This is a genomic window from Methylobacterium gregans, from assembly GCF_022179245.1.
Lineage (GTDB): Bacteria > Pseudomonadota > Alphaproteobacteria > Rhizobiales > Beijerinckiaceae > Methylobacterium > Methylobacterium gregans.
The window spans coordinates 1-41,135 of sequence record NZ_BPQM01000080.1 but is presented as its reverse complement, the minus strand read 5'-3'; the positions used below and the strand labels follow the sequence as shown (position 1 = coordinate 41,135).

The window sequence follows — 41,135 nt, the reverse complement described above, 5'->3', positions numbered from 1 at the left end:
TTGATCGCCTCTCGTGATCCATCGCCGCAACAACACCGATCCAACAGGATCGGCCGATCCACACCGGATCGGCAGCGGTCGCAAAACACACAAGACCAGGCACCAGCCCGCCCACAGCGCGGCTGTCGCCCGAACCTGCTTGCCGAACGATTGGGGCTCCCGCCGTCGCAAAACCCGCGACAGCAAAGGTCCCAAAGAAACCTGCGCTTGGCCGGTCTGGTGGCCTGAGCGGTGTGCCCAGAACCCGATCCCATCTCGAACTCGGCCGTTAAACACACCAGCGCCCATGGTACTGTGTCTCAAGACACGGGAGAGTCGGTCGCCGCCAGACCCGCCAAGCACAGGCAACACGCTCCAACAGAGCCGCATTCCCTCAGCACGATCTCGGAACACCCTGGCGCGGGGTGGAGCAGCCCGGTAGCTCGTCAGGCTCATAACCTGAAGGTCGTTGGTTCAAATCCAACCCCCGCAACCAAATCCGAACGGCCCGTCATCCAACGATGACGGGCCGTTCGCATGTCGGCTGGTCCGTAGCGGGCGCGATCGTGCGCTCTGTCGGCGCCTGCAACCAGGGGCATCCTCTTCTGTGGGCCGAGCGTGCTCTGCGATATGGCTCGCTTATTCGCCCCAAGAGGGGAGGGGACTTCGATGGGCAGCGCGGCCCAGAATCCGCGGTCGCCGGATCAGCGCGTGCCGTACATGCGGTCTCCCGCATCGCCTAGACCCGGCACGATGTAACCGTGGTCGTTGAGATGGCTGTCGATCGCCGCGGTCCAGATCGGAACATCGGGATGGGCGGCGCGGAGGCGCGCGATCCCTTCCGGCGCTGCGAGCAGGCAGACGAAGCGCAGGTCGTGAGCGCCGCGCTCCTTCAGCCGCTGCAGTGCCGCCACTGCGGAATTGGCTGTCGCCAGCATCGGGTCAAGCACCAGCACGGTGCGGTCGGCGAGATCCGACGGAGCCTTGAAGTAGTACTCGACGGCTTCCAGCGTCTCGGGATCGCGGTAGAGGCCGACATGGGCGACGCGGGCCGAGGGCAGCAGCGACAGCATCCCGTCGAGGAAGCCGACGCCAGCGCGCAGGATGGGGGCGAGAACCAGTTTCTTGCCCTGGATCTGCCGACCCTCCATGGTCTGGATCGGCGTCTCGATCGTCACCGGTTCGAGAGGCAGGTCGCGGGTGACCTCATAGGCCAGCAGCATCCCGATCTCGTTGAGGAGATTGCGGAATCCCTGGGTTGAGCGCTCCCGGTCGCGCAGCAGCGTCAGCTTGTGCTGCACCAGGGGGTGGTCCACCACCGTGACCGCCGCCATGTCGTTCTCCGTTGGATACCAGCGGTCGAGATGTGCCGAAACGATTGCGGCCATGCAACAGCCGCCCGCCAACAGCCGCATGAAAAAGGGCTCCCCGCCCGCCGGCGGAGAGCCCCGATGTCGTTCGTGGGGTCGACTTGGCTCAGACGGTGCGCGGGCCTTCGCCGCCCTCCGCCCGGCGCTTGGCCATGAAGGCGTCGAACTGCTCGCGGTCCTTGGCCCGCTTCAGCTCCTCCACGAAGGCCGCGAAGGCGCGGCTCTCCTCCTGCAGGGCGCGGCGCTGCGCCTCCAGGCGGTCGAGCTCGGACCGGCGGTAATCGTCGAAGGCCGCGTTGCCGGACGAGCGGCTGTTGGCTGCCTCGAAGGCTTGGGCGAAACGCGAGACCGGCCGGCCGCCCTCGCGCAGGCGATCACCGAGGCCGCGCAACTCGGACAGCGCCGGATAGCCCGCCACCTTCCAGGCGACGAGAGCGAGACCGATCGGCCACCAGTAGATGAAGGCCAGGACGATCGCACCGATCTCGATGGAGCGGCGCGGGAAGGGGCCCGAGCGGCAGACCCTGCCGTTGCCCCAGGGGTTGGTGGAGGTTGTGCTCACGGGTGGGCTCCGCGTTCATGTGAACGGCGTTAACATGCGGGGCCCGTGCGGGGGTTTCAAGAGGCCCGCATCTGCTCTCAGCGTCTCCACCGCGCGGGATCGCTCAGGGACGTCCGCCGCGCGCGCCGTGCACGAGGGCGAGAACGCCCGCCCGGAGAAGCTCGTACTTGTCGGGCAAGCCCGGCCCCTTCGGCAGATGGCCCGCGGCCGACAGCGTGGCGAGGCCGTGCGACAGCGCCCAGACCTCCAGGGCGATGAAGCGCGGTGCGACGCCGCCGAAACCTTCGGGAAACGTCGATTGCAGCGCTTCGACCAGCATGTCGAACGGGCTCGGCCGGGACGCGGAATCGATGCTGACGTTGAGACCGCGCGTCTCGAAGATCGCCGCGTAGTAGGCCGGTTCCTCCTCGGCGAAGGCGAGATAGGTCTCGCCCATCCGGGTGAAGCGCTCCAGCGCGCTGCCGCGCGAGGTCAGCGCCCGGGCGAGTCGCTCGGCGAGGTCGGCGAAGCCGCGGCCGGCCAACTCCTCCAGCAGCGCCTCGCGCCCGCGGAAATGCCGGTAGAGGGCGGCCGGCGTGACGCCGACGAGGCGCGCGGCATCGACCAGGGTGAAGCCCGCGATGCCCCGCTCGGCGATGAACCGCCGCGCGGCCTCGATCAAGGCTTCCTTCAGGTTGCCGTGGTGGTAGCCGCGCCGGTCGCCCGATCCCTCCCGCCAGGGTCGCACCAGAGATCTCCCGTCCTCGTCCCGCCGCGCCGGCGGCACGGAGCCGGATCGTCGAAGCTCCCGGCAGGCTCTAGCAGGTTTGCGGGGCGTTTCGATGCCTTTGTGCGATACCGAGGCGCAGGGCCAAGGCACCTTGACAGGGCGGGCGGGACTTGCTGCAACATTGTTGCACGCCTCACCGAGACGTGCGGCCGGCCCATCGCCGGCGGAGATCTCATGGCCTTCGTCAGTCTGAAAGCGTGGCGGGTCCGCTCGGCCGAGCGGGCCGCCATCGCGGCCCATCTCAAGCAGGATCTGCGGGACGCCCTCGGGCTCGGACCCTGCGACGCGCTCACCGTCAACGAGATCGCCTGCGCGGATCCCGGCTGTCCCGACCTCGAAACGATCGTGCTGGTCATGCGGGAGGGCGAGCCGACGCGGGCGCTGCGCATCCGCCGAACCATGGACGCGGTGACGCCTGAGGACAGGGCCGCGCTCGTCGTCGAGGAGCGGCAGCGGCGGGAGGCGGGGGAGCCGTAAGCGGGCTGGGCGCTCAGGCCGTCGCGGCGCCGTCTCACGATGGGGCCTGCCGCTGTCCTCCGAGGTTCATCGTCGCTTCACAACCCAAAGTCGTCGCATCCCCATCGCCATCAATCCTGACGAGATCGACAGTCATCGACGCCGCCGCGCGCATCCGGGGGCGATCTCGCGAGACGATCGCTAACCCTCACCCACAAGATATCCGGGATCTGCACGCCCCCGAGCGCTCGAATGGGTGCCGGTCGTCACGGTTCGTGCACGATTTCCGCGTCACATCGATGTGAGCGATCGCGGGATCGGAGCTGTGGATGCCGAACCAACGCGTCTTGCGGGCCGTGGTGCTCGACGACGGCGAGATGAACAACCTTCTGACGGTCACAGCGCTGCAGCCCATTGCCGGCTGCGTGGCCCACGACTTCACGGTGCCCGCCGAGGCGATCGCCTTCGCGCTCGCCCGCGCGCCCGAGATCGGCGTGTTCATCACCGATTACGAGATGCCCGGCATGAACGGGCTCGAGGTCATCCGGGCGGTGCGGCGCATCCCCGGTCTCGCGAGCCTGCCCATCGTCATGGTGACGAGTTACGACCAGCGCTCGCTCCGCCGGGAGGCGCTGGAGGCGGGGGCGACCGACTTCCTCGGCAAGCCGGCGGACCCGGTCGAGATCCGGGCGCGCGTGTCGAACCTCCTCGCCCTCGCACGCGCCCACATGGCCGAACGGGATCACGCCGCCGAGCTCGCCCGGGAGGTCGCTGCGGCTGTGGCCCTCGTGGAGGAGCGCGAGCGCGAGATCGTCTCCACGCTGATGCGCGCGGCCGAGAACCGGGACACCGATACGGGCGATCACATCGCCCGCGTCTCGGCCTATGTCGGCCTCATCGCCGAAGCCCTGGGTCTGCCGCCGGCCGAGCGTCGGCAGCTGTGCCTCGCCGCGACCATGCACGACGTCGGCAAGATCGGCGTGCCGGACGCCATTCTGCTCAAACCCGGTCTGCTCACGGCCGAGGAGCGCCGGGAGATGGAGGGGCACGCCGAGCGGGGCTGGCGCATCCTGGGCGGCAGCGCCTCGCCGGTGATGCGGCTCGCGGCCGAGATCGCGCTGAGCCACCACGAGCGCTGGGACGGCACCGGCTACCCGCACCGCCTGGCAGGCGAGGCCATCCCGCTCTCCGGCCGCATCGTGGCGGTGGCCGACGTCTTCGACGCGCTCACCACCGAGCGCCCCTACAAGCAGGCTTGGCCGCCCGAGCGCGCCCGCCAACATCTCGTCGACGCGGCGGGCCAGCACTTCGATCCGGCCATCGTCGTTGCCTTCCTCGGCCGCTGGCCGGCGGTCGAGGCGTTCCTCGACAGCCACCGTGCGCGGCAGGACCGAAGCGCGGCCTGAGCCGGGTTTCGCCGAAACGGGTTTTATCGAGCCGGCCGAGCCGCAGCCCGTAACCCGCTGCGACCGCGCGGCGAACACGGGTGAGACAGGGCCCCGCAGAGCCCGCAAGGAAACGCCATGCTCACCCGTCGCCGCCTCGTCGCGCTCGCCGCGCTCCTCGCCGTGCCCGTCGTCCCGGCTCGAGCGGGCGAGATCCTGCCTTTCGAGGCGGAGGCCTTCGCGGCCGCGCAGCGAGCGGGCTCACCGATCATCGTAGCGGTCGCGGCGCCCTGGTGCCCGATCTGCAAGGCGCAGAAGCCGATCCTGGCGCGTCTGGCGGCCGAGCCGCGCTTCCGTGATCTGCGCGTCTTCACCATCGATTTCGACACGCAGAAAGATCTGCTGCGCCGCTTCGATGCCCGGATGCAGAGTACGCTGATCGCCTTCAAGGGGGCGGCCGAGGCTGGACGCTCGGTCGGCGAGACCCAGGCGGAGTGGATCGAAGGGCTGGTCGAGAAGACGCTCTGAGGCCCTCGGCCCCTGGTTCCATCGGTCCTGCTCCCGCTCCGCCGGTCCGGGGCCGCGTCGGCGAGGCCGAGAATCCGTGAGCCTCGACCGGAAATTCCGGCGGCCCCGGGGTCAGCGCTTGAAGAACGCGTCCGCCGCGCCGCGGGCGCTCTCCTTGGCGGCGCGGGCCGCCTCCAGCCGCGCGATCTCCCGGCGCAGCAGGTCGATCCGCTCGGCCAAGTCATCGACCGAGAGCGCGTCGAGCGCCTGACCGATCTCGTGGCTGGGTGCCTTGCGCACCCGCTCCTCGTCCTCCCGCACGCCGTCCTCCTTCAGCCGGAAAGCATCACCGCCACGCGATCACCACCAGGCATGGCCCGCCGCGAGCTTGGGCAGGCCGAGATGGCGCGCGACCGTCGCACCGATATCCGAGAAGCTCGCCCGGCGCCCGACCGGTCCCGCCGGGATATCCGGGCCTAAGGCCAGCACCGGCACCTGCTCGCGGGTGTGGTCGGTGCCGGTCCAGGTCGGGTCGTTGCCATGGTCGGCCGTGATCAGGCAGAGGTCGCCCGGCCGCAGGACGCCGTCGATCTCCGGCACGCGCGCGTCGAACGCCTCCAGCGCGGCGGCGTAGCCGGCCACGTCGCGCGGGTGGCCGTACTCGGTGTCGAAATCCACGAGGTTCAGAAAGACGAGGCCGCCGTCGGGCAGATCGCGGAAGGCCGCGAGGGCCGCGTCGAGACCGGCCCGGTTGCCGGCGGCCTTCACCTCGCGGCCGGTCGAGCGGTGGGCGAAGATGTCGCCGATCTTGCCGACGCTGACCACCGCGCGGCCCGCCGCCACGTCGAGAAGGGTCTCGCCCGGGGGGGCGACCGCGAAATCCTTGCGGTTGCCGGTGCGGCGGAAGCCGCTCTCCGCGTCGCCCAGGAAGGGCCGCGCGATGACGCGGCCGACTCGGTAATCGTCGCAGAGCACGCGGGCGGTGCGGCAGAGATCGTACAGGCGCTCCAGCCCGAAGGCCTCCTCGTGGGCCGCGATCTGGAACACGCTGTCGGCGGAGGTGTAGCAGATCGGCCGGCCCGTCCGCAGGTGCTCGGCCCCGAGCTCGGCGACGATGGCCGCCCCTGCCGCGTGCCGGTCGCCGAGAATGCCCGGGATGCCCCCGCGCTCGGTCAGCGCGCGGGTCAGCGCCTCCGGGAAGGCGGGGCGCGTGTCGGGAAAGTGGCCCCAGGGCTCGCGCATCGGCAGGCCGGCGATCTCCCAGTGGCCCGACGGCGTGTCCTTGCCAGCGGCGGTCTCGACGGCATGGCCCCAGGCCCCGCGCGCTGGCCCGGCGATCTCCAGGCCGGGCGGCACGCGGCCGCTCGCGCCCTCCGCCGCGAGCCCGAGACCGAGGGCGGCGAGGTGCGGCAGCCGCAACGGACCGCTGCGCAGGCCCGCGCGGTCGCCCACGCCCGCGGCGCAGACCTCGGCGATGTGGCCCAGCGTGTCGGCGCCGGCATCGCCGTAGGCGGCGGCGTCGGGCGCGCCGCCGATGCCGACGGAATCGAGCACGATGAGGAGGGCGCGGGCCATATCAGGCCGGCTCCAGCTCGGCGACGGTGTCGCTCTTCAGGTTGAAGGCGGCCGCGAACAGGGTCCGGGTGTAGTCGGTTCGCGGCGCCGCGAAGATCTGCTCGGCCGGCCCCTCCTCGACCACTTGCCCGTTCTGCATGACGAGGACGTGGTTGGCGAGCGCGCGCACCACCTTCAGGTCGTGGCTGATGAACAGGTAGGCGAGGCCGCGCTCGCGCTGCAGGTCGCGCAGCAGGGCGACGATCTGGGCCTGGACCGAGCGGTCGAGGGCCGAGGTCGGCTCGTCCAGCACGACGAAGCGGGGTTTCAGGACGATCGCGCGCGCGATCGCGATGCGCTGGCGCTGGCCGCCGGAGAATTCGTGCGGGTAGCGGTCCATCACGGCGGGATCGAGCCCGACATCGTGCAGCGCCCGCGCCACGATGGCCCGGCGCTCGCTGCCCGAGCGGGCCTCGCCCTGCACCACCAGACCCTCCGCCACGATGTCGGCCACCGACATGCGCGGCGAGAGCGAGCCGTAGGGATCCTGGAACACCACCTGCATGTCCCGGCGAAGCGGCCGCATCGCCGCGACCGAGAACCCGTCGATCGGTTTGCCCATGAACACGATCGGCCCCTCCGAGCCGATCAGGCGCAGGAGGGCGAGGCCGAGCGTGGTCTTGCCCGAGCCCGACTCGCCCACGATGCCGACCGTCTCGCCGGCCCGCACCATCACCGAGACGCCGTCCACCGCCTTCACGTAGCCGGTGGTGCGCCGAAGCAGGCCTTCCTTCAGGGGGAACCAGACCTTCAGCGGTCCCGCCTGGAGCAGGACCGGCGCGGCGGCCGGGACCGGGTTGGCGCGGCCCTTCGGCTCGGCGGCGATGAGGCGGCGGGTATAGGCGTGCTGCGGCGCCCCGAACACCTCCGCGGTCGGGCCCGCCTCGACGATCCGGCCCTTGAACATCACGCAGACCCGCTGGGCGATGCGCTCGACGATGCCGAGATCGTGGGTGATGAACAGCATCGCCATGCCGAGCCGCTTCTGCAGGTCGGCGAGCAGCGAGAGGATCTGGGCCTGCACGGTGACGTCGAGCGCCGTCGTCGGCTCGTCGGCCACCAGGAGGTCCGGCTCGCAGGCGAGCGCCATCGCGATCATCACCCGCTGGCGCTGGCCGCCGGAGAGCTCGTGCGGGTAGGCGCCCATGCGTCGCTCGGCGTCGCGCAGGCCCACCAGGTCGAGCAGTTCGAGGATGCGCGCGCGAGCGTGTCGTCCCCGGAGACCGCGGTGGAGGGCCAGAACCTCGCCGATCTGCCGCTCGATCGTGTGGAGCGGGTTGAGCGAGGTCATCGGCTCCTGGAACACCATGGTGATGTCGGCGCCGCGGACCGCCCGCATCCGGCGCTCCGGCAGCGCCAGCAGGTCCTGGTCCTTGAAACGGATCGTTCCCGAGAGCTCCGCCGCGCCGTCGACGAGGCGCAGGATGGAGAGCGCGGTGACCGACTTGCCGGAGCCCGACTCGCCCACCAGCGCCACGGTCTCGCCCGGCGCGATGGTGAAGCCGACGCGGTCCACCGCCCGGGTGCCGCCGGGGAAGGTGACCGAGAGATCCTCGACGGAGAGCAACGGGTCCGGCATCGCGCCTGCGGGTTTTCTCGGGCGCGGCGAGGGGCGCCGCGCGTCGGCGGGTTATAGCGCGCCGGGTATCCGAGGGCGAACCGGGAGAACGGCCCGCGCGCCGCTCGCCCGCTCTACAAAGGGGGGCGGACGCATTCCGCATTGATCGCGCCGCCCTCGGCACTAGAACCCGCGGCGTGACTTCCTTTCCGCACTGGATCCTGGCCGCGCTCGGCGCGCTCCTGCTCGCGGGTGCGGCCCGGGCCGCGCCCGCCGAGGGCGCGACCGAGACCGTCGAGCAGGCGCTCTGCCGGCTGATCGAGGGCTCGGCGAAGGCCCGCGGCCTGCCGGTGCCGTTCCTGACCCGGCTGATCTGGCGCGAGAGCAGCTTCAAAGTGGGGGTCGTGAGCCCGGCGGGGGCGCAGGGCGTGGCGCAGTTCATGCCCGGCACCGCGCGCGAGCGGGGGCTCACCGACCCGTTCGACCCAGAGCAGGCGATCCCGCACGCGGCGCACCTGCTGGCCGACCTCAAGCGCCAGTTCGGCAATCTCGGCCTCGCGGCGGCGGCCTATAACGGCGGACCGCAGCGGGTGACGAACTGGCTCGCGGGCACCGGCGGCCTGCCGGCCGAGACCCGGGCCTACGTGCTCTGGATCACGGGGAGCCCCGCGGAGGACTTTCGCACCGGCGCGGGCCGCGGCGCCATCGAGTTTCCGGAGGGCGCCCCCGAGAAGAAGGACGCCAAACCCGAGGCCAGACCCGAAGCGAAGGCGGAGCCCGTCATCGAGACCCAGCAGACCTGCCTCCAGACCACCGCGGCTTTGCGCATCCCGTCCCGCGGCGACCGCTTCGCCACGGGTCCGAGCGAGGGGCCGGTCGCGCCCTGGGGCATCCAGCTCGCCGGCAATTTCTCGAAATCGCTGGCGCTCGCGAGCTTCTCGCGGGCGCGCTCGGCCTACGCGAAGGTGATCGGCGACGTGCGCCCGATGATCATCGGCACGCGCTTCCGCAACCGCGGCACGCGCGCCTTCTACCGGGTCCGCATCCCGGCCGAGAGCCGGCAGGCCGCGGACGGGCTGTGCGGGAAGATCCGCGCCGTCGGCGGCGCCTGCCTCGTGCTGAAGACCTGACGTGCCGGATCAGGATCCGGTGTCGGATCGGGATCCGGTGCCGGATCGCGACCAGATCCGGCCATGAATCCGCCCGCTGCCGCGGGTCATGAGGGACCAAAGGGGCCATCGATCACCGCATGATTCGCGTTCTCACCGGACTCGTCAGCCTGCTCTGCCTCGTGCTCGGCGCGCTGGGTCTCTCCGCCTGCTCGCCGCTTGCCCTGTTCGACGCGATCGGCCCGCGCGATCAGGGCGGCCGTCAGGCGGCGCAGGACCTGCCTTTCGCGGAGGGACCGCGCGGCGGGCTCGACGTCTACGTTCCGGTCAAGCCCGTCGAGCACGCCCCGGTGCTGGTGTTCTTCTACGGCGGCTCCTGGCAGAGCGGGCAGAAGGGCGACTACGCCTTTGTCGGCCAGGCGCTCGCCGCGCAGGGGTTCGTGACGGTGGTGCCGGATTACCGGCTCTACCCGGAGGCGCCGTTCCCCGGCTTCCTGGAGGACGGCGCGCGGGCGATCGCCTGGGTGCGCGACAACATCGCGACCTATGGCGGCGACCCGCGCCGCATCGTGCTGGCGGGCCACTCCGCCGGGGCCTACAACGCCCTGATGCTGGCGCTCGACCCGCGCTACCTGCGCGGCGCCGGGGTCGATCCGCGCACGATCCGGGCGGTGGCGGGCCTCTCGGGGCCCTACGACTTCCTGCCCTTCGACCACGAGACCGCGATCCGAGTCTTCGGCGACGCGCCCGACAAGGCTGCGACCCAGCCCGTGACCTTCGTGGGGCCGAACGCCCCCCCGGCTTTCCTGGCGAGCGGCGAGGCCGACACCGTGGTCCGGCCCCGCAACACCCGCAGCCTCGCCGAGCGTCTGCGCCGCGCCCACGTGCCGGTGCAGGAGCGGATCTATCCGGGCCTCGACCACAGCGACACCCTGCTCGCGCTCTCCGTCACCTTCCGGTCGAAGGCGCCGGTTCTGGCCGAGATGGCGGCCTTCCTGAAAGGTCAGGCGATCGGCCGCCAGCAGGTGACGATCCGGCAGCGCTGATCAGCGCGCGCTGACGGAAACCGCCACTTCCGGCGGTACCGGCCGCGGGCGGCGGTCCGGCCCGATCGCCACGAAGGTGAAGATTCCCTCCGTCACCTTCTGGGTGGCCTCGCTCTCGCGCTCGCGCCGCCAGACCTCGACATGGATGCGGATCGAGGTGCGGCCGACCTTGAGGATGCGCGCGTAGAGGCTGACCTCGTCCCCGACGAAGACCGGGCTGTGGAAGGTCATCGCCTCCGCCGAGATCGTGGCGCAGCGGCCCCGCGCCCGCCGGGCGGCGACGTTGCCGGCGGCGAGATCCATCTGCGCCATCAGCCAGCCGCCGAAGATGTCGCCGGCCGGGTTGGTGTCGGCCGGCATCGCGATGGTGCGGATGACCGGCGCGCCGCGGTCGCGCGGCTGGACGGCCTCGGCCGGCAAGGCCTCCGTCTGTGCGTCCGCCAACGTGTCTGTGCTCATGCGTGTCCCCCGGGCTCCCCTTACTCGGGGAGCGCGAAGACCAGAAGAGCATCCCCCGTGCCGAAGCCCGATCCCTTGGTGAAGGAGGCGCCGCCGGCCGCGACCGCCACGTATTGCCGCCCGTCGAGCGCGTAGGTCACCGCCGGCCCGCTGATCCCTGCGCCGCACTGGAAGCGCCAGAGGATCTTGCCGGTCTCCGCGTCGTGCGCGTCGAGGTGACCGTCCTCCTCGCCGGAGAAGACGAGCCCGCCGGCGGTGGCCAGCGTGCCGCCGGACAGCCGGCTGCCCGCGCGGACCGACCAGAGGATGCGGCCGCTGCCGGCCAGATCGACGGCGCTCAGCGTGCTGAAGCTCGGCTCGCCCCTGGCCTCGCTCGTCTCGGTGTAGCGGATCTCCGGGCGGCCGGGGCCGCCCGGCACCGTCTTCACCGTGTAGGTTGCGGCCCCGTGGCGGACCTGGATGTAGGCGCGGCCGGTGTTCGGATCGTAGGCGGTCGGCGGCCAGGAGACGGCCCCGAGCGGGCCGGGGCTGACCACGGTGCCCTCCGGGCTCGGCGGCTGGTAGAGGTTCTTCTGGGCGATCAGCGGCTCGGAGCGCTGGAGCAGCGCGCCCGTCGCCCGGTCGTGGACGTAGACCCAGCCGGTCTTGCTCGCCGAGGCCACGGCCTTCACGGTCCGGCCGTCCGGCGCGCGCCAGTCGAGCAGCACCGGCGGGCTCGCCACGTCGTAGCCCCACTGCTCGTGCGGCACCTGCTGATAGTGCCAGCGCAGCTTGCCCGTGCGGATGTCGAGCGCCACGAGGCTCATCGTGTAGAGGTTGTCCCCCGGCCGCGAGAGGCCGAAATTCTGCGGCGCCGGGTTGCCGGTGCCGAGATAGATCAGGCCGAGTTCCGGATCGTGGGCCGGCGTCATCCAGAGCGAGCCGCCGCCGACCCGCCACGCCTCCCGGTGGGCGGGCGCCGCCGACCGCTCGGCGGCGACGTCGCGGTGGAGCGGCTCGCCGTCGGCGGTCTTCGCGACGAAGTCGCCCTCCCAGCCGTCCTCCTTCGTGACGTACCAGCGCCAGCGCTCGGCGCCGGTCTTCGCGTCGTAGGCCGCGAGCCAGCCGCGCCGCCCGTAGCCGCCCTCGATGCCGACGACCGCGCCGCCGTCGAGCCCGCCCTGCGCGTCCTCGACGTGCAGCCCGTAGCCCGCCCCCGTGACGCCGACGATCACCAGCCCCTCGGCGACCAGGGGCGGCATCTTGAAGCCGAGCCGGCTCGAGCCCTGCACGGGCTTGCCGCCCAGGGTCTCGGCGAGGCCCGAAGCGGTCTCGGTCTCACCCTCCTCGGGCCGCACCGCCTCGTGGTCCCAGACCAGGGCGCCGGTCTTGGCGTCGAGGGCGATGACGCGGCCGTCCATGGTGGCCTGGTAGACGAGCCCGCCCGCCACCGCGACGCCGCGGTTCGAGGGCGGTCCGAAGATCTTCTCCGTGCGCGCCCGGTGCGTGTAGGTCCAGAGGGCGCGGCCCGTACGCGCGTCGAGCGCCGCGACGTTGTTGCCGGTGGTCGAGACATAGAGCGTGCTCTCGACCATCACCGGTTGGGCCTGGAAGTAGCCGGTCACCCCGGTCTGGAAGAGCCAGGCCGGGCGCAACCGGGCCACGTTGCCGCGATCGATCAGGCCGAGGGCCGAGAAGTTCCGGTTGGTCGCGTCGCGTCCGAAGGCTGGCCAGTCGGCGTCGGCGGCGCGGACGGGGAGCGCGCTGAGGGCGACGAGGCCGAGCACGGTCAGTCGCGACAGCATGGTTCCTCCCGTTCGTCTCGTTCGATCGCCGCCCGCGCGGCTTTCCCTCCCCCGCACAGGGGAAAGGGACCGCGACGCGCTATCCGCGCACCGCCCTCGCCAGCAGCCCCGGCGCGTTCTGCGCGCCCATCGCCTGCGCCATCTCGGCGGCGGTCTGGCCACCCGCGTCGCGGCGGTCCGGGTCGGCACCGCGGGCGAGCAGGAGCTCGATGATCTCGGTGCGGTCGAACATCGCCGCCGTCATCAGTGCAGTCCGGCTGCCGTCGCCGGTGCCGTCCACCTGGGCGCCGTGGTCGAGCAGCAGCCGGGCGATCTCGGTCTCGCCCTTGAAGGCGGCGCCCGCGAGCGGCGTCTGACCGCGGTCGTTGGCGAGCTCCGGGTCGCCACCGGCCTCCAGGATCACCCGCACGGCCTCGGGCTGCCCGTTATAGGCGGCGAGCATCAGGAGGCTATCACCCTTGTCGTTGCGTAGGTTCGCCGGCAGGCCCTGGCCGAACAACTCGGCGAGTTCCTCGGCATGACCCATGCGGGCGTACTGGAAGACACGCCCCGCGAAGGCCAGGGTAGCGTCGTCGAGGGCGGGCGGCTCATGGTCGGCGGACATCGGTGCGACTCGCGGGTGTCGAAGGATGCACGCGGATCTGGCGTCCGACCTGTCCGCTGTCCAGCCGTCCCCATGCTCCAACTCGGGATCGTCCCTTAAGTCGGGCTCGTGCCCCGACTCAGGCCGCGGTCGCCACCTTGGGCGGATTGAGCCCGCCGTAGCGGCGGTCGCGCCGAGCGAACTCTGCGACCGCCTCGGCGAGGTCGGCCTGCCCGAAATCCGGCCACATCCGGTCGGTGAAGTGCAGCTCCGCGTAGGCCGCCTCCCAGAGCAGGAAGTCCGAGAGCCGCTTCTCGCCGCCGGTGCGTATCAGTAGGTCCACGTCGACGGGCGAGCCGTGCATCTCGCCCGCCACCATGCGGCCGAACGCCTCCCGGGAGGTCTCCGGATCGGCGAGCCGGGCCGCGGCCGCGATGATCGCGTCGCGGGCCGAGTAATCGACCGCGATGCGCAGGTGCAGGCGCGTGCCCGCGGCGGTGGCGGCCTCGGCCGCCGCGATCGCCTCCGGGATGCCGCCGGGCAGCCGGTCGCGGCGGCCGACGACGCTGAGACGCGTGCCGGTGCGGGCGAGGCGCGCGGTCTCGTTGCGCAGGTAGGAGCGCAGCAGCCGCATCAAGGCGCCGACCTCCTCGGCCGGGCGCTGCCAGTTGTCGCTGGAGAAGGCGTAGAGAGTCAGCGTGCCGATGCCGAGGTCGGGGCAGGCCTCCGCCGTCGCCCGGATCGCCTCGACGCCCCGGCGGTGGCCGGCGAAGCGCGGCATTCCGCGCGCCGTCGCCCAGCGCCCGTTGCCGTCCATGATGATCGCCGCGTGCAGGCCGGGTCGTGTTTCGGCCGGGCTGGGCATCGTCGGTGTCTCCGGTCGTGGGCGGGTTCTGGGGGGCATCTGGGAGCGATTTAGGGCAGATGCGGATGGAGCTGACGCAAATCAGGGAGGAGATCAGGCGGGCCTGAGGTCTGGGGCGGGGCCGGCGGCCTCGGCCGCGTCGCGCACCACCTGCTCCAGCACCGTGAGGTATTCGAGGAAGCGCGCGCGCCCGGCCGGGGTCAGGCGGCAGAGCGTCTGCGGCCGATTGTGGGCGTGGCCCTTCTCCAGGCTCACCAGCCCGGCCTCCTGCAGAACCGCGAGGTGCCGGCTGAGGTTGCCGTCTGTCAGGTTGCAGAGCCGCTTCAGGTCCGGGAAGGGTAGGCCTTTCGGGTGGCCCACGAGTGAAGTCAGCACGCCGAGCCTCGCCTTCTCGTGGATCGTCCGGTCGAGCCCCTCGTAGGAGAAGCGGCCGTCCTCCTCGTCAGCGAGCCGCATCGTCGCCTCGCGTCGCGCGGTGGAGGATCAGGGCGAGCGAGCCCTGGCCAAGGAAGAAGGGCAGGCCCATCAGCCAAGGCGAGAGGGCGTGGCTGGTGCTGGCGAGTGCGAGCCCGCCGAGACCGGCGAGCAAGTACCACGCCGCCACACTCTGGACGCTGCGGGGCAGAATGCGGGCGGAGGCGAACAGGCCGAGGCCGGTGAGGACCTGCCAGAGGCCCGGCAGCATCCAGGCCGCCTCCGGAGCGAAACGCCCGATCACCAGCCCGAGACAGGCGCCGGCACCGGCTGTGGGCAGGAATACCTCGATGGCGTTCCAGATCATCGCGTCGGCGAGACCCGAATGGATCCGGCGCGAGCGCCGCACCGTCTCGATGCCGACCAGCGTGAAAGCGACGAGCGCCGCACCGACCCAGATCGCGAAGAACAGCAGCGGCCGTGCGTTCGGGTCGCCGAGCCAGAGGGTCTGGGCGCCCGCCACCATCAGGGCGACGAACCCGGTTGCCGCCACAGTCGCGGCGCCGAGGCCGCGGAACGCCTCGTCGCGCGCGAGTTGGCTGCGGATGGCAACGATATCCGCCAGGGCTCTGTCGAGGTCGCGCATGAGCCATACCCCCGGTGCGGCCTGCTTTGTATCGCAAAGTAGGCCGCGGACTGCCTGGTGGCAAGTGTATGAGCGCATACGCCCGGGCGTGTTCCGGGACGAGACGTTCTTCCGGGCTAAGCCACACGAACCAGTCGCCCCTGTGTCCTTGGTCCGTGTTTACCGCCGCGGCCGGAAGGCTATGTATTCGTGTGCGGCCGATATGGAGCGGCTTCGAATAAGAACTTATGAAGAGCGGAGGAGATCTTATGAAGCGTTTATCTCGTGTTGTCCTCGTCTCGGCCGCGCTGATCCCGCTCGCCGCCCAGGCTGCGGGCCGGCTTCAGCTCGACGACAAGGCCTCGCTCTGGCCGCGGGCCGGCATGGAGGCGAAGATCGACTTCACCAACCGAATGGGGAAATCGATGGTGCAGCTCTCGCCCGAGCTCAGCAACGCCTACTTCATGCGCTGCCTGGAGGAGACGGCCAATATCGGTGACACGAAGGAGCTGACGCTGGGCGACCTCGTGCGCACCTGCGTATCGCTGCAGATGGGGCGAGCCGAGTAGAACAAGGGGTCGGGGCGCGGAGCGACTTCCCTCGCCCACATGGGAGGGAGCGTGCGCGGACGGTCGATCGGTTGATGATTTTCCCCATCAGCCCATACCGCACCCTTGCAAGCCTGTGGAAAACTCCCCATAAATATGAGAACAAATCAGGAACAAATGGTCACGCTTCCGCGGCGCGGCCGGCCCCGAGGTGAGAGCTCATGCGAACCGCCGACAAGCAGATCGCCGACACCCTGGTCCGCTACGGCGAGCCCTTCGCCGGCAACGTCTGGCGGGTCCAGGGCACGGCGGTGATCTATCACAAGACCCTGGAGCGCATCGCCGCGCAGGCCGGAATCCGCTTCGACCCGCCGACGATCATCCGGGCCGAGCGCGACGAGGCGGTGGTGCTGGTCACGGGGCGTCTGCCGGGTGCCAAGGCCGGCGCTGAGCGCGTCGAGTGGTCGATCGGAGAGGCGCTGGTAAACGTGAACTACCGCGTCTCGGGCAAGCAGGCGGCCTACGTTTACGCCATGGCCGAGAAGCGGGGAAAGGACCGCGTCATCCTCAAGCTGATCGAGCTCCACGGCCTCGTCTATTCCGAGGAAGAGGCCGACGAGTTCCGCGGAGGGCGGCTGGCCGAGGTGCAGGCCGTGAGCGAGGATTTCGAGGCATCCGCCTTCGACGAGGTGACGGAGGCCGAGGCCGACCTGAAGCGGGCGATCGACGCCGCCGAGACCATCAACGCCGTCACCGACCTGATGCTGGCCGGCGAGACGCAAGCCATCCTCGGCGGCATGCCCCAGGGCACCCGCGATGAGGTGCGCGACTACGCCAAGGCCCGCCTCGTCGCGCTCGGCTGGCCCGGCACCAAGGACCGCCGCCGCGCTGCCTAATCCCGATTTTCAACACCGCTTTCGAACGAGAGGAGCCCCCGATGCGCCGCGCCGCCGACCGTCGTCAGGACAGCTACGCGATCGAGACCCTGAGCTACAGCCCGACCCGGCTGGTCAAGCTCGGCCGCCGCAAGGTGGCGATGCTGTTCCAGCCCGCCGAACCCGGCGCGCCCTGGCAGCTCTACCCGAACCCCGACGCCTTCCCGGGCCTCGGCTTCGAGGGGCTGCCCGCGCCGCTCCGCCCCGAGTTCATGAGCTTCCCGGATCTCGCGGCGGTGGAGATTTTCCTCGGAATCAGAGGCACTTCGAGCGACGCGGCGATGCCGCTGGCCGCCTGACGCCACGCTTGCGCGGGGGCTCCGTGATCCTTATTTAACCATTTGATATCACGGATCTTCCCGCGCCCCCGTCCGGGCGGGCGCGACGCGATCCCGAGGAGCCTCCGCGCTCCGCGTTCTGGACAGGTAGCTCTTTGGCCGAGACCAACGATCCGGGAGCCGGCGCGCCGCCGCCCGCCACCGACATCCGCCCCGTCTCCATCACCGACGAGATGCGCCGCTCCTACCTCGATTACGCGATGAGCGTGATCGTGAGCCGCGCGCTCCCCGACGCGCGCGACGGGCTCAAGCCGGTGCACCGGCGCATCCTCTACTCGGCCTTCGAGTCGGGGCACCTGCCGGAGCGCAAATACGTCAAGTCGGCGCGCATCGTCGGCGACGTGATCGGTCTCTACCACCCGCACGGCGACCAATCGATCTACGACGCCCTCGTGCGGATGGCGCAGGACTTCTCCATGCGCCTGATGCTCATTGACGGGCAGGGCAATTTCGGCTCGGTCGATGGCGATCCACCCGCGGCCATGCGCTACACCGAGTCGCGCCTCGCCAAGCCCGCGACCGCCCTGCTCACCGACATCGACAAGAACACCGTCGATTTCGGCCCGAACTACGACGAGTCGCGGGAAGAGCCGACCGTCCTGCCGGCTCGCTTCCCGAACCTCCTCGCCAACGGCGCGGGCGGCATCGCGGTCGGCATGGCGACCAACATCCCGCCGCACAATCTCGGCGAGCTGATCGACGCCTGCGTGGCGCTGATCGACGATCCGGGGCTGACCATCGAGCAGCTCATCGAGATCGTGCCCGGGCCCGATTTCCCGACCGGCGGCCTGATCCTGGGCCGCGCCGGCACGCGCCAGGCCTATAACACCGGCCGCGGCTCCATCATCATGCGGGCGAAGTCCCACGTGGAGGAGTTGCGCAAGGAGCGCGAGGCGCTGATCTTCACCGAGATCCCGTTCCAAGTGAACAAGGCGACGCTGATCGAGAAGATCGCCGAGCTCGTGAAGGAGAAGCGCGTCGAGGGCATCTCGGACCTGCGCGACGAGTCCGACCGCTCGGGCATGCGCATCGTGGTCGAGATCAAGCGCGACGCGATGGCCGACGTCGTGCTGAACCAGCTCTACCGCTACACGCCGCTGCAATCCTCCTTCGGCTGCAACATGGTGGCGCTGAACGGCGGCCGCCCCGAGTTGATGAATCTGAAGGACCTGCTCCAGGCCTTCAACGATTTCCGCGAGGAGGTCGTCTCCCGGCGCACCAAGTTCCTGCTCGGCAAGGCGCGCGAGCGCGCCCACGTCCTGTGCGGTCTCGCCATCGCGGTGGCCAACATCGACGAGGTGATCCGCCTGATCCGGACCGCGCCGGACCCGAACGCCGCCCGCGAGGCGCTGATGACGCGCGACTGGCCGGCCCACGACATCGCGCCCCTGATCGCGCTCGTGGACGACCCGCGCCACCGCGTCTCCGAGGACGGCACCTACCGGCTTTCCGAAACGCAGGCCCGCGCCATCCTCGACCTGCGCCTGCAGCGCCTCACCGCGCTCGGCCGCGACGAGGTCGGGGACGAACTGAAGACGCTCGCCGACGAGATCGCCGACTACCTCGACATCCTGCGCTCGCGGGCCCGCATCCAGGGCATCGTGAAGCACGAGCTCGCCGAGGTGCGCGCGCTCTTCGCAACGCCGCGCCGGACCGAGATCGTCGACTTCGACTCGAATGTCGAGGACGAGGACCTGATCGCCCGCGAGGATATGGTCGTCACCGTCTCGCACGCCGGCTACGTCAAGCGTGTGCCGCTCTCGACCTACCGGTCGCAGCGCCGTGGCGGCAAGGGCCGCTCCGGCATGTCGACTCGGGACGAGGATTTCGTCACCCGGCTGTTCGTCGCCAACACGCACACGCCGGTGCTGTTCTTCTCCGACCAGGGCCAGGCCTACAAGGAGAAAGTCTGGCGCCTGCCGATCGCCGCTCCGAACGCCCGCGGCAAGGCGCTGGTGAACATCCTGCAACTCCAGCAGGAGGCCGAGCGCATCACCACGATCATGCCGCTCCCTGAGGACGAAGCGTCCTGGGAGACGCTCGACGTGATGTTCGCGACCGCCTCCGGCAACGTCCGGCGCAACAAGCTCTCGGACTTCGTGCAGGTGAACCGCAACGGCAAGATCGCGATGAAGCTCGATCCGGGCGACCACATCGTCCATGTCGAGATCTGCCGGCCGGACCAGAACGTGCTGCTGACGACCGCGGAAGGGCAGTGCATCCGCTTCCCCGTAGAGGACGTGCGCGTGTTCAAGGGCCGCGACTCGACCGGCGTGCGCGGCATCAACTTGGGCTCGGGCGACCGCGTGATCTCGATGGCGATCCTCAACCACTTCGACGCATCGCCAGAGGAGCGGGCCGGCTACCTGAAGATGCGCCGCGCCGTGATCGGCGATGGCGAGGACGGGGCTGAGAACGGCGAGGCCGAGGAGGCCAGCGCGGCCGCGATCTCGACCGAGCGCTACTCCGAGATGGGCGCGGCCGAGCAGTTCGTGCTGACGCTCTCCGAGAACGGTTTCGGCAAGCGCTCCTCCTCCTTCGAGTACCGGACCTCGAACCGCGGCGGAAAGGGCATCACGGCGATGCGGGTCAACGCCCGCAACGGCAAGCTCGTGGCCTCCTTCCCCGTGGAGAGCACCGACCAGATCATGCTGGTGACGAATGCCGGCCAGCTCATCCGGGTGCCGGTGGACGACATCCGCATCGTCGGCCGCGCCTCGCAAGGCGTGACGGTGTTCAACACCGACAAGGCCGAGCGCGTCGTCTCCGTCGAGCATATCGAGGGCGAGGACGGGGCCGAGGAGGACGAGGCCTGAGGCCGCCCGCGGCGTCCCAAGGTTCGGGACGTGGCGCGCGCCAGGGCAGGGCGTCGGTTCCGTTTCCCGGAAAAATGCTCTAGGGCGGTCGCGATGACGCGCACCGCCCTCTACGCCGGCTCCTTTGATCCGGTGACGAACGGCCATCTCGACGTCGTGCGCCAGGCCTGCCGGCTTGTGTCACGCCTCGTGATCGCCATCGGCGTGCACCCGGGCAAGGCGCCGCTCTTCACCGCCGAGGAGCGCGCCGAGCTGCTGCGCGAGACCTGCGGCCCGCTGGCGCGGGCCGAGGGCACGGAGCTGGAGATCGCCAGCTTCGACGATCTCGCGGTCTCGGCGGCGCGGCGCTGCGGCGCCACCCTGTTCATCCGGGGCCTGCGCGACGGGACCGACCTCGACTACGAGATGCAGCTCGCGGGCATGAACGGCGCGATGGCCCCCGAGGTCCAGACCGTGTTCCTGCCGGCCTCCATCCAGGTCAGGCCGATCACCGCGACCCTCGTCCGGCAGATCGCCGCAATGGGCGGCGACGTTGCCCCCTTCGTGCCCGGGCCCGTGGCGGCGCGCCTCGCCGCGCGCTTCGCCAAGAGTTCCTGATTTCCCACGACCAACCGGAGATGCCACGCATGAACCGTCGCACCGCCCTCGGCGCGCTCGCGCTTGCCGCCGCCCTCGGCCTCAGTTCCGCGGCCCAGGCCGCCGGGCCGGACACCGTCTACCTCGATACGAAAGACGGGCGCGTGACCATCGAGTTGCGCCCGGATCTGGCGCCCAAGCACGTCAAGCAGCTCAAGACGCTGATCTCTCAGGGCTTCTACAACGGCCTGAAGTTCCACCGCGTCATCGACGGCTTCATGGCCCAGACCGGCGACCCGAACGGCAACGGCACCGGCGGCTCGAAGCTGCCGAACATTCCCGCCGAGTTCACGGCCACACCCTTCCTGCGCGGCACGGTCGGCATGGCCCGCTCGCAGGACCCGAACTCGGCCAATTCCCAGTTCTTCATCTGCCTCGCGCCCGCAACTTTCCTGAATAACAACTACACCGTGGTCGGCGTGGTGACGGACGGCATGGACGCGGTCGACAAGATCAAGAAGGGCTCCAAGAGCGAGAACGGCTCGGTCAAAGACCCGGACAAAATCGTGAAGATGGAGCTGGCCGAGAAGGCCAAATAGGCTGAGGCTCGGACGGGCGATACGGGGCGTGGCGCTTGCGGGCGCGTTGCTGCTCGCGCTGCCCGGCGCGGCCGCTGCCTCCTATTACGGGGCACCGGGTCCGCCGCTCAGCCTGCCGCAGACGCTGCGCGGCACCGTCGCGGTGCCGCTCGCCGAGGCTCCGGTGGCGCCCGCCGACACGCTGCCTCAGCTCTACCCGGTGCTCGCCGCCTGCTGGCAGCGCCCCGCGGGGCTCGATAGCGGCGAGATCCAGGTCACGGCCCGCTTCGCCCTGCGGCGGGACGGCAGCCTGATCGCAGCGCCCCGCATCGTCTTCGCGAGCGGGGTGACGGGTGCGGCCCGCGCCCGGCTCGCACGGGCGACCGTGAGAGCGCTCAAGGCTTGCACCCCGGCGCGGATTACCGCGGATCTCGGCCGGGCGATCGCCGGCCGGCCGATCGGCCTGCGGCTCGTCTACCGGGGCACACGCTGACACCCCGATTTGCCGCGACCCCGCGGATCGGGTTAGGCCGTGGCAGGAGACGGCCTGACGATCGGGATTCTTTTCCACCAGGAGACCAACGACATGGCAGACAACGAGACGATCGTCCTCGAGACCACCAAGGGCCGCGTGGTGATCGCCCTGCGCCCGGACCTCGCGCCGAACCACGTCGAGCGCATCAAGACGCTCGCGGGCCAGGGCTTCTACGACGGCGTGCCGTTCCACCGGGTCATCGACGGCTTCATGGCGCAGACCGGCGACCCGACGGGCACCGGCTCTGGCGGCTCGGACCTCCCCGACCTCAACGCCGAGTTCAACGCCGAGCCGCACGTGCGCGGCACCTGCTCGATGGCCCGCACGAACTTCCCGCACTCGGCCAACTCGCAGTTCTTCATCTGCTTCGACGACGCCCGCTTCCTCGACCGCCAGTACACGGTCTGGGGTAAGGTCATCGAGGGCATGGACGTGGTCGACACGATCAACAAGGGCGAGCCGCCGCGCTCGCCGGACAAGATCGTGAAGGCGACGGTCGGCGCGGCGTAAGCCGGCCTCGGCAGGCGCGGAAGAACCGCGCCGCGCCCCCTCTCCCCGAGGGAGCGGGTCGGGGGTATGACGGTGCAGGACCGAGCACGCCATCGACGCGCGTCGAGGGCAGCTCCTCGTTCTGAAGTCTCGTACCCCTCACCCGGCTGTCTGCGAAAGCAGGCCGCTCCCGACAGGAGCGGGGACCCGCGCCTCACACTGGAGGCGGGGCGGACAGGGCCAGCATCGCCTCCGCCGCCGCCAGATCCTCCGGCGTGTTGATGTTGAGGAAGGGATCCACCGGCGCGACCGACCAGGAGGCCGCCTCCGCCGGGTGCCGGGCGATGAAGCCGCCGACGCGGCGCTCGCCGCTCTCCAGATACAGACGCAGGTCGTCACGGAGCGCCGCCGGCCAGAGCGCGATCGTGTAGTGCCGCCGCTCGCCCGAGGCCGCGAGCGCGATGCCGGCCTCCGGGCGCACCGCCACCAGCCGTGCCACCAGATCCTCGGGCAGGAAGGGCGCGTCCCCCGAGACGCTGACGATTGCCGCCACACCCAGCGACGCCGCGTGCTCCAGCCCCGCCAGGATGCCGGCGAGCGGCCCCGGCTGACCGGGCAGCGTGTCCGGGAGGACCGGTCCCGGGAAGCCGACGAACCGCGCCGGGTCGCCGTTGGCGCTGAGCGCCAGCCCCGCCCCGCACTGGGCCGCGAGCCGCTCGGCAGCCCGCGCGAGCAGGGTGCGCCCGCCGAGATCGAGCAGGGGCTTATCGCCCCCGCCCATTCGCCGGGCCCGGCCCCCGGCCAGGATCAGGCCGAGGACGGGGGTGCTCACTCGATGACGATCTTCGGTGCCGCCCGGCCAGGGGCTGCGCCCGAGAGGTTTGCCCAGAGCTTGGCGGCGATCTCGCGGTAGACCCGCGCCTGCGGTCCGTCCGGATCGGTCGCCACCACGGGGCGGCCGGAATCGGAGGTCTCGCGGATCGTCATGTTGAGCGGCACCTCGCCGAGGAAGGGCACGCCGAGGCGCTCGGCCTCCTGGCGGGCACCGCCATGGCCGAAGATGTGCGAGGCGTGGCCGCAATTCGGGCAGACGAAGGTCGCCATGTTCTCGACCACGCCGAGGATCGGCACCGCGACCTTCTTGAACATGGTCACGCCCCGGCGCGCGTCGATCAGGGCGAGGTCCTGCGGCGTCGAGACGATGACGGCGCCCGACAGGGGCGTGGCCTGCGCCATGGTGAGCTGCGCGTCGCCGGTGCCGGGCGGCATATCGACGAGCAGCACGTCGAGCTCGCCCCAGAGCACGTCGCGCAGCATCTGCGTGATGGCCGACTGCACCATCGGCCCGCGCCAGATCATCGCCGTCTCGGGCTCGATCAGGAAGCCGATCGACATGACCTTCAGCCCGTAGCCCTCCATCGGCTCCATGGAGCGGTTGTCGACCACGTTCGGCTTGCCGGAGAGGCCGAAGAGCTTCGGCACGGACGGCCCGTAGATGTCGGCGTCGAGGAGGCCGACCTTCAGCCCCTGCGCCTTCAGGGCGAGCGCGAGGTTGCAGGCGGTGGTCGACTTGCCGACGCCGCCCTTGCCGGAGGCGACCGCCACGATGTGGCGCACGCCCGGCAGCTGCGGGCCGGGGCTCGGCGGGGCGCCGGGACGCGGCGGCTGCGGCGCCGCCGGCCGGGGCGCACCGCCCTGAGGCTGGTGGCCCGGGCCGCGTTCCGAGGTCAGGCTCGCGAACACGCCCGAGACGCCGGGGATCGCCAGCACCCGTCCCTCGGCGGCCCGCCGCACCGGCTCGAACCGCTCGGCCTCGCTCGGCTCGATCAGGATCGAGAACATCACGCGGTTGTTCGGATCGACCACCACCTGCGAGAGGCGGCCGGAGCCGGTGAGCGTGGTGCCGGCGGCGTCCACCATCACGCCCGTCAGCGCCTTCATCACGTCGTCGCGGCTGATCGCCAAGGTCGTTCTCCCGGTGGAGCGGGCAGGCATGCCACCTGCAGTCACCCTGCATGTAACCAAGCCTGCCCGGAACACCAGACCCCCGGTGCCGCGCCGATCGGAACCGTTCCGGACGTGGCGGCAGCCGGGCGGGCCGGGCAGGCGCCGCACCCCCTCGACGTGGACGCTGCGGTCGCGGCGGTTCGAGAGATCGTGTCGAGAGATTGTGCCCGCCGACGCGCACGCCCGGCCCGGAGCGCACCCCGGCGGCGGCCGGCAGGGGCGCCAGCCGGCCGCCGCGAGGAGGAACGCCGTCGCGGCACGCGGCATGTGGAGATCCTCTTCCCTTCTTGCAGCAGGGCTGAACCAAGCCGGGACTTGTCCGTTGTCGGGGCAGCCTTCAGGCGGGGGGGCGGCGCGCCGACATGCGCGGGCGCCCCTCCGCCCGGACCGACCGACGAGACGTGTAGGAGACGGGATTCCATGCATCAGGGCAACCACCGCGACCACGAGGGCGCGAAGAAGCTCTTCGACCTGATCAAGGACGTGAAGATCGCGATGATGACCACCGTCGACGCGGACGGAACGCTCAACAGCCGGCCGATGTGGAACAACGACGCCGACGAGAACGGCGACCTGTGGTTCTTCACCAAGCTGCACTCGCCCAAGACAACCGAGATCAGTCGCGACAACCAGATCAACCTGGCCTATTCCGACCCGTCGAGCCAGAATTACGTCTCGGTTGCCGGCAAGGCCGAGATCGTGCGCGATCGCGCCAAGATCGACGAGAAGTGGCAGGAGAGCCTGAAGACCTGGTTCCCCAAGGGCAAGGACGATCCCGAGGTGGCGCTGATCCGCGTCCACCCCGAGAAGGGCGAGTACTGGGACAGCCCGAACAGCACGATGGTCCACCTCTACGGCTACGTGAAGGCCGCGCTCACCGGCGAGAGCCCGAAGACGGAAGTGAAGAAGGTCGATCTGGCGTAACTCCGCGTTTGGAGCGGGCGAACCTGTACCGGTTCGCACGGGACCGGCCATTGACTCCTGTGCCGCCCGCGTGCGCCCTGCGCTCGCGGGCGTCGCCATGCCCGCGGACGGAGCCGATCCCGACCGATGTCCGATCTCGCGACGCGGGTCTACAACCACAATTTCCGCATCGACCCGATCGTCAGGTCGCTCCTCGATACGGATTTCTACAAGCTGCTGATGGCGCAGATGATCCTGCGTCGGCACGGCGACGTCTCCGTCACCTTCGGCATCCACAACCGCACGAGCCGCGTGCGGCTCGCCGACGCTGTCGATGCGGGCGAGCTGCGCGAGCAACTCGACCATGCCCGCTCGCTCCGCCTCGGGCGCGGCGAGGCGACGTGGCTGCGCGGCAATGCCTTCTACGGCACGCGCCGTATCCTCTCGGCCGAGTTCATCGCCTGGTTCGAGAATTTCCGCCTGCCGGACTACGAGCTCGCCGTGCGTGACGGGCAGTACGAGCTGAGCTTCCACGGCTCGTGGCTCGAGACCACGATGTGGGAGGTGCCCGCACTCGCGATCCTCAACGAGCTGCGCTCGCGCGCCACCTTGCGCGGCATGGGCCGGTTCGATCTCCAGGTGCTCTACGCCCGCGCGATGACGCGCGTCTGGGAGAAGATCGAGCGCCTGCGCCGCCTGCCGGATCTCTCGATAGCCGATTTCGGCACCCGGCGGCGCCACGGCTTCCTCTGGCAGGATTGGTGCGTGCAGGCGATGCAGGAGGGGCTCGGGCCCCATTTTACCGGCACGTCGAACTGCCTCATCGCCATGCGGCGCGAGCTGGAGGCGGTCGGCACCAACGCGCACGAGCTGCCGATGGTCTACGCGGCGCTCAGCCCCGACGATGCAGGCTTGGCGCGCGCGCCCTACGACGTGCTGCGGGACTGGCAGCAGGATTACGAGGGTAACCTGTTGGTGGCGCTCCCCGACACCTACGGCACCACCGGCTTCCTGCGCGATGCCCCCGACTGGATCAGCGCCTGGACCGGCATCCGCATCGACTCGAAGGACCCGATCGAGGGCGGCGAGGAGGTGATCGCGTTCTGGCGCTCCCGCGGCTGCGACCCCCGTGAAAAACTCGCGATCTTCTCGGACGGGCTCGACATCGACACGATCGTGGCGATCCACGCGCATTTCCACGGGCGCATGCGCATCGGCTACGGCTGGGGTACGCTGCTGACGAACGATTTCCGCGGTCTTGTGCCGGACGGGCGGCTCGACCCGATCTCGATCGTCTGCAAGGTCTCGGAGGCGAACGGCCACCCGACCGTGAAGATCTCCGACAACCCGAGCAAGGCGCAGGGGCCGGCGGCCGAGGTGGAGCGCTACAAGCGCGTCTTCGGCGTCGAGGCGCAGGCCGCGTTGCCGGTGGTGGTCTGAGCGGGCAAGCCGGTCCGGGTACGGGAGCGCGGCGCGCCCGTTTCCGGTTCTGATGGCCCACAACCCATCCTAGAGGCGGAGGCGCGGCGGTGCGGATCGATCTGAACAGCGATCTCGGCGAGGGCTTCGGTCCCTGGCGCATGGGCGACGACGCGGCGATCCTCGACGTCGTCACCTCGGCCAACGTCGCCTGCGGCCTGCACGCGGGCGATCCCGACATCATGGTGGCGACGGCGGAAGCCGCGCGTGTGCGCGGCGTCGCGCTCGGTGCCCATCCGGGCTTCGCCGACCTCCAGGGCTTCGGCCGCCGGGTCGTGCGCATGGGCGAGCGCGCGATCGAGAACCTTGTTGCCTACCAAGTTGGCGCACTCCAGGCCTGCGCCGCGCTCGCCGGGCACCGCGTCACCTACGTCAAGGCGCACGGGGCCCTGAACAACCTCCAGAACGCAGAAGCTGGGGTCGCTGCCGCGGTGGCGCGGGGCGTGCGTGGGGTCGATCCACGCCTCGTCCTCGTGGTGATGCCGGGCCTGCTCTCCGAACGGGGCGCGCTTGAGGCCGGACTCGCCGTCGCCCGAGAGGTCTTCGCCGACCGTGCCTACGCTGACGACGGCCAACTCGCGTCCCGGGCACTCCCTGGCGCCGTGATCAAGGACCCCGACGAGGCTGCCGCCCGCGTCGCCGCGATGGTGGACGAGGGAGCCGTCACCACGGTCTCGGGAAAGCGCCTGCCCGTGCAGATCGACACGGTCTGCGTCCATGGCGATTCGCCCGGTGCGGTCACGACGGCGCGCGCCGTGCGACGCGCCCTTGAGGCGGCCGGGCACGTCTTGAAACCCTTCGCGCCCTGAGCAGCACCCCCGCGTAAGCTTTGCCGTTCTTCGAGGGATCGTTTCGGCGCCCGCAGGGGTTCCCCGTGCGGCGCGACCAGAGCCCGCGCCGAAGCGTCGCGTTCTCGGGCAGGCACACGACATGGCGAGCATGACACAAGAGGGGCCGCTTATCCCCCCGCGGCCGACCCGCATCGCCGCGGCCGAGACACCGCGCGCCGCGCTGGCCTCGCCGGTGGTGATCGCCGCACTGATCATCGCGGGTCTCTATTTCGGCCGCGAGATCCTGATCCCGATCGCGATCGCGTTGCTGCTATCCTTCGTGCTCGGGCCCCTCGTCCACTTCCTGCGCCGGCTGCGCTGCCCCCGCCTCCTCGCGGTCGGGCTGACGGTGATGCTGACGATGGGGATCGTCGCCGCGCTCGCCACGCTGATCGGTGTGCAGGTCGCCGACCTCGCGGGCGACGTGCCGCGCTATCGCGCCACGATCGAGCGCAAGGTCGAGGGTCTGCGCGAGAGCCCAGTCGGCCGGATCACCGAGTACGTGGCCGGGATCGGGCGCGCCATCCACGAGGCGGGCGCGCCCGAGCGGGTCGATAAACATCCCGAGAAGTCGATCGACAAGCCGGGTGCCGAGCCCGAGCCGAAGCCCGTCGTGGTCGAGACGCGCCAGCCGATGCCCGGTCCGCTGGAGACCGCCGAGAAGCTGCTCTCGCCTGCGCTCAAGCCGCTCGCCACCGCCGGCATCGTCGTGGTGGTCCTGATCTTCGTGCTGATGCAACGGGAGGATCTGCGCGACCGCATGATCCGGCTCGCCGGCTCCAGTGACCTTCACCGCACCACCGTAGCGATGGACGACGCCGCGCGCCGGTTGAGCCGCTACTTCGTGGCCCAGCTCGCCCTCAACGCCGCCTTCGGCATCGCAATTGGCGCCGGGCTCTACATGATCGGCGTGCCGAACCCCGTGCTCTGGGGCATCTTCGCCGCGCTGATGCGCTTCGTGCCCTATATCGGGGCCTTCCTGTGCGCGCTGTTCCCGATGGCTCTTGCGGCCGCGGTCGATCCGGGCTGGAACATGCTGATCGCCACAGGGCTGCTCTTCGTGGTGCTGGAGCCGCTGGTCGGGCAGATCTTCGAGCCGATGCTCTACGGGCACTCGACCGGGCTCTCGCCGCTCGCGGTCCTGGTCTCGGCCCTGTTCTGGACCTGGCTCTGGGGCCCGATCGGCCTGCTGCTCTCCACGCCGCTCACCGTCTGCCTCGTGGTGCTCGGTCGCCACGTCGACAAGCTCGAGTTCCTCGACGTGCTCTTCGGCAATAGCCCGGCGCTGACACCGGTTGAGAACTTCTACCAGCGCATCCTCGCCGACGACCCGGAGGAGGCCCAGGAGCACGCCGACCTGATCCTCGCCGAGTGCTCGCTCTCGGCCTACTACGACACCGTTGTGGTGAAGGGCCTCGAGCTCGCCGCCCGCGACGCGGCCCGCGGCGTGCTGACCGTCGAGCAGAAATCTGCGATCCGCGAGAGCGTGACCGAGCTGATCGACGAGTTGGCCGAGCGCGACGATGCGGCTCCGGATGATGCGCCTCAGGGCGGGGGCAAGGGCGTCTGCGACCGGGAGGACAGCGTCCCGTTCGCGCCGAAGCCTCCGACGCTGCCCGAGGCCTGGACCCGGTCCGGCGCGGTACTGTGCGTGGCGGGCCGCGGGTTCCTGGACGAGGCGGCGGCCACGATCCTGGCCCAGCTCCTGGCCAAGCGCGGCCTCGGCACGCGCGTGGTACCCTTCTCCGATCTTGCGCGCGCGAAGATCGACAGCTTCGAGCCGGGGCCGGCGCGGCTCGTCTGCATCGTCTCGCTGGCCATCGCGGGCGAGCCGACGCATCTGCGCCGCCTCGCCCGGCGGCTGCGGCAGCGCCTGCCGGAGGTGCCGCTCCTCGTCGGCCTCTGGCAGGCCGACGACGTCGCCACCGCCGCGACCGCGATCCCCGCCGAGACCCACGTCGCGACCTTGCGCGGCGCGGTCGAAGCGGTCGTCGGCAGGGTGCGCGAGGAGGCGGCACCCGATCGCAGCGCACGGATGCCCGAGCGGGCGGAGGCCTGAGCGGGCGGAGGCCTAAGCGGGGTGAACAGGGCTTGACGGAGCCGGCGCGGGCCGGCTTCGTCTGGCCGCGTAAGCGGACGATCCGGGATCTTCCGCCGGATGATCCGTAAGGCGGAGAGGCCCATGAGCGTCGTCGAACTCGGCCGGTTCATGCACGACCTTGCCGATGCCTCGGGCCGGGCGATCCTGCCCTTCTTCCGGGCACAGTTCGGCCTGGACGATAAGGCCCGGGGCGGCGCCCCCTTCGATCCCGTCACCGAGGCCGACCGCGCCGCCGAGGTGGTGATGCGCCGGATGATCCGCGACGCCTTCCCGGGGCACGGGATCCTCGGGGAGGAGTTCGGCTCGGAGCGGCTCGACGCCGAGTGCGTCTGGGTTCTCGACCCGATCGACGGCACCCGCGCGTTCATCAGCGGCTTGCCGACCTGGGGCACGCTGATCGGCCTGAAGAAGGGTGAGACGGCCGTGCGAGGCCTGATGCACCAGCCCTTCCTCGGGGAGTGCTTCACGGGTGACGGCCACAGCGCCAAGATGAAGAGCGCGGTGGGCGAGCGGATTCTGCGCGCCCGGCGCTGCGCCGACCTTTCGGCGGCGCTTCTCGCCACCACCGACCCGCGCCTCTTCGCCGAGGGCGAGGAGGCCGAGCGTTTCCGCAGCGTGCAGGACGCGGTTCGCATGGTCCGCTACGGCACCGATTGCTACGCCTACTGCATGCTGGCCGCCGGCCAGATCGACCTCGTGGTCGAGGCCGGGCTGAAGCCCTACGACATCGTGGCGCTGATCCCGATCGTCGAGGGCGCGGGCGGTGTGATCACCAGCTGGGACGGCGGCCCGGCGACTGAGGGCGGCCGCATCGTCGCGGCGGGCGACCCGCGCCTGCACGAGGCGGCGCTGAAGCGCCTCGGGGGATAGGGGCCCGCTCATCTGAACCGTTGCGGCAACTCGGCCGTTTCCCCGGCACCCGCCGCCGAGATCCCGCCCGCCCGTGCTGCTCACCGCCCTCATGGTCCTGACGACCCTTGTGCCGCGGATCGAGGCCGGGGCCGAGCGACTGGTCGCCCGCGTGGCGGCCCCGCTGCCGGCGTCCGTCGAGGCGCCGCGCTACGAGGTGGCCGCCCGGGCCGTCACGAACTGGCGCAGCGAGACGGGCGAGGCGCTGCTGCCGGCCTCGCTCGCCCTGGTGGCGCGGCTCTCGGCGAGCGATCCTGCCTTCGTCGCCCGCTGCGTGAAGCTCAACAATTACTGGTGCATCAAGCGTGCCCGCTGGCCGGGCGAGATCGGCGGCGATGCCGAGGGGCATACCGGCTTCGCCAGCGCCGCCGATGGGGCGGACGCGGCCGCCAACCTCCTGCGGCGCTACTACCGGACCTATGACCGCCGCACCGCGCTGGCGATCGTACGTCGCTGGGCCCCGGCCGAGTGCGGGCCGGCGCCGGTGGCGGCCCGCGCCCCGGCGGCCCCGCTGCCGGCGGCAGTTGCGGTCGCCGCGACCGCGCCGGGCCTGACGACGCGCGGGCTGGGGCAGACCCTGCGCGCCCGCTACCTCGCCCGCCACCTGCGCGGCGGCGCCCCGCGCCGGATGGCTGTCGCGCGCCAGCCTGCGACAAGCCGCGGGGCCGCTCGGCCGGCCCTGCGGGTTCAGCCCTGGTCGCCGCTCGCCCGCATGGCCGGCCATCCGGCGCGCCGGCCGGGCCTTGCCCCGGGGCCGGTCCGGGACATCGTAGCCGGCGTCGCGCTCACGCCCGAGCGCTCCGCCGGGAAGGCGGTTGCCGTCGCGAAGCCGTCTCCGAGCCCGCTCCGCGGCGCCGACAACCCGGGCGCTTTGCTGGAGCGGCGCACGCCGCCGCCCACCCAACTCATCGCCGAATCCGCCACCCTGCCGCTGTTAGCACCCGGCTTCGCCCTCTCCGAGCTCAGGGTGCCCGCTCCGATCTGCTCCGGCGACACGGCGCGCATCGGCAACTACGCGGCCGCCATTGCCGGCAGTGTGGGGCTCGGGCCCAACGACGACCTGAAACTCTTCGATGCCGACGGGCGTCCGGGGCCGAACCTCGAACCCGTCATGCTGGCCATGTCGAAGGTCGAGCTCGGCACGATGCGCGCCTCCGCCGAGTTGGTGCGCGCGGCGATCGCCCGTCTGTCGAACGCTCCGGTCACGACCGCCCAGGCGGCGAACTGAGCGGGGCTGGTGCCCCCGGACCTTGCGCCTAACCGAGCGCCGCTCCACCTCAGCGCGGCCAAGTCTACCGTCCCGTCCGTCCGCCCCGAGAGTCTCCGTGCCCCTGACCGACCTCGCCGCCCGTGCCGGATCCGCCATGCGGGCCTTCGCCGAGGCGTCGGGCGATCTCCTGGTCCAGCCGACGCTGCGGCTCGGGGTCACCGGGCTGGCCCGCTCGGGCAAGACGGTGTTCACGACCGCGCTGATCCACCACCTGACCGAGACCCACGCTCTGCCGGCCTTCGCGCCCGCGCAGGAGGGGCGGCTCCGCCGCGCCCGCCTCGTGCCCCAGCCCGACGACGATGTGCCGCGCTTCCCCTTCGAGGACCATTTCGCGGCGCTGACGGAGCGGCGGCTCTGGCCGCGCTCGACCGACCGGATCAGCCAGTTCCGCCTCGCCATCGAGTACGAGCGAGCGGGCGGCTGGCGCTCGGGCCCCGGCACGCTGATGCTCGACGTGGTCGATTACCCGGGCGAGTGGCTGCTCGACCTCGCCCTCCTCGAGCAGGACTACACGGCGTGGTCGCGCGCCACGATCAACGGCACGCGCCGGGCCGGCCGCGCGGAGATCGCCGCGCCCTGGCTCGCGCTTCTGGCGTCCCTCGACCCGAACGCGCCCCTCGACGAGGTGCTGGCCGAGCGGGCGAGCGACGCGTTTAAGGCGTATCTGGCGGCTCTCCGCAACGGGCCGGAGGCGGTGGCCACCACGCCGCCGGGGCGTTTCCTGATGCCGGGCGATCTCGCGGGCTCGCCCGCGCTCACCTTCGCGCCGATCGACAACCTGCCCGAGACGATCGCGCCGGACAGCCTCGCCGGGCTGATGCAGCGGCGCTTCGAGGCCTACAAGGCCAAGGTGGTGGTCCCGTTCTTCCGCGACCATTTCCAGCGGGTCGACCGGCAGATCGTGCTGGTCGACGTGCTGGCGGCGGTCGATGCCGGCCCGACCGCGGTCGCCGAGCTGGAGGAGGCGCTGGACGCGGTGCTGCTCAGCCTGAACATCGGCCGCAACACCCTGTTCTCGCGGCTCTTCGCGCCGCGGGCGGACCGCATCCTGTTCGCCGCCACCAAGGCGGATCACCTGCACCAGACCAGCCACGACCGGCTCGACGCCCTGCTGCGCCTGCTGGTCTCGCGGGCCATGCGCCGGACGGAAGCCGCGGGCGCGCGGGTCGGCACCGTGGCGCTCGCCTCCGTGCGGGCCACCCGCGAGACCACGGTCCACGACGGCGCCGAGGCGTTGCGCGCGGTCGCGGGCGTGCCGGAGGCGGGCGAGGTGGTGGACGGCGAGGTCTTCGACGGGACGAGCGAGGCCGCGGTGTTTCCCGGCGAGCTGCCGGCCCGGCCGGAGGCGGTTCTGGAGGGCGCGGTCGAGCCGGGCTCGCTGCGCTTTCCCCGCTTCCGCCCGCCGCTGGTCCGGCCCGACGCCCTCGGCCGCCCGGGACACCTGCCGCAGATCCGGCTCGACCGGGCGATGCAGTTCCTGATCGGAGACCGGCTGGCGTGATGATTCTGGGGAGCTGAGCCCATGTCGAACCCCCGGCGCCCGCGCGCCTTCCGCATCCCCTCCGACCAGCCGGCGCCGGAAGGCATCGCGCCGGAACCCGTGGCACCGTCCCAGGTCCGGATCGTCGAGGAGCCGTTCGAGATCGTGGACGCGGCCGACGGCACGCCCGTGCCCGTCGCGGCCAAAAGCCGCTCGCCCTGGGGAGCGCTGCTGCTCTCCTCGGTGAGCGGCCTCGTGGCGATCGCGGTCGGGCTCTCGGTCGAGCGGCTGATCGCGGACCTGTTCGCGACCGCCCCCTGGCTCGGCTGGGTGGCGCTGGCGCTGCTCGGCCTCGCGCTGCTGGCGCTGCTGGCGATCGTCGCGCGGGAGCTCTCCGGCCTCTGGCGCGAGCGGAAGATCGAGCATCTGCGCCAAGCGGCGATCGACGCCCTGGCGACGCGGGACCACACGGCGGCGCAGGGCGTGGTGCGCGACCTATCGGCCTTCTACGCCGATCGCGCGGCGCTGGCGCCCGGTCGCGAGCGGCTCGCGACCTTGGGCGACGCGATCCTCGACGTGGACGACCGCATCGGCATCGCCGAGCACGAGCTGCTGAGCCCCCTCGACCGGCAGGCTCGCAACGCCATCGCGACCGCGGCCAAGCAGGTCTCGGCGGTGACCGCACTGAGCCCGCGGGCGATCGTGGACGTGGCCTTCGTGGTCTTCGCCGCGGTGCGGCTGCTGCGCCGGATCGCGGCGATCTACGGCGGGCGCCCGGGCTTCCTCGGCTTCATCCGGCTCGCCCGCGCGGCCGTCGCCCATCTCACGGTGACGGGCGGCATGGCGGTGGGCGAGAGCATGCTGCAGCAGGTGCTGGGGCTGGGTGTCGCCGCGCGCATCTCGGCCAAGCTCGGCGAGGGCGTGCTGAACGGGCTGATGACCGCCCGCTTCGGGCTGGCGGCGCTGGCTGTCTGCCGGCCGCTGCCCTTCACCCGCGAGGCCCCGCCGAGGCTCACCGACGTGGCGGGCGAACTCCTCAAGGCCGCCCAGCCCGATCCCGACGCGCCCAGTTAGGACACGGATGGTCTTGGATCCCAAAGGTCTACGACCTTTGGCGGGTCCAGGGCAGAGCCCTGGAATCCTTACTTCGCGCCGGCCGCCCGGCGGTTGGCAATGCGCGAGAACATGTTGCCGGTGTAGTCGGCGACCTTCGGCTTCTCGGGGACGTTGATCTGCGCCTCGAAGGCCTCGATCCGCTTGAGGAGGGCGGCGTCGCCGAAGAGCGAGCTGTTGAAGTTCGTGGGGGCCCGCGGCCCGAGCGCGGCGATGGCCGTATCGAGGCGTTCCAGAAGCTCTCTGCGCGTCACATCCATCTCCCGCGGGCGGGCTGGCCCGGCTTTCCGGACCATCCAGACCCCCGCAGGGTAAACGAAGCCTTAACGGCCGCGCTCGCGGGTCAGAGCGTCTTCATGAAGCCGGCGAAGCGCATCAGCCCTTCGGGCCAGGGCCCGTGACCGCTGGCGACGTTGATGTGGCCGGAATCGCCCGCATCCACGATCGCGGCGCCCCAGGCGTAGGCGAAGTCCTCGGCCCGGGCGTAGTCACAGTGCGGGTCGGTGCGGCTCGCCACCACCAGCGACGGGAAGGGGAGAGGCTCGCGCGGCAACGGCGCGAAGGCGCGCACGCTGTCGGGTAGGTTCGGGGCGTTCTCGACGTCGGGGAGCGCCACGAAGACGGCACCGCGCACGACGCCTGGCTGGAAGTCCGGCGCCGCCTCGACGCAGGCGACCACGCCGAGGCTGTGGGCGATGAGGACCACCGGCCGGGTCGCGGCGGCGACCGCCTCGACGATGCGGGCGCGCCAGGGGCCGGGCTCGGGGTTGTGCCAGTCGTCCTGCTGCACGAGGCGGGCGGTCGGGAGCCGGCTCGCCCAGCGGGCCTGCCAGTGCTCCTCCTCCGATCCCCGGAGGCCCGGCACGATGAGGATGTCGCAATCGGCGGTTTTCATGCCGGTTGCCTAGCCTCTGGCAGACGGGCCGTCGAGATTCATTCGGCCGCGATCAGCCCGCGCAGGGTGCCGGTGGCCCCGAGGCCGGCCCGGACCTGATCGGCAAGCCCCACCGAGGCGAGGTTCTTGGATTTCGCCTCGACCTCGAAATCCGCCCAGACGAGGTGGCGGGCCACCAGGGCGTTGACGGCCCGGTTCCACATCATGTCGGAATGGGCGGCGAGCTCCCGCACCGGCACGCCGGCCGCCCGCAGGGCCGCGAAATCCGGCAGCACGTCCGGATCGTGCGCGGGCAGCATGTCCTCGCGCGAGACGCTGATATGCGCGATCGGCCGCACCCCGCGCCAGGATTCCTGGATGCGGGCAATGCGCGGATCGTCCGGCTCCAGGTACTCGCCGCCGCTGAGGACCCAGTGATGGTGCAGGTCGAGCACGAGCGGTACCACGTCGGCGAGTTCCAGGAGCTCGTCGGTGCTGAAGCCGAAATCGTCGTTCTCGATCGTCAGGAGGTTGCGGGCGGTCTCGCTCGCCCGCGGCAGCGTCTCGCGGAAGCCGGCGAGGCCCGGGTCCCGCGCGCCGACATGGATGTTGATGTGCGCGCCGTGGGGATGCCAGCCGGAGCCGTAGCCCATCATCTCGAAGATCCGGGCATGGTACTCCAACTCGCCGAGCCCGTTGGCAATGGCGGCCGGGTTGCGGCTCGCCAGCAGGCAGAACGGGCCCGGATGGAAGCTGAGGCGGACCCCGAGCGCCCGTGCGCGCTCGCCGATCCGCGCGAGTTCCGTTTCGATCGCCCGCGCGAAGGTCGGATCCGCGTAGAGCGGCTCGGCGATCGGGTGGGTGTAGCCCGGCAGCACGTTGCTGGCGATGCGCAGCAGGCGCTCGAGGGGCGGGCGGGCGCCGACCCAGTCGATCTGGCGCTGAAGCGCCGTCAGATTGTGGGTGACGATTCCCGAGAGCTTCGCCGCCCGCGCGACGGGTTCGAGCTTCGTCAGGTAGGCCATCGTCGCGCTGGTCAGGTTCATGGCGAGCGCGGCTTCCTTGGCGGCCTTCTGGGTCGCGTGTGTGCCGGGCGGCGCGTCGGGAATGAACTTGCAGCAGAAGCCGAGGCGGGGCGTCTCGCCGGGATCGGAATTGGGAGCGGGCTTAGGAGGGGGCTTGGGCATGCGGGGACAACGCGGGCGTGCCGGATTCGACGCATGCGGCACAGGCGAATCACCGTCCCCAAGCACAAACGAACAGGGCGGCGCGCGGCGCCGCCCTGTTCGGACGTGAGAGTTTCAGCGCGCTCAGAGCGTGTGGCGCACCGGGTCGTCCGGCGTACGGCTCTGCGCGTCGTCCTGACCGGCGGCCTTGCGGGCCGCCGCGTTCACGTTGTCCGGGTCGAGGGCGGTCTGCACGAATTCCCGCCCGCGGTTGGTGAACTCCCGGGCGTAGCGCAGACCCTGGTCGCGCACCTCGTCGGCGTAGGGGCCGAGGTTGCGGTCCTCCTGCCGGGTCCGCGGGAGCAGCGCGCCGAGGAGCAGGCCCGCCGCGAGACCGACCACGCCGACGAGGAGCGGGTTCTCGCCCACGAAATCCTCCACCGCGTTGCGCCCGCGCTGCAGGCCTTCGCGGCCGCGGTCGGTCAGGTCGTCGATCCGGCGCAGATGGCCCTCGCCGGCCTCCGAAAGGTAGGAGCGGGCGTCGCCGTAGGCCGAGCGGATGCGGCTGCCGGCCTCGTCGGCCGCCTGGCCGATCCGGTCCTGGATCGCCCCGGCCTGCTCGCGGGCCTGGGCACCGACGCCCTCGACCTTGTCGCGCAGGTTCTCGCCCCCGCCGGAGCTGCTGCCCTGCGTGTTGGTGTTCGAGAAATCCGCCGTTCGGCCATGCGGGTCGAGGCCGGCGCGAGGCAGGGGATCATGCGCGCCGGTCGGGTCGGCCCGCAGCGAATGGTCGGCGGACCGACCGTGCGGATCGTGATCGACGCGCCCGAGAGGGTCGTGCGTCCCTTGGGGATCCGGCTTCAGGGTATGATCGGCCGCGCGGGCGTGGGGATCGAGCTGGGCCGCCTCGCCGGCGCTGCGCGCGGGCGCGTCGTGCAGCGTCTTCTCGACGGAGCCGCTCTTCTGTCCAGCACCTTCACTCATGGGAAACTCCTTCGAACTCTCGCGACGGCGGGGCTTCCGCCGCGTGCGGTGCGGGGCTCAGACGTGCGTGGTGTCGACGATGTCGTTGGCGGGCACCGCCGTGGGCTTGGTCGTCGGGCGGTCCGGGTCGTAGGCCCGCGCCGCGCCGGTGTTGAGAACGGGCACGCGCTCGGCCTGCACCTCGGTCCGGCGGCGGGTGGCCTCCTGGGACATGCGGTGCATCAGCCAGCCCACGCCCGCCGCGATCAGCAGGACGGGGACGGGGTTGCGCCGCACCGCCTCCAGCGCCCCGTCGTAGACGCTGTTCAGCGGCGTGCGCCGGGCGCTCCCGAGCATCTCGTCCACGAGGCTCGACGCGTTGAGGCGGCCCTGGATGCGGTCGATCGTCTGGTCGAGCCGCGCGCGGCTCTCCTCGATGTCACGCTCCAATTCATTCATGCCACTCATCCGGATACGCGCTCCGACAATGCACGGGCGTCCTGGCGGACCTGACGGGTGGTACGGGTCGGCGCGAGCGTCGACAGCGAGAGCGCGCTGCGCGCCCAGAGGGCGAGCCCGACCGCGACGACGAGAAGGACGCCGCCCACGATCAGCGCCGAGAGCCACTCGGAGCCCACGATCGTGGCGAGCCACTTCACGAAGGCGCCGATCAGCACGATCAGCGCCACCACCGCGAAGACGGCCGAGGCCGCCATGCAGGCGAGCCCGATGATCAGCGAACGCAGGTTCGACGCCATCTCGGCGCGGAACAGCGCGATCTCCTTGCGGGCGAGATCGTTCGTCTCGCGCAGGGCCTCGCCGAGGAGACCCTGGATGCTCGGCCCGTTCGGTGGGGGGGGTGCGGAGCCCTGCGCCATGGCTCTAGCCCCGGAAACCGTCGCGGGCGTCGCCCTCGGGCGGCAGGCTCGACGACTTGATGAACCGGGCGGCGAGGAGGCCCGCCACGAACGTGCCGACCGCCACCGCGACCGGCGCGCGGCGGGCGAAGGACTCGGCCTCGGCGTAGAAGTCGCCGAAGCTGCGGCTCTCGATCGAGGTGCCGAGCTGCTCCAACCCGTCCGCGGCGCTGTCGAAGAAGGCCTTGATGTTGGGCTTGTCGTCGAAATCCTTGGACGACGAGCGGATGGTGCGGGCGAGGTCGTGGACCTGACCCGCCGCATCGTTCTTGCGCTGCTCGACGTAGCCCTGCGCCTGGACGCGCACGGCGTCGAGGAGACCGCGCCCCTGCTGGGCGGCGACGTCCGCCAGGCCCTCGACGTCGCCCTTCAGGCCGCGCCAGTCCGCCTGCTGCCGCGCGCCGGCCGATTCGTGAGAGGCGGAAGCTTGGGCGCCCGAGGCGTCGCCCGGGGCCGGTTGTGGGAACTCGCTCGCGGCCATCGGTCACTCCTCACGCAGGGCGTTGCTGAACTCGGCTGAGTAACCACCTCGGCCCCACACGGTTCCGGAAGCCTGCGCGCAACGGCAAAGCTCGGCTCGGACGCCGCGGGCGCGGGCGGCTCCGTACGGCGCGTGGGGCGGCGCGCGGAGGCCGGCACGCATGGTGAATCGTCGGGACAGGGATCGGCCTGGGCCTTGACCCGGCGGGCGGTTCCGCGCTTGGTTCAGCGCATCGACGGATCGCGCCTCGCTTCCGCGCGTTCTGGCTAGCAGATGTACGGCGGACGCTGCGTCTCTCGCGCCCGCCCGCTTTGAGGGAACGGGAGCCGACTGCGTGGCACGCCTCGTCATCGTATCGAACCGCGTGGCGGTGCCCGAGGAAGGCGGCAAGGCGGTGGCCGCGGGCGGCCTCGCCGTCGCGGTGAAGGAAGCGTTCTCCTCCTACGAGGGCCTCTGGTTCGGCTGGAGCGGCACGATCAGCGAGACGCCCTCCGAGGAGCCGACGCTGATCGACCGCGGCCGCGTCCAGTATGCCGTGGTCGACCTCTCGCCGCAGGACCACAAGGAATATTACGCCGGATTCGCCAATCGGGCGCTCTGGCCGATCATGCATTACCGGCTCGGGCTCGGCGCCTTCTCGCGCTCGGACTACGCGGGCTACAGCCGCGTCAACCGCACCTTCGCGCGCGCGCTGGCCAAGCTGGTCGAGCCCGACGACATCATCTGGGTGCACGACTATCACCTGCTGCCGCTGGCCTCGGAGCTGCGCGGCCTCGGTCTCGCGAACCCGATCGGCTACTTCCACCACATCCCGTGGCCGGCCGCCGACGTGTTCAACTCGCTGCCGGCGAGCGGCGACCTGCTCCGCGCCATCGCCGACTACGACCTGATCGGCCTGCAGACCGACCCGGACGTCCAGAACCTGTCGCGAAACCTGATCGACAGCCTGCGAGCGATCCCCCTCGGCGGCGGTTCGCTGATGGTGGACGGGCGCCGCACGCGCATCCGCAGCTTCCCGATCGGCATCGACGTCGAGGGCTTCAAGGACGCCGCCGAGAAGGCCTCCTCCAACAAGGTCGTGCGCGAGACCATGGCGGGCCTGCGCACCCGCAAGCTCATCATCGGCGTCGACCGGCTCGACTACTCTAAGGGCGTGCCCGAGCGCATGGAGGCGGTCTCGAGCTTCCTCGCCTCGAACCCCGACCAGCGCGGCAACGTCACCTACATCCAGATCACGCCGAAATCCCGCAGCGAGGTGCCCGAATACGAGCAGCTCGCCCGGGAGGTGAACGAGACGGTCGGCGAGATCAACGGCTCGCTCGGCGACCCCGCCTGGACCCCGATCCAGTACGTGACCAAGGCCTATCCGCGCCCCGTGCTCGCCGGCCTCTACCGTGCGGCCCGCGTCGGCCTCGTCACGCCGATGCGCGACGGCATGAACCTCGTGGCCAAGGAATATGTCGTGGCGCAGAGCGAGGAGGATCCGGGTGTCCTCGTTCTGTCGAAGTTCGCGGGCGCGGCACGCCAATTGCCGGAAGCGCTCCTGGTCAACCCTTACGACCGCTTCGAGGTGGCTGAGGCGATCCGCACCGCGCTCTACATGTCGCGCGGCGAGCGCCTTGAGCGCTGGAAGCCGATGGCCGAGCGGATGACCCGCGAGGACGTGGACTGGTGGGCGCGCAACTTCTTGACCGAGCTCGAGCATTTCCGCACGGTCGAGCGCGAGCCGCCGACCGCGGCCGAGGCCGCCGAGTAATTCCGGTCGCCTTCTCGAACTATCTGGACGGACTCCCGCATGATCGGCGTCGATGACGGCGTGCCGGCTCCGCTCGGCGCGCATTTCGACGGGCGCGGCGTCAATTTCGCCCTGTTCTCGGAGCACGCGACGGCCGTCGATCTCTGCCTGTTCGAGCCGGGCGAGCGCCATGAGATCCACCGGATCCGGCTGCCCGCCCGCACCGACGACGTCTGGCACGGCTATCTCCGCGGCGTGCTCCCGGGACAGCTCTACGGCTACCGGGTGCACGGGCCCTGGGCCCCGGAGCGCGGCCACCGCTTCAACGCCTCGAAGCTCGTGCTCGACCCCTACGCCCGGGAGATCGCCGGGCGCATCCGCTGGCACGACGCGCTCTACGGCCACCGCCGCGGAGTTGCCCGCGACGACCGGATCGACCGGCGCGACAGCGCGGCCTACATGCCGAAGGCCGTCGTCACGGCGCCGGAGGTGCCCAACCTCGCCCTGAAGCCGGTGCGTCGGCCGCTCCACGACACCGTGATCTACGAGGCGCATGTCCGGGGTCTGACCATGACCCACCCGGCGATTCCCGAGGCCGAGCGCGGCACCTACGAGGCGCTCGCCCATCCGGCGATCATCGAGCACCTGTGGAAGCTCGGCGTCACCGCCCTCGAACTCCTGCCGATCCAGGCCTTCGCCGACGACCGCTTCCTCGTTGACAAGGGGCTGGTGAACTACTGGGGCTACTCGCCGCTGGGCTATTTCGCGCCCGACCCGCGCTATCTCGGCCACGGCGGGATCGGCGGCCTCAAGGCGGCGATCCGGGAACTGAACGCCGCCGGGATCGAGGTCTTTCTCGACGTCGTCTACAACCACACCTGCGAGGCGGGCCCCGACGGTCCGACGCTGTCGTTCCGGGGTGTCGACAACGCGAGCTACTACAAGCACGACCCCGCGGACCCGCAGCGCGGCATCGATTGCACGGGCTGCGGCAACACCTTCGACGT

43 protein-coding genes, 1 tRNA gene, 1 rRNA gene and 1 pseudogene are annotated in these 41,135 nt (G+C 71.1%); 25 read left to right on the top strand and 21 right to left on the bottom strand.

Annotation, left to right across the window (positions count from 1 at the left end; genetic code table 11):
- The first annotated feature begins 215 nt into the window (after positions 1 to 215).
- Positions 216 to 331: ribosomal RNA gene (gene rrf / locus MFF54_RS16515) — 5S ribosomal RNA — on the top strand.
- 67 nt (positions 332 to 398) lie between these two features.
- A tRNA-Met gene (locus tag MFF54_RS16510) sits at positions 399 to 475 on the top strand.
- Between the two features lie 208 nt (positions 476 to 683).
- On the opposite strand, the gene upp is transcribed toward MFF54_RS16510, so the two are convergent.
- From upp to MFF54_RS16495, 3 genes are all read right to left on the bottom strand, one after another.
- A complete protein-coding gene (gene upp, locus MFF54_RS16505; RefSeq protein ID WP_238303927.1) occupies positions 684 to 1,313 on the bottom strand; it encodes a uracil phosphoribosyltransferase in 630 nt (209 codons plus the stop codon).
- A 142-nt stretch (positions 1,314 to 1,455) separates the two neighbouring features.
- Complete coding sequence (locus MFF54_RS16500) at positions 1,456 to 1,911, bottom strand: DUF2852 domain-containing protein (RefSeq protein WP_238303926.1); 456 nt, start codon at positions 1,909 to 1,911, stop codon at positions 1,456 to 1,458.
- 103 nt (positions 1,912 to 2,014) lie between these two features.
- Complete coding sequence (locus MFF54_RS16495) at positions 2,015 to 2,638, bottom strand: TetR/AcrR family transcriptional regulator (RefSeq protein WP_238303925.1); 624 nt, start codon at positions 2,636 to 2,638, stop codon at positions 2,015 to 2,017.
- 216 nt (positions 2,639 to 2,854) lie between these two features.
- Here MFF54_RS16495 and MFF54_RS16490 point away from each other — a divergent pair, with 216 nt between their 5' ends.
- The 3 genes from MFF54_RS16490 (at position 2,855) to MFF54_RS16480 (ending at position 5,049) form a co-directional block, all read left to right on the top strand.
- Positions 2,855 to 3,157 carry a hypothetical protein gene (locus MFF54_RS16490; RefSeq protein WP_238303924.1) on the top strand — a complete coding sequence of 101 codons (303 nt, stop codon included), beginning with the start codon at positions 2,855 to 2,857 and terminating at the stop codon, positions 3,155 to 3,157.
- Positions 3,158 to 3,483: 326 nt separating this feature from the next.
- Positions 3,484 to 4,542 carry an HD-GYP domain-containing protein gene (locus MFF54_RS16485; protein ID WP_238303933.1) on the top strand — a complete coding sequence of 353 codons (1,059 nt, stop codon included), beginning with the start codon at positions 3,484 to 3,486 and terminating at the stop codon, positions 4,540 to 4,542.
- 117 nt (positions 4,543 to 4,659) lie between these two features.
- Positions 4,660 to 5,049, top strand: a complete 390-nt coding sequence (locus tag MFF54_RS16480; RefSeq protein ID WP_238303923.1) for a thioredoxin family protein — start codon at positions 4,660 to 4,662, stop codon at positions 5,047 to 5,049.
- A 111-nt stretch (positions 5,050 to 5,160) separates the two neighbouring features.
- On the opposite strand, the gene MFF54_RS16475 is transcribed toward MFF54_RS16480, so the two are convergent.
- Genes MFF54_RS16475 through MFF54_RS16465 form a run of 3 tightly spaced genes read right to left on the bottom strand, consistent with a single transcriptional unit; the run spans position 5,161 to position 8,221 of the window.
- Entirely contained in the window at positions 5,161 to 5,349 is a 189-nt protein-coding gene (locus tag MFF54_RS16475) for a DUF1192 domain-containing protein (RefSeq protein ID WP_238303922.1), read from the bottom strand.
- Between the two features lie 39 nt (positions 5,350 to 5,388).
- The gene (locus tag MFF54_RS16470; RefSeq protein ID WP_238303921.1) at positions 5,389 to 6,603 is read right to left on the bottom strand and encodes a phosphopentomutase; all 1,215 of its coding nucleotides are present in this window, start codon (positions 6,601 to 6,603) and stop codon (positions 5,389 to 5,391) included.
- 1 nt (position 6,604) lies between these two features.
- Entirely contained in the window at positions 6,605 to 8,221 is a 1,617-nt protein-coding gene (locus tag MFF54_RS16465; protein WP_238303920.1) for an ABC transporter ATP-binding protein, read from the bottom strand.
- Positions 8,222 to 8,397: 176 nt separating this feature from the next.
- Between MFF54_RS16465 and MFF54_RS16460 the strand changes: the two genes are divergently transcribed.
- Both MFF54_RS16460 and MFF54_RS16455 read left to right on the top strand, forming a co-directional pair.
- Positions 8,398 to 9,330, top strand: a complete 933-nt coding sequence (locus MFF54_RS16460; protein ID WP_238303919.1) for a lytic transglycosylase domain-containing protein — start codon at positions 8,398 to 8,400, stop codon at positions 9,328 to 9,330.
- A gap of 119 nt (positions 9,331 to 9,449) precedes the next feature.
- Positions 9,450 to 10,355, top strand: coding sequence for an alpha/beta hydrolase (locus MFF54_RS16455; RefSeq protein WP_238303918.1), 906 nt, complete (start codon positions 9,450 to 9,452; stop codon positions 10,353 to 10,355).
- On the opposite strand, the gene MFF54_RS16450 is transcribed toward MFF54_RS16455, so the two are convergent.
- From MFF54_RS16450 to MFF54_RS16425, 6 genes are all read right to left on the bottom strand, one after another.
- Positions 10,356 to 10,814 carry an acyl-CoA thioesterase gene (locus MFF54_RS16450; RefSeq protein ID WP_370880139.1) on the bottom strand — a complete coding sequence of 153 codons (459 nt, stop codon included), beginning with the start codon at positions 10,812 to 10,814 and terminating at the stop codon, positions 10,356 to 10,358.
- Positions 10,815 to 10,834: 20 nt separating this feature from the next.
- Positions 10,835 to 12,598, bottom strand: a complete 1,764-nt coding sequence (locus MFF54_RS16445; RefSeq protein WP_238303917.1) for a pyrroloquinoline quinone-dependent dehydrogenase — start codon at positions 12,596 to 12,598, stop codon at positions 10,835 to 10,837.
- 79 nt (positions 12,599 to 12,677) lie between these two features.
- On the bottom strand, positions 12,678 to 13,202 hold the full coding sequence (locus MFF54_RS16440; RefSeq protein WP_238303916.1) for an ankyrin repeat domain-containing protein: 525 nt from the start codon (positions 13,200 to 13,202) through the stop codon (positions 12,678 to 12,680).
- A 118-nt stretch (positions 13,203 to 13,320) separates the two neighbouring features.
- Positions 13,321 to 14,046, bottom strand: a complete 726-nt coding sequence (locus MFF54_RS16435) for a di-trans,poly-cis-decaprenylcistransferase (RefSeq protein ID WP_238303915.1) — start codon at positions 14,044 to 14,046, stop codon at positions 13,321 to 13,323.
- A gap of 93 nt (positions 14,047 to 14,139) precedes the next feature.
- On the bottom strand, positions 14,140 to 14,502 hold the full coding sequence (locus tag MFF54_RS16430) for a transcriptional regulator (protein WP_238303914.1): 363 nt from the start codon (positions 14,500 to 14,502) through the stop codon (positions 14,140 to 14,142).
- On the bottom strand, positions 14,489 to 15,106 hold the full coding sequence (locus MFF54_RS16425; protein WP_238303913.1) for a hypothetical protein: 618 nt from the start codon (positions 15,104 to 15,106) through the stop codon (positions 14,489 to 14,491). Before MFF54_RS16425 ends, MFF54_RS16430 begins: the two co-directional genes overlap by 14 nt.
- 248 nt (positions 15,107 to 15,354) lie before the next feature.
- On the opposite strand from MFF54_RS16425, the gene MFF54_RS16420 reads away from it, so the two are divergent.
- The 8 genes from MFF54_RS16420 to MFF54_RS16385 all read left to right on the top strand — a co-directional run bounded on the left by MFF54_RS16420 (position 15,355) and on the right by MFF54_RS16385 (position 21,921).
- On the top strand, positions 15,355 to 15,654 hold the full coding sequence (locus MFF54_RS16420; RefSeq protein WP_238303912.1) for a hypothetical protein: 300 nt from the start codon (positions 15,355 to 15,357) through the stop codon (positions 15,652 to 15,654).
- Between the two features lie 200 nt (positions 15,655 to 15,854).
- Positions 15,855 to 16,529, top strand: a complete 675-nt coding sequence (locus MFF54_RS16415; protein WP_238303911.1) for a trna delta -isopentenylpyrophosphate transferase — start codon at positions 15,855 to 15,857, stop codon at positions 16,527 to 16,529.
- 41 nt (positions 16,530 to 16,570) lie between these two features.
- Positions 16,571 to 16,867 carry a hypothetical protein gene (locus MFF54_RS16410; protein ID WP_238303910.1) on the top strand — a complete coding sequence of 99 codons (297 nt, stop codon included), beginning with the start codon at positions 16,571 to 16,573 and terminating at the stop codon, positions 16,865 to 16,867.
- Between the two features lie 134 nt (positions 16,868 to 17,001).
- Positions 17,002 to 19,722: a DNA gyrase subunit A gene (gene gyrA / locus MFF54_RS16405; RefSeq protein WP_238303909.1), complete on the top strand. Its 2,721-nt coding sequence runs from the start codon at positions 17,002 to 17,004 to the stop codon at positions 19,720 to 19,722.
- Positions 19,723 to 19,815: 93 nt separating this feature from the next.
- Positions 19,816 to 20,319, top strand: coding sequence for a pantetheine-phosphate adenylyltransferase (gene coaD, locus MFF54_RS16400; protein ID WP_238303908.1), 504 nt, complete (start codon positions 19,816 to 19,818; stop codon positions 20,317 to 20,319).
- 29 nt (positions 20,320 to 20,348) lie between these two features.
- On the top strand, positions 20,349 to 20,897 hold the full coding sequence (locus tag MFF54_RS16395; protein ID WP_238303907.1) for a peptidylprolyl isomerase: 549 nt from the start codon (positions 20,349 to 20,351) through the stop codon (positions 20,895 to 20,897).
- Between the two features lie 28 nt (positions 20,898 to 20,925).
- Positions 20,926 to 21,369 carry a UCP034077 family protein gene (locus MFF54_RS16390; protein WP_238303906.1) on the top strand — a complete coding sequence of 148 codons (444 nt, stop codon included), beginning with the start codon at positions 20,926 to 20,928 and terminating at the stop codon, positions 21,367 to 21,369.
- Between the two features lie 93 nt (positions 21,370 to 21,462).
- Positions 21,463 to 21,921, top strand: coding sequence for a peptidylprolyl isomerase (locus MFF54_RS16385; RefSeq protein WP_066923421.1), 459 nt, complete (start codon positions 21,463 to 21,465; stop codon positions 21,919 to 21,921).
- Between the two features lie 193 nt (positions 21,922 to 22,114).
- On the opposite strand, the gene mobA is transcribed toward MFF54_RS16385, so the two are convergent.
- A complete protein-coding gene (gene mobA, locus MFF54_RS16380) occupies positions 22,115 to 22,732 on the bottom strand; it encodes a molybdenum cofactor guanylyltransferase MobA (RefSeq protein ID WP_283206287.1) in 618 nt (205 codons plus the stop codon).
- A complete protein-coding gene (locus MFF54_RS16375; RefSeq protein WP_238303905.1) occupies positions 22,729 to 23,865 on the bottom strand; it encodes an Mrp/NBP35 family ATP-binding protein in 1,137 nt (378 codons plus the stop codon). The genes mobA and MFF54_RS16375 overlap by 4 nt, the downstream gene beginning before the upstream one ends.
- A 462-nt stretch (positions 23,866 to 24,327) precedes the next feature.
- On the opposite strand from MFF54_RS16375, the gene MFF54_RS16370 reads away from it, so the two are divergent.
- The 8 genes from MFF54_RS16370 (at position 24,328) to MFF54_RS16335 (ending at position 33,953) form a co-directional block, all read left to right on the top strand.
- Positions 24,328 to 24,831, top strand: coding sequence for a pyridoxamine 5'-phosphate oxidase family protein (locus tag MFF54_RS16370; protein WP_238303904.1), 504 nt, complete (start codon positions 24,328 to 24,330; stop codon positions 24,829 to 24,831).
- A 126-nt stretch (positions 24,832 to 24,957) separates the two neighbouring features.
- A complete protein-coding gene (pncB, locus tag MFF54_RS16365; protein ID WP_238303903.1) occupies positions 24,958 to 26,250 on the top strand; it encodes a nicotinate phosphoribosyltransferase in 1,293 nt (430 codons plus the stop codon).
- A gap of 140 nt (positions 26,251 to 26,390) precedes the next feature.
- The gene (locus MFF54_RS16360; RefSeq protein ID WP_238303930.1) at positions 26,391 to 27,098 is read left to right on the top strand and encodes a LamB/YcsF family protein; all 708 of its coding nucleotides are present in this window, start codon (positions 26,391 to 26,393) and stop codon (positions 27,096 to 27,098) included.
- Between the two features lie 121 nt (positions 27,099 to 27,219).
- On the top strand, positions 27,220 to 29,178 hold the full coding sequence (locus MFF54_RS16355) for an AI-2E family transporter (RefSeq protein WP_238303902.1): 1,959 nt from the start codon (positions 27,220 to 27,222) through the stop codon (positions 29,176 to 29,178).
- A 123-nt stretch (positions 29,179 to 29,301) separates the two neighbouring features.
- Positions 29,302 to 30,090: a histidinol-phosphatase gene (gene hisN, locus MFF54_RS16350; protein ID WP_238303901.1), complete on the top strand. Its 789-nt coding sequence runs from the start codon at positions 29,302 to 29,304 to the stop codon at positions 30,088 to 30,090.
- Positions 30,091 to 30,163: 73 nt separating this feature from the next.
- Positions 30,164 to 31,357, top strand: coding sequence for a hypothetical protein (locus MFF54_RS16345; protein ID WP_238303900.1), 1,194 nt, complete (start codon positions 30,164 to 30,166; stop codon positions 31,355 to 31,357).
- Positions 31,358 to 31,493: 136 nt separating this feature from the next.
- A complete protein-coding gene (locus tag MFF54_RS16340; RefSeq protein WP_238303929.1) occupies positions 31,494 to 32,900 on the top strand; it encodes a YcjX family GTP-binding protein in 1,407 nt (468 codons plus the stop codon).
- A gap of 21 nt (positions 32,901 to 32,921) precedes the next feature.
- On the top strand, positions 32,922 to 33,953 hold the full coding sequence (locus tag MFF54_RS16335) for a YcjF family protein (RefSeq protein WP_238303899.1): 1,032 nt from the start codon (positions 32,922 to 32,924) through the stop codon (positions 33,951 to 33,953).
- Positions 33,954 to 34,021: 68 nt separating this feature from the next.
- Here the strand turns inward: MFF54_RS16335 and MFF54_RS16330 are convergent, their stop codons facing one another.
- The 7 genes from MFF54_RS16330 to MFF54_RS16300 all read right to left on the bottom strand — a co-directional run bounded on the left by MFF54_RS16330 (position 34,022) and on the right by MFF54_RS16300 (position 38,393).
- Positions 34,022 to 34,252, bottom strand: a complete 231-nt coding sequence (locus MFF54_RS16330) for a hypothetical protein (RefSeq protein ID WP_238303898.1) — start codon at positions 34,250 to 34,252, stop codon at positions 34,022 to 34,024.
- 83 nt (positions 34,253 to 34,335) lie between these two features.
- A complete protein-coding gene (locus tag MFF54_RS16325; protein ID WP_238303897.1) occupies positions 34,336 to 34,887 on the bottom strand; it encodes an RBBP9/YdeN family alpha/beta hydrolase in 552 nt (183 codons plus the stop codon).
- 38 nt (positions 34,888 to 34,925) lie between these two features.
- Positions 34,926 to 36,053 (bottom strand): apurinic/apyrimidinic endonuclease family protein, encoded by a 1,128-nt coding sequence (locus MFF54_RS16320; protein WP_238303896.1) that lies wholly within the window; start codon positions 36,051 to 36,053, stop codon positions 34,926 to 34,928.
- 123 nt (positions 36,054 to 36,176) lie between these two features.
- A complete protein-coding gene (locus MFF54_RS16315) occupies positions 36,177 to 37,016 on the bottom strand; it encodes a hypothetical protein (protein WP_238303895.1) in 840 nt (279 codons plus the stop codon).
- Positions 37,017 to 37,073: 57 nt separating this feature from the next.
- Positions 37,074 to 37,454 (bottom strand): DUF3618 domain-containing protein, encoded by a 381-nt coding sequence (locus MFF54_RS16310; RefSeq protein WP_238303928.1) that lies wholly within the window; start codon positions 37,452 to 37,454, stop codon positions 37,074 to 37,076.
- Positions 37,455 to 37,459: 5 nt separating this feature from the next.
- Positions 37,460 to 37,873 (bottom strand): phage holin family protein, encoded by a 414-nt coding sequence (locus MFF54_RS16305; RefSeq protein WP_238303894.1) that lies wholly within the window; start codon positions 37,871 to 37,873, stop codon positions 37,460 to 37,462.
- A gap of 4 nt (positions 37,874 to 37,877) precedes the next feature.
- The gene (locus tag MFF54_RS16300; RefSeq protein WP_238303893.1) at positions 37,878 to 38,393 is read right to left on the bottom strand and encodes a hypothetical protein; all 516 of its coding nucleotides are present in this window, start codon (positions 38,391 to 38,393) and stop codon (positions 37,878 to 37,880) included.
- Positions 38,394 to 38,727: 334 nt separating this feature from the next.
- Between MFF54_RS16300 and MFF54_RS16295 the strand changes: the two genes are divergently transcribed.
- Positions 38,728 to 40,149 (top strand): alpha,alpha-trehalose-phosphate synthase (UDP-forming), encoded by a 1,422-nt coding sequence (locus MFF54_RS16295; protein ID WP_238303892.1) that lies wholly within the window; start codon positions 38,728 to 38,730, stop codon positions 40,147 to 40,149.
- Between the two features lie 39 nt (positions 40,150 to 40,188).
- Positions 40,189 to 41,135, top strand: a pseudogene (locus tag MFF54_RS16290) (glycogen debranching protein GlgX); the annotation flags it as partial.

Bases quoted from the DNA above. Each gene is read 5' to 3' on its own strand.
- upp (WP_238303927.1), bottom strand. From the start codon at position 1,313: ATGGCGGCGGTCACGGTGGTGGACCACCCCCTGGTGCAGCACAAGCTG.
- MFF54_RS16490 (WP_238303924.1), top strand. From the start codon at position 2,855: ATGGCCTTCGTCAGTCTGAAAGCGTGGCGGGTCCGCTCGGCCGAGCGG.
- MFF54_RS16480 (WP_238303923.1), top strand. From the start codon at position 4,660: ATGCTCACCCGTCGCCGCCTCGTCGCGCTCGCCGCGCTCCTCGCCGTG.
- MFF54_RS16470 (WP_238303921.1), bottom strand. From the start codon at position 6,603: ATGGCCCGCGCCCTCCTCATCGTGCTCGATTCCGTCGGCATCGGCGGC.
- MFF54_RS16465 (WP_238303920.1), bottom strand. From the start codon at position 8,221: ATGCCGGACCCGTTGCTCTCCGTCGAGGATCTCTCGGTCACCTTCCCC.
- MFF54_RS16455 (WP_238303918.1), top strand. From the start codon at position 9,450: ATGATTCGCGTTCTCACCGGACTCGTCAGCCTGCTCTGCCTCGTGCTC.
- MFF54_RS16450 (WP_370880139.1), bottom strand. From the start codon at position 10,814: ATGAGCACAGACACGTTGGCGGACGCACAGACGGAGGCCTTGCCGGCC.
- MFF54_RS16445 (WP_238303917.1), bottom strand. From the start codon at position 12,598: ATGCTGTCGCGACTGACCGTGCTCGGCCTCGTCGCCCTCAGCGCGCTC.
- MFF54_RS16440 (WP_238303916.1), bottom strand. From the start codon at position 13,202: ATGTCCGCCGACCATGAGCCGCCCGCCCTCGACGACGCTACCCTGGCC.
- MFF54_RS16435 (WP_238303915.1), bottom strand. From the start codon at position 14,046: ATGCCCAGCCCGGCCGAAACACGACCCGGCCTGCACGCGGCGATCATC.
- MFF54_RS16430 (WP_238303914.1), bottom strand. From the start codon at position 14,502: ATGCGGCTCGCTGACGAGGAGGACGGCCGCTTCTCCTACGAGGGGCTC.
- MFF54_RS16425 (WP_238303913.1), bottom strand. From the start codon at position 15,106: ATGCGCGACCTCGACAGAGCCCTGGCGGATATCGTTGCCATCCGCAGC.
- MFF54_RS16420 (WP_238303912.1), top strand. From the start codon at position 15,355: ATGAAGCGTTTATCTCGTGTTGTCCTCGTCTCGGCCGCGCTGATCCCG.
- MFF54_RS16415 (WP_238303911.1), top strand. From the start codon at position 15,855: ATGCGAACCGCCGACAAGCAGATCGCCGACACCCTGGTCCGCTACGGC.
- MFF54_RS16410 (WP_238303910.1), top strand. From the start codon at position 16,571: ATGCGCCGCGCCGCCGACCGTCGTCAGGACAGCTACGCGATCGAGACC.
- coaD (WP_238303908.1), top strand. From the start codon at position 19,816: ATGACGCGCACCGCCCTCTACGCCGGCTCCTTTGATCCGGTGACGAAC.
- MFF54_RS16395 (WP_238303907.1), top strand. From the start codon at position 20,349: ATGAACCGTCGCACCGCCCTCGGCGCGCTCGCGCTTGCCGCCGCCCTC.
- MFF54_RS16385 (WP_066923421.1), top strand. From the start codon at position 21,463: ATGGCAGACAACGAGACGATCGTCCTCGAGACCACCAAGGGCCGCGTG.
- MFF54_RS16370 (WP_238303904.1), top strand. From the start codon at position 24,328: ATGCATCAGGGCAACCACCGCGACCACGAGGGCGCGAAGAAGCTCTTC.
- pncB (WP_238303903.1), top strand. From the start codon at position 24,958: ATGTCCGATCTCGCGACGCGGGTCTACAACCACAATTTCCGCATCGAC.
- MFF54_RS16360 (WP_238303930.1), top strand. From the start codon at position 26,391: ATGGGCGACGACGCGGCGATCCTCGACGTCGTCACCTCGGCCAACGTC.
- MFF54_RS16355 (WP_238303902.1), top strand. From the start codon at position 27,220: ATGGCGAGCATGACACAAGAGGGGCCGCTTATCCCCCCGCGGCCGACC.
- hisN (WP_238303901.1), top strand. From the start codon at position 29,302: ATGAGCGTCGTCGAACTCGGCCGGTTCATGCACGACCTTGCCGATGCC.
- MFF54_RS16340 (WP_238303929.1), top strand. From the start codon at position 31,494: ATGCGGGCCTTCGCCGAGGCGTCGGGCGATCTCCTGGTCCAGCCGACG.
- MFF54_RS16335 (WP_238303899.1), top strand. From the start codon at position 32,922: ATGTCGAACCCCCGGCGCCCGCGCGCCTTCCGCATCCCCTCCGACCAG.
- MFF54_RS16330 (WP_238303898.1), bottom strand. From the start codon at position 34,252: ATGGATGTGACGCGCAGAGAGCTTCTGGAACGCCTCGATACGGCCATC.
- MFF54_RS16325 (WP_238303897.1), bottom strand. From the start codon at position 34,887: ATGAAAACCGCCGATTGCGACATCCTCATCGTGCCGGGCCTCCGGGGA.
- MFF54_RS16320 (WP_238303896.1), bottom strand. From the start codon at position 36,053: ATGCCCAAGCCCCCTCCTAAGCCCGCTCCCAATTCCGATCCCGGCGAG.
- MFF54_RS16315 (WP_238303895.1), bottom strand. From the start codon at position 37,016: ATGAGTGAAGGTGCTGGACAGAAGAGCGGCTCCGTCGAGAAGACGCTG.
- MFF54_RS16310 (WP_238303928.1), bottom strand. From the start codon at position 37,454: ATGAATGAATTGGAGCGTGACATCGAGGAGAGCCGCGCGCGGCTCGAC.
- MFF54_RS16305 (WP_238303894.1), bottom strand. From the start codon at position 37,873: ATGGCGCAGGGCTCCGCACCCCCCCCACCGAACGGGCCGAGCATCCAG.
- MFF54_RS16300 (WP_238303893.1), bottom strand. From the start codon at position 38,393: ATGGCCGCGAGCGAGTTCCCACAACCGGCCCCGGGCGACGCCTCGGGC.